Origin of the sequence: Streptomyces sp. NPDC058671 (assembly GCF_042716475.1) — a bacterium.
Lineage (GTDB): Bacteria > Actinomycetota > Actinomycetes > Streptomycetales > Streptomycetaceae > Streptomyces.
This window is the reverse complement of record NZ_JBHXSA010000020.1, coordinates 55069-111818: the sequence shown is the minus strand read 5'-3', so window position 1 is coordinate 111818 and position 56750 is coordinate 55069. Positions and strand designations below refer to the sequence as shown.

Annotated in this window: 51 protein-coding genes and 1 pseudogene (1 of these 52 running past the window's edge); 32 read left to right on the top strand and 20 right to left on the bottom strand. The window is 71.6% G+C overall.

What is annotated here, in order from left to right; all coding sequences use genetic code 11:
* A protein-coding gene (locus tag ACFWV2_RS24275) for a LacI family DNA-binding transcriptional regulator (RefSeq protein WP_384407591.1) crosses the window boundary here: on the top strand, positions 1-252 show its 3' end. 783 nt of this gene lie to the left of the window's left edge; only the last 252 of its 1035 coding nucleotides appear in the window; its start codon lies off the left edge, out of view; the stop codon is at positions 250-252.
* 17 nt (positions 253-269) lie between these two features.
* Positions 270-539 carry a hypothetical protein gene (locus ACFWV2_RS24270; protein ID WP_384407589.1) on the top strand — a complete coding sequence of 90 codons (270 nt, stop codon included), beginning with the start codon at positions 270-272 and terminating at the stop codon, positions 537-539.
* 212 nt (positions 540-751) lie between these two features.
* Here ACFWV2_RS24270 and trxA read toward each other — a convergent pair whose 3' ends face one another.
* Positions 752-1117, bottom strand: coding sequence for a thioredoxin (gene trxA, locus ACFWV2_RS24265; RefSeq protein WP_384407587.1), 366 nt, complete (start codon positions 1115-1117; stop codon positions 752-754).
* A 268-nt stretch (positions 1118-1385) separates the two neighbouring features.
* Between trxA and ACFWV2_RS24260 the strand changes: the two genes are divergently transcribed.
* On the top strand, positions 1386-2828 hold the full coding sequence (locus ACFWV2_RS24260; RefSeq protein WP_384407585.1) for a dihydrolipoyl dehydrogenase family protein: 1443 nt from the start codon (positions 1386-1388) through the stop codon (positions 2826-2828).
* A 7-nt stretch (positions 2829-2835) separates the two neighbouring features.
* Here ACFWV2_RS24260 and ACFWV2_RS24255 read toward each other — a convergent pair whose 3' ends face one another.
* Complete coding sequence (locus ACFWV2_RS24255) at positions 2836-3498, bottom strand: TetR/AcrR family transcriptional regulator (protein WP_384407583.1); 663 nt, start codon at positions 3496-3498, stop codon at positions 2836-2838.
* 187 nt (positions 3499-3685) lie between these two features.
* Between ACFWV2_RS24255 and ACFWV2_RS24250 the strand changes: the two genes are divergently transcribed.
* Both ACFWV2_RS24250 and ACFWV2_RS24245 read left to right on the top strand, forming a co-directional pair.
* Positions 3686-5062 carry a purine-cytosine permease family protein gene (locus ACFWV2_RS24250; RefSeq protein ID WP_384407656.1) on the top strand — a complete coding sequence of 459 codons (1377 nt, stop codon included), beginning with the start codon at positions 3686-3688 and terminating at the stop codon, positions 5060-5062.
* Positions 5063-5168: 106 nt separating this feature from the next.
* Complete coding sequence (locus ACFWV2_RS24245; protein WP_384407581.1) at positions 5169-6920, top strand: amidohydrolase; 1752 nt, start codon at positions 5169-5171, stop codon at positions 6918-6920.
* Between the two features lie 127 nt (positions 6921-7047).
* Here ACFWV2_RS24245 and ACFWV2_RS24240 read toward each other — a convergent pair whose 3' ends face one another.
* The 3 genes from ACFWV2_RS24240 to ACFWV2_RS24230 all read right to left on the bottom strand — a co-directional run bounded on the left by ACFWV2_RS24240 (position 7048) and on the right by ACFWV2_RS24230 (position 8607).
* Positions 7048-7713, bottom strand: a complete 666-nt coding sequence (locus ACFWV2_RS24240; protein ID WP_384407579.1) for a DUF305 domain-containing protein — start codon at positions 7711-7713, stop codon at positions 7048-7050.
* An 86-nt stretch (positions 7714-7799) separates the two neighbouring features.
* Positions 7800-8207: a DUF6153 family protein gene (locus ACFWV2_RS24235; RefSeq protein ID WP_384407577.1), complete on the bottom strand. Its 408-nt coding sequence runs from the start codon at positions 8205-8207 to the stop codon at positions 7800-7802.
* Between the two features lie 52 nt (positions 8208-8259).
* Positions 8260-8607: a tetratricopeptide repeat protein gene (locus ACFWV2_RS24230; RefSeq protein WP_384407575.1), complete on the bottom strand. Its 348-nt coding sequence runs from the start codon at positions 8605-8607 to the stop codon at positions 8260-8262.
* A gap of 155 nt (positions 8608-8762) precedes the next feature.
* On the opposite strand from ACFWV2_RS24230, the gene ACFWV2_RS24225 reads away from it, so the two are divergent.
* Positions 8763-9728, top strand: coding sequence for a pirin family protein (locus ACFWV2_RS24225; RefSeq protein ID WP_384407573.1), 966 nt, complete (start codon positions 8763-8765; stop codon positions 9726-9728).
* A 235-nt stretch (positions 9729-9963) separates the two neighbouring features.
* On the opposite strand, the gene ACFWV2_RS24220 is transcribed toward ACFWV2_RS24225, so the two are convergent.
* Positions 9964-10188, bottom strand: coding sequence for a hypothetical protein (locus ACFWV2_RS24220; protein WP_384407571.1), 225 nt, complete (start codon positions 10186-10188; stop codon positions 9964-9966).
* Positions 10189-10808: 620 nt separating this feature from the next.
* Between ACFWV2_RS24220 and ACFWV2_RS24215 the strand changes: the two genes are divergently transcribed.
* The 6 genes from ACFWV2_RS24215 to ACFWV2_RS24190 all read left to right on the top strand — a co-directional run bounded on the left by ACFWV2_RS24215 (position 10809) and on the right by ACFWV2_RS24190 (position 16714).
* Positions 10809-11789, top strand: a complete 981-nt coding sequence (locus ACFWV2_RS24215) for a TauD/TfdA dioxygenase family protein (protein ID WP_384407569.1) — start codon at positions 10809-10811, stop codon at positions 11787-11789.
* A 34-nt stretch (positions 11790-11823) separates the two neighbouring features.
* On the top strand, positions 11824-12399 hold the full coding sequence (gene ssuE, locus ACFWV2_RS24210) for an NADPH-dependent FMN reductase (protein WP_384407567.1): 576 nt from the start codon (positions 11824-11826) through the stop codon (positions 12397-12399).
* A 40-nt stretch (positions 12400-12439) separates the two neighbouring features.
* Positions 12440-13468: an ABC transporter substrate-binding protein gene (locus tag ACFWV2_RS24205; protein WP_384407565.1), complete on the top strand. Its 1029-nt coding sequence runs from the start codon at positions 12440-12442 to the stop codon at positions 13466-13468.
* A gap of 6 nt (positions 13469-13474) precedes the next feature.
* The gene (locus tag ACFWV2_RS24200) at positions 13475-14269 is read left to right on the top strand and encodes an ABC transporter ATP-binding protein (RefSeq protein WP_384407563.1); all 795 of its coding nucleotides are present in this window, start codon (positions 13475-13477) and stop codon (positions 14267-14269) included.
* Positions 14270-14592: 323 nt separating this feature from the next.
* Positions 14593-15366, top strand: coding sequence for an ABC transporter permease (locus ACFWV2_RS24195; RefSeq protein WP_384407654.1), 774 nt, complete (start codon positions 14593-14595; stop codon positions 15364-15366).
* A 10-nt stretch (positions 15367-15376) separates the two neighbouring features.
* Positions 15377-16714, top strand: a complete 1338-nt coding sequence (locus ACFWV2_RS24190; protein ID WP_384407561.1) for an LLM class flavin-dependent oxidoreductase — start codon at positions 15377-15379, stop codon at positions 16712-16714.
* A 187-nt stretch (positions 16715-16901) separates the two neighbouring features.
* Here ACFWV2_RS24190 and ACFWV2_RS24185 read toward each other — a convergent pair whose 3' ends face one another.
* The 6 genes from ACFWV2_RS24185 to ACFWV2_RS24160 form a co-directional block, all read right to left on the bottom strand.
* A complete protein-coding gene (locus ACFWV2_RS24185) occupies positions 16902-19091 on the bottom strand; it encodes an alpha-galactosidase (protein WP_384407559.1) in 2190 nt (729 codons plus the stop codon).
* A 68-nt stretch (positions 19092-19159) separates the two neighbouring features.
* A complete protein-coding gene (locus ACFWV2_RS24180) occupies positions 19160-21193 on the bottom strand; it encodes a beta-galactosidase (protein ID WP_384407557.1) in 2034 nt (677 codons plus the stop codon).
* Positions 21190-22092 carry a carbohydrate ABC transporter permease gene (locus ACFWV2_RS24175; protein WP_384407555.1) on the bottom strand — a complete coding sequence of 301 codons (903 nt, stop codon included), beginning with the start codon at positions 22090-22092 and terminating at the stop codon, positions 21190-21192. The genes ACFWV2_RS24180 and ACFWV2_RS24175 overlap by 4 nt, the downstream gene beginning before the upstream one ends.
* Positions 22089-23000 (bottom strand): carbohydrate ABC transporter permease, encoded by a 912-nt coding sequence (locus ACFWV2_RS24170; RefSeq protein ID WP_384407553.1) that lies wholly within the window; start codon positions 22998-23000, stop codon positions 22089-22091. Before ACFWV2_RS24170 ends, ACFWV2_RS24175 begins: the two co-directional genes overlap by 4 nt.
* Before the next feature lie 71 nt (positions 23001-23071).
* A complete protein-coding gene (locus ACFWV2_RS24165; protein WP_384407551.1) occupies positions 23072-24421 on the bottom strand; it encodes an ABC transporter substrate-binding protein in 1350 nt (449 codons plus the stop codon).
* A 295-nt stretch (positions 24422-24716) separates the two neighbouring features.
* Positions 24717-25709, bottom strand: a complete 993-nt coding sequence (locus tag ACFWV2_RS24160) for a LacI family DNA-binding transcriptional regulator (RefSeq protein WP_384407549.1) — start codon at positions 25707-25709, stop codon at positions 24717-24719.
* Positions 25710-25985: 276 nt separating this feature from the next.
* Between ACFWV2_RS24160 and ACFWV2_RS24155 the strand changes: the two genes are divergently transcribed.
* Positions 25986-26789: an SGNH/GDSL hydrolase family protein gene (locus ACFWV2_RS24155; RefSeq protein WP_384407547.1), complete on the top strand. Its 804-nt coding sequence runs from the start codon at positions 25986-25988 to the stop codon at positions 26787-26789.
* Between the two features lie 19 nt (positions 26790-26808).
* On the opposite strand, the gene ACFWV2_RS24150 is transcribed toward ACFWV2_RS24155, so the two are convergent.
* Positions 26809-27495, bottom strand: coding sequence for a DedA family protein (locus ACFWV2_RS24150; RefSeq protein ID WP_384407545.1), 687 nt, complete (start codon positions 27493-27495; stop codon positions 26809-26811).
* Positions 27492-27737, bottom strand: a complete 246-nt coding sequence (locus ACFWV2_RS24145; RefSeq protein WP_384407543.1) for a hypothetical protein — start codon at positions 27735-27737, stop codon at positions 27492-27494. The genes ACFWV2_RS24150 and ACFWV2_RS24145 overlap by 4 nt, the downstream gene beginning before the upstream one ends.
* On the opposite strand from ACFWV2_RS24145, the pseudogene ACFWV2_RS24140 reads away from it, so the two are divergent.
* Both ACFWV2_RS24140 and ACFWV2_RS24135 read left to right on the top strand, forming a co-directional pair.
* Positions 27715-28077 (top strand): annotated as a pseudogene (locus tag ACFWV2_RS24140) (response regulator); the annotation flags it as partial. The gene ACFWV2_RS24145 and the pseudogene ACFWV2_RS24140 overlap by 23 nt on opposite strands.
* Before the next feature lie 76 nt (positions 28078-28153).
* The gene (locus ACFWV2_RS24135) at positions 28154-29596 is read left to right on the top strand and encodes an aspartate ammonia-lyase (protein WP_384407541.1); all 1443 of its coding nucleotides are present in this window, start codon (positions 28154-28156) and stop codon (positions 29594-29596) included.
* A 94-nt stretch (positions 29597-29690) separates the two neighbouring features.
* Here the strand turns inward: ACFWV2_RS24135 and ACFWV2_RS24130 are convergent, their stop codons facing one another.
* Positions 29691-31121 (bottom strand): pre-peptidase C-terminal domain-containing protein, encoded by a 1431-nt coding sequence (locus ACFWV2_RS24130; protein ID WP_384407539.1) that lies wholly within the window; start codon positions 31119-31121, stop codon positions 29691-29693.
* 332 nt (positions 31122-31453) lie between these two features.
* On the opposite strand from ACFWV2_RS24130, the gene ACFWV2_RS24125 reads away from it, so the two are divergent.
* The 6 genes from ACFWV2_RS24125 (at position 31454) to ACFWV2_RS24100 (ending at position 37834) form a co-directional block, all read left to right on the top strand.
* The gene (locus tag ACFWV2_RS24125) at positions 31454-32398 is read left to right on the top strand and encodes an ABC transporter substrate-binding protein (protein ID WP_384407537.1); all 945 of its coding nucleotides are present in this window, start codon (positions 31454-31456) and stop codon (positions 32396-32398) included.
* Between the two features lie 2 nt (positions 32399-32400).
* A complete protein-coding gene (locus ACFWV2_RS24120) occupies positions 32401-33399 on the top strand; it encodes an amino acid ABC transporter permease (protein WP_384407535.1) in 999 nt (332 codons plus the stop codon).
* Positions 33396-34160, top strand: a complete 765-nt coding sequence (locus ACFWV2_RS24115; protein ID WP_384407533.1) for an amino acid ABC transporter ATP-binding protein — start codon at positions 33396-33398, stop codon at positions 34158-34160. Before ACFWV2_RS24120 ends, ACFWV2_RS24115 begins: the two co-directional genes overlap by 4 nt.
* On the top strand, positions 34157-35374 hold the full coding sequence (locus ACFWV2_RS24110; RefSeq protein WP_384407531.1) for a M20 family metallopeptidase: 1218 nt from the start codon (positions 34157-34159) through the stop codon (positions 35372-35374). The genes ACFWV2_RS24115 and ACFWV2_RS24110 overlap by 4 nt, the downstream gene beginning before the upstream one ends.
* A 216-nt stretch (positions 35375-35590) precedes the next feature.
* The gene (locus ACFWV2_RS24105) at positions 35591-36880 is read left to right on the top strand and encodes a cyanophycinase (protein WP_384407529.1); all 1290 of its coding nucleotides are present in this window, start codon (positions 35591-35593) and stop codon (positions 36878-36880) included.
* 90 nt (positions 36881-36970) lie between these two features.
* Positions 36971-37834, top strand: a complete 864-nt coding sequence (locus tag ACFWV2_RS24100) for a MurR/RpiR family transcriptional regulator (RefSeq protein WP_384407527.1) — start codon at positions 36971-36973, stop codon at positions 37832-37834.
* 67 nt (positions 37835-37901) lie between these two features.
* Here the strand turns inward: ACFWV2_RS24100 and ACFWV2_RS24095 are convergent, their stop codons facing one another.
* A complete protein-coding gene (locus ACFWV2_RS24095; protein ID WP_384407525.1) occupies positions 37902-38783 on the bottom strand; it encodes a MurR/RpiR family transcriptional regulator in 882 nt (293 codons plus the stop codon).
* A 214-nt stretch (positions 38784-38997) separates the two neighbouring features.
* On the opposite strand from ACFWV2_RS24095, the gene ACFWV2_RS24090 reads away from it, so the two are divergent.
* The 7 genes from ACFWV2_RS24090 to ACFWV2_RS24060 all read left to right on the top strand — a co-directional run bounded on the left by ACFWV2_RS24090 (position 38998) and on the right by ACFWV2_RS24060 (position 48331).
* Positions 38998-39900: a YihY/virulence factor BrkB family protein gene (locus ACFWV2_RS24090; protein ID WP_384407523.1), complete on the top strand. Its 903-nt coding sequence runs from the start codon at positions 38998-39000 to the stop codon at positions 39898-39900.
* Positions 39901-40314: 414 nt separating this feature from the next.
* Positions 40315-41196, top strand: a complete 882-nt coding sequence (locus ACFWV2_RS24085) for an SGNH/GDSL hydrolase family protein (protein WP_384407521.1) — start codon at positions 40315-40317, stop codon at positions 41194-41196.
* A gap of 135 nt (positions 41197-41331) precedes the next feature.
* Positions 41332-41604 (top strand): DUF3253 domain-containing protein, encoded by a 273-nt coding sequence (locus ACFWV2_RS24080; protein ID WP_384407519.1) that lies wholly within the window; start codon positions 41332-41334, stop codon positions 41602-41604.
* Between the two features lie 196 nt (positions 41605-41800).
* Positions 41801-44365 carry a bifunctional serine/threonine-protein kinase/ABC transporter substrate-binding protein gene (locus tag ACFWV2_RS24075; RefSeq protein WP_384407517.1) on the top strand — a complete coding sequence of 855 codons (2565 nt, stop codon included), beginning with the start codon at positions 41801-41803 and terminating at the stop codon, positions 44363-44365.
* Between the two features lie 356 nt (positions 44366-44721).
* Positions 44722-46575: a SpoIIE family protein phosphatase gene (locus tag ACFWV2_RS24070; RefSeq protein ID WP_384407515.1), complete on the top strand. Its 1854-nt coding sequence runs from the start codon at positions 44722-44724 to the stop codon at positions 46573-46575.
* Between the two features lie 212 nt (positions 46576-46787).
* The gene (locus tag ACFWV2_RS24065; RefSeq protein WP_384407513.1) at positions 46788-47420 is read left to right on the top strand and encodes a hypothetical protein; all 633 of its coding nucleotides are present in this window, start codon (positions 46788-46790) and stop codon (positions 47418-47420) included.
* A gap of 611 nt (positions 47421-48031) precedes the next feature.
* Entirely contained in the window at positions 48032-48331 is a 300-nt protein-coding gene (locus tag ACFWV2_RS24060) for a hypothetical protein (protein WP_384407511.1), read from the top strand.
* Positions 48332-48473: 142 nt separating this feature from the next.
* Here ACFWV2_RS24060 and ACFWV2_RS24055 read toward each other — a convergent pair whose 3' ends face one another.
* Positions 48474-49580: a lytic polysaccharide monooxygenase gene (locus tag ACFWV2_RS24055; RefSeq protein ID WP_384407509.1), complete on the bottom strand. Its 1107-nt coding sequence runs from the start codon at positions 49578-49580 to the stop codon at positions 48474-48476.
* Between the two features lie 110 nt (positions 49581-49690).
* Positions 49691-50809 (bottom strand): cellulose binding domain-containing protein, encoded by a 1119-nt coding sequence (locus ACFWV2_RS24050; RefSeq protein WP_384407507.1) that lies wholly within the window; start codon positions 50807-50809, stop codon positions 49691-49693.
* Between the two features lie 336 nt (positions 50810-51145).
* On the opposite strand from ACFWV2_RS24050, the gene ACFWV2_RS24045 reads away from it, so the two are divergent.
* Positions 51146-53386 carry a glycoside hydrolase family 9 protein gene (locus ACFWV2_RS24045; protein WP_384407505.1) on the top strand — a complete coding sequence of 747 codons (2241 nt, stop codon included), beginning with the start codon at positions 51146-51148 and terminating at the stop codon, positions 53384-53386.
* 39 nt (positions 53387-53425) lie between these two features.
* Here ACFWV2_RS24045 and ACFWV2_RS24040 read toward each other — a convergent pair whose 3' ends face one another.
* The gene (locus ACFWV2_RS24040) at positions 53426-54145 is read right to left on the bottom strand and encodes a TetR/AcrR family transcriptional regulator (protein WP_384407503.1); all 720 of its coding nucleotides are present in this window, start codon (positions 54143-54145) and stop codon (positions 53426-53428) included.
* Between the two features lie 123 nt (positions 54146-54268).
* Here ACFWV2_RS24040 and ACFWV2_RS24035 point away from each other — a divergent pair, with 123 nt between their 5' ends.
* From ACFWV2_RS24035 to ACFWV2_RS24025, 3 genes are all read left to right on the top strand, one after another.
* Complete coding sequence (locus ACFWV2_RS24035; RefSeq protein ID WP_384407501.1) at positions 54269-55492, top strand: saccharopine dehydrogenase family protein; 1224 nt, start codon at positions 54269-54271, stop codon at positions 55490-55492.
* Positions 55493-55647: 155 nt separating this feature from the next.
* Positions 55648-55998 (top strand): PRC-barrel domain containing protein, encoded by a 351-nt coding sequence (locus ACFWV2_RS24030; protein WP_384407499.1) that lies wholly within the window; start codon positions 55648-55650, stop codon positions 55996-55998.
* 38 nt (positions 55999-56036) lie between these two features.
* The gene (locus ACFWV2_RS24025) at positions 56037-56183 is read left to right on the top strand and encodes a hypothetical protein (RefSeq protein ID WP_384407497.1); all 147 of its coding nucleotides are present in this window, start codon (positions 56037-56039) and stop codon (positions 56181-56183) included.
* Between the two features lie 102 nt (positions 56184-56285).
* On the opposite strand, the gene ACFWV2_RS24020 is transcribed toward ACFWV2_RS24025, so the two are convergent.
* Entirely contained in the window at positions 56286-56708 is a 423-nt protein-coding gene (locus ACFWV2_RS24020) for an ATP-binding protein (RefSeq protein WP_384407495.1), read from the bottom strand.
* Positions 56709-56750 lie beyond the last annotated feature (42 nt).

Sequence of the window (56750 nt, the reverse complement as noted above, 5' to 3'; positions counted from 1 at the left end):
GAGTACGCGATGCTCCTGATGCGGGCGCTCCAGGACGCGGGCGTCGACGTGCCCGCGGAGACCGCCGTCATCGGGGCCGACGACCTGCTCCTCGGCCGGCTCCTCCGGCCGCGGCTCAGCACCGTACGCATCGACATGGTGCTCGGCCGCGAACTCGCCGAACTGGTCGACCGGGCCGTACGCGAACCGGAGGCCCCTCCGCTCAGCCGTGACCTGCTGGATTCGCGGGTCGTCCGGCGGGAGTCCAGCTGAACGTCTAGCGTCGGATCATGAGCACAGTTCCGAAGCGTTTCGAGATCCTGCTGGTGCCCTCGCACGTCGAGGACCGCGGCGACGCCTCCGTGACCGACAGCGCCGTCCGCTCGGCCGTGGTCGAGGCGACCGGACAGCATGGTGAGTCGGGCTATCCGATCTACGAAGGACACGGCGTCATGGCCGACATTGACCCCGAGACGCGCACGGTCGAGGCGCTGCTCGTCGACGGACGCGAACTCGACTACGGCCTGACGGCGCTGGTACGCCCTCCGGCGCGCGGCTGACCTGGGGGTGGGGGGACCCCGCGGGGCGCGGCTGGTCCGTGGCGCGACTGGCATGTGGCGCCCCCGGTCCGCCGGGCCCGGGCGAGCGGCTGGCTACGGGCCGTCGCCCTGGCACGGAACATCGGGCCGGGTACGGGGCGTCGACCGGTCGATGAGCACCGGGCCGGGTGCGGGAAGCTCTCCCGTATCCGGCCCGGTACCTCGTGGCGGGGTCACTTCCCCTTGGCGTCCTCGATGGACTTGCGGACCTCGTCCATGTCCAGCTTGCGCGCCTGGCCGATGACGTCCTCCAGGGCGGCCTCCGGCAGCGCCCCCGGCTGCGCGAACACGGCCACGTTGTCGCGCACGATCATCAGCGTCGGGATCGAGCGGATCTCGAAGGCGGCGGCCAGCTCCTGCTGCGCCTCGGTGTCGACCTTGGCGAAGACCAGGTCCTGGTGGCGCTCCGACGCCGCCTCGAAGACCGGGCCGAACTGACGGCAGGGACCGCACCAGGAAGCCCAGAAGTCGATCAGGACGAACTCGTTGCCGCTCACGATCTCGTCGAAGTTGTCCTTGGTGAGCTCTACGGTGCTCATGCTTTCCTGCCTCCGACCTGCATAGACGATGCCATCTTGGCCGGTTCCCGAGACGGCGCGGGAGCGCGGAGCCCCCATGGCGAGCCTAATCCCCCGAACGGACAAAGACGGCGTCGTTACCAGCCACCAGGGGAAACGGCACAGAGCCGCGTGCCGCGGGGGATCGCGACGGCCACCGTCGCGGCACTGCCTGTATCGGCACCCGGAGCGCGCGAACGCCGGACCCGTCACGGGCGCTGTTCCGCTCCCCTGGGCCAGACTGGGACCCATGACGCGAACGGTGGAAGAAGAGCACGAGTACGACGTAGTGGTCCTCGGCGCGGGTCCGGTGGGGGAGAACGTCGTCGACCGGGTACGGGCCGCCGGCCTCAGTGCCGCGATCGTCGAGAGTGAGCTGATCGGCGGCGAGTGCTCGTACTGGGCCTGTATGCCCAGCAAGGCGCTGCTCCGCCCCGCCATCGCCCGCTCCGACGCCAGGAAGGTCGCCGGACTGCGGGAGGCGGTCCACGGTCCCCTGGACGCCTCCGAAGTCCTGGCCCACCGGGACGAGGTCGTCGGCCACTGGAAGGACGACGGCCAGGTGGACTGGCTGGATTCCATCGGCGTACGGGTCTTCCGGGGCCACGGCCGTCTCCTCGGCCCCCGCCGGGTGGAGGTCACGGGGCCCGAGGGGGAGCGTCATGTGCTCGCCGCCCGGCACGCCGTCGCCGTCTGCGCCGGCAGCCGCGCCGTCCTCCCCGAGCTGCCCGGCCTGCCCGGGGCCAGGCCCTGGACCAGCCGGGAGGCGACCAGCGCCGACCGGGTGCCCGAGCGGCTGGCCGTCGTCGGCGGGGGAGTGGTGGGCGTGGAGATGGCCACCGCCTGGCAGGCCCTCGGCGCGAGGGTCACCCTGCTCGTACGGGGCCGGGGCCTGCTGCCCCGGATGGAACCCTTCGTCGGCGAGCACGTGGCGGAGGCCCTCACCGCGCGCGGCGCGGACATCCGTACCGGCGTCGAGGTCAGCGCGGTGGGACGCGACGGGGGTACGGGGCCGGTGACCGTGGTCCTGGAGGGCGGCGACCACGTGGAGGCCGACGAGGTCCTGTTCGCCACCGGCCGCGCCCCGCGCACCGAGGACATCGGCCTGGAGACGGTCGGCCTGAAGCCGGGCTCCTGGCTCGACGTCGACGACAGCCTCAGGGTCGCCGGCAGCGACTGGCTCTACGCCGTCGGGGACGTCAACCACCGTGCGCTCCTGACCCATCAGGGCAAGTACCAGGCCCGTATCGCCGGGGCCGCGATCGCCGCCCGCGCGCGCGGCGACGAGCAGCTGGACGGAGGGAAGTGGGGTGTGCACGCCGCCACGGCCGACCACGCCGCCGTACCGCAGGTGGTGTTCAGCGACCCCGAGGCGGCCGCCGTCGGCCTCAGCCTCGCCGAGGCCGAGCGGGCGGGCCACCGGGTCCGGGCCGTGGACCTGGACATGGGGCAGGTCGCCGGAGCCGGGCTCTACGCACAGGGTTACCGCGGGCACGCCCGGATGGTCGTCGACCTCGACCGGGAGGTCGTCCTCGGCGCCTCCTTCGTCGGCCCCGGCATCGGCGAGCTGGTCCACTCGGCCACGGTCGCGGTCGTCGGCGAGGTCCCGATCGCCCGCCTGTGGCACGCCGTCCCATCGTACCCGACCCTGAGCGAGGCGTGGCTGCGGCTCCTTGAGGCGTACCGAGGCTGACGTTCGGTCAGTCGGGCTCCCCCTGCGGGGTGGTGTCGGCACCGGATGCGACGCCGACGCCGGACGTGTACGCCGGGACCAGTGCCCGCGCGGCCGAGCGCGCCACGTCGAGGGCCGGCCTCGGGTCACGGCCCGACTCCTGGCCCAGGACCGCCCGGGTGCTCAACCCGTCGAGCAGGGCCAGGAGTTCGGAGGCGCGGGCGCCCGGGTCGAGCGGGGCGAACCGCCGCCGCGCGACGCCCGTCGCGAGCAGTGCCTCCAGATCCTCCTGCCACCCCCGGTCGAGCTCCTCCTGGGCCTCGCGCAGCGCGCTGTTGCCGGGGGTGCGGGCCCAGAGTTCGATCCACAGCGTCCAGCGCGGATCGCGAGGGCCGCGCGGCAGGTAGAGCCGGAGGAAGTGGTCGAGCTTGCGCTCGGCCGTGGTCCGCCGGGCGAGCAGCGCGCGGCGCTCCTCGGCGAGCGCCGCCTCGCTCCACCGCAGCGCGGCGAGCAGCAGCAGGTCCTTGCTGCCGAAGTAGTACAGGATGTGGCCGCCGCTCGTGCCGAGCCGCTCCGCGAGCGCCGACATGGTGAGGGAGGCGAGGCCGTCCTCGGCGATCGCCGCCATGGCCTCCTCCAGCATCCGTTCCTGGGTGACGTGCCCGTCCCGCCGTCGTGCCGCCCCTGCCACCGTCCTGTCCCCGTCCTGCCGTCCGGCCGCCGCCTTGCCCCGTCGTACGGGATCGACCCTAACCGCAACCTCCGAAGGTCTTGACGTGGCCTGAACTCATCGCACATCTTGAATGTCATTCAAAAACTTAGAACGGCATTCAAGACAGGAGTGCGGTGTGCTCGGACATGAGACGGCGCGCGTGACCATGGGCCGGGACGAGGTGTTCCAGGTCGAGGAGCACGGGATCGACCCCATACCCGACGCCGAACGGCACGGAGGCGCCAAGGACGTCTTCTGGCTCTGGTTCGGCTCGAACCTCACCTTCACCTACGTCATCAACGGTGCCCTCGCCGTCGCCTTCGGGCTCTCCTTCTGGCAGGCCACCGCCGTCGTCGTCCTCAGCGGCCTCTCCTTCCTCGCCATCGGCGCGGCCGGACTCAGCGGTGTGCGCACCGGCACCGCCACCCTCGTCATCTCCCGCGCCGCCTTCGGCCCCCGCGGCAACTGGCCCGCCGGACTGCTGAACTGGATCGTCAGCATCGGCTACACCATCGTCAACACCGTGGTGGGCACCCTGGCCCTCGAAGCGTTCTTCGCCGACCTCGGCTGGACCGGCGGCCACGCCTCCCGCGCCCTCGCTCTCGCCGTCACCCTCGCGCTGACCTTCGCCGTCGCCCTCTGGGGCCACGCGACCGTCCAGTTCGCCGAACGCTGGATGGCCTACGTCCTCGCCGCCGGCTTCGCCGCCCTGCTCGTCCTCGTGCTGCCCGGCGCCGACACGTCCGCCCCCGCCGCTGCACCCGGCGCCTCCGGCTGGAGCCTCGCCTTCGTCGTCATGCTCGCGGGCCCCTTCTCGTACCTCCCGATGCCCGCCGACTACACCCGCTATCTCCCGCGTACCACCTCCCTCAAGGCCGTGACCTGGAGCGGAGCCCTCGGCGGGTTCCTCTCCTCCGTCGCCCTCGGCATCGCGGGGGTGGCAGCCGCGACGCAGACCGACATGACCGACGCCGTCGCGGGCACGGAGAGTCTGCTCCCGGGCTGGTTCCAGCCGCTCTTCCTCGCCCTGGTCCTCGGCGGCTCCGTCACCAACTCGATCATCACGCTCTACTCGTCGAGCCTGAACCTCCAGGTGCTCGGGATCCCCTGGAGCCGGGCCCGCGCCATCGTCATCAGCGCGGCCGTGACCGCCGCCGGCTCCCTCGGCGCCCTCTTCCTCACCGACTTCACCACCTCGCTCCTCTCCTTCCTCTCCCTCCTGATCATCGTCTTCGCCCCCTGGGGCGGGGTCTTCCTCGCCGACATGGTGCTCCGCCGCTGTACGTACGATTCCGCCGCGCTGCACACGACCGCGGGCGGGGCCTACTGGTACCGCTCCGGCTGGCACCCCGCGGGCGTGACGGCACTCCTCTCCGGCCTCCTCTTCTCGGCGCTCACCTGCGACTCCGAACTGTGGACGGGCCCCCTCGTCGCCCCGCTCGGCGGCGCGGACCTCACCCTGCTCGGCGCGGTGGTCTCGGCCCTGGTGTACGTGCTCCTCGCGCGGGGACGGGTCGGGCGAGCGAGGCGGGCGGGGCCCTGAGCCTCCTGCCGGCACACGGCCGTCCGATACCCCCGTCGGGGTCACCGCCAGCCGTCCTCCCTCCCTCCCGACACCCTCGTATACGTCAGTCACGGAGTCACCCCGCATGAACAGCACGACCCCCGCCCCCGCCACGACCCCCGCCCCCTCGCCGATCCCCGTCGCCACCCCGAATCCCGCCCCCGCGTCGATCCCCACCCCCGCCCAAGCCCACGCTCCCGGCCGCGCCGAGCTCGTCCTCGTCGGAGGCCGGATCCACACCGTCGATCCCGCCCTCCCCGAAGCGCAGGCGCTCGCGGTCCGCGCCGGGCGCATCGTCTGGATCGGCTCCGACACAGAGGCCGCCGCCTGGACCGGTCCAGGCACCCGGGTCCTCGACGCCGGCGGACGGCTCGTCCTTCCCGGCTTCGTCGACGCCCACAACCACGTCCGGCTCGGTTCCGACGACGCCTGCGTCCAGCTCGCGGGCGCCCGGAGCCTCGACGAGATCCACGCCCGGATCCGCGCCTGGCACACCGCGCACCCGGACGCCCAGTGGATCGAGGCCGAGGCCTTCGACTACTCCGCCGTCCCCGACGGGCGCATGCCGACCGCCGCCGACCTCGACCCCGCCACCGGCGACACCCCCGCCGTCGTCCTCAGCTACGACGTCCACACCGCCTGGCTCAACACCGCCGCCCTGAAGCGCCTCGGTGTCGACCGCGACCACACCGACCTCGCCTTCGGGCGGGCGGTCACCGACCCGGCCACCGGCGAACCGACGGGGTTCGTCAAGGACTTCGCCGTCAAGGGGCTCTCCCGGGAGGGCCACCGCGCCCTGCGCGAACTGGGCGTCCCCTGGGCGTCGCCGGACCGGCAGTACGGCCGGCTGGCCAGGAGCCTCGACGACGCCATCGGCTTCGGCATCACCACCGTCGTCGAACCCCAGAACTCCCTCGACGACCTGGCCCTCTTCGACCGCGCCCGCGCCGAGGGACGGCTGCGCTCCCGGATCGTCGCCGCGCTCTTCCACCCGCGCGGTACGACCGAAGCGGACCTGGAGGCGTTCGAGGCGGCGGCCGACGTGTACGCCGACGACCGGCTGCGGGTCGGTCCGCTGAAGCTGTACATCGACGACGTCGTGGAACCGCGTACCGCCGCACTCCTGGAACCGTACGCGGGCTGCTCTCACCACCGCGGCGACACCTTCTACCCGCCCGAGGAGTTCGCCGACCTGCTCACCCGCCTCGACGCGCGGGGCTTCCAGTGTTTCGTCCACGCGACCGGCGACCGGGGCATCCGTACCGTCCTGGACGCCGTCGAGAGGGCCCGCGCCGCCAACGGGCCGCGCGACGCGCGCCACCAGATCGTGCACGTCGAGTGCCTCGACCCGGCGGACACCCCGCGCTTCGCCGCCCTCGGGGTCGTCGCGTGCATGCAGCCCCGGCACGCGGCCCCGGACATCGCGGGCCCCGGCCAGGACTGGGCCGAGAACGTCGGCCCCGACCGCTGGCACAAGGCCTGGCCCCTGCGCAGCCTGCGCGCGGCCGGCGCCGTCCTCGCCCTGTCCAGCGACTGGAACGTCGCCGAGATGGACCCCATGGTCGGCATCCACGCCGCCGTGACGCGCCGCCCGCCCGGCGGCGGGGAGGCGTGGACGGCGGGCGAGACGATCGACGTCGCCGCGGCCGTCGAGGGTTACACGATGGGCTCGGCGTACGCCAACTTCCTCGAAGAGGAACGGGGTTCGCTGACGGTCGGCAAACTGGCGGACTTCGTCGTCCTGTCCCGGGACATCCTCCGCATCGCTCCGGCCGAGATCCCGGGCACGGTGGCGGAGACGGTCGTGGTGGGCGGGGAGGTCGTGGTGGAGCGCTGAGAGAGGGGCGCGGGGCGGGACGGTCGCCGGGCGGCCCGGCCGCGAGGGCCGGGCCGCCGGTGGCCGGTGTACGCGCGGGCGGGCCGCGTCGAGGGCGTACCCGCCTACGCAGGGGACTCGCGCGGGGCTAGAGCCGTTCGAGGATCGTCCGGAGGGCGTTGACCTCGGCGGACTGGGTCCTCACGACGTCGTCGGCGAGTGACTTGGCCGTGGCGTTGCGGCCGTTCCTCTGTTCGTCCTTCGCCATGGCGACGGCGCCCTCGTGATGGGCGATCATCAGCCGGGCGAAGGTGCGGTCGAAGTCCCTGCCCTCGGCGGCGGCCAGATCCTTCATGTCCTGGTCGGACATCATCCCGGCCATGCCGTGTCCGCCGTCGGTTCCGTGACCGGCTGCCTCGGGCCGGCCCCAGCCCTTCAGCCAGGCCTTCATCGTCCGGATCTCCGGGTCCTGGGCCTGCTCGATCGCGGTGACCAGCTCCTTGACCTCCGGGTCCTCCGCCCGGCCGTCGGCGAGCTCCGCCATCTCCAGGGCCTGCTCGTGGTGGGGGATCATCATCTGCGCGAACATGACGTCCGCGTCGTTGAAGGCGCCGGGCGCGGGGCCGACGGCGATGGCGGTGGTGGTGGGGGAGGCGTCGGGGGAGGCGGATGCGGACGGACCGCTGCGGTCCGAACCGCCCGAGGCGCCGGAACCGCTCGTACCGCCGTCCGTGCCGCAGGCGGAGAGCAGAAGCCCGGCAGCGGCGGCGACGAGCGCGTGCGCGCGGGCGGTGCGACGGGTGAAGGCGTGCATGTGGGTGATACCTCGTGGTGTTCGTACAGACGGAGACAGGGCAGGCCGGAGGACGTCTCGCGCGGTGCGAGGCGCCGGTGGTCCGCCTAGATCCGCAGGACGGACAGCCGGGCGAGGTCGGGAGGGCGGGGCGGTGGGCCGTGCGGCCCCAGGGCGGGCGTGAGCCGGGCCAGGTGGACGGCGAGCCATGCGGGACGGCGCCCGAGGGCGGCCCGGACGAGCCCCGCGAGCAGCCAGCCGGCCAGGACGGCCACGCACAGGGTGGTCATGTCCGTGCCGCTGCCCGGTTCGTGCCGGGTGTCGAAACCGTCGCCACCGTGGGAGCCGTGGTGGGCGGCAGCGGTGGCGGCGGTCGTCTCGCCGTGCCCGCCGGAACCCTCGGGGTGGCCGAGGGAGTGCATGAGGAACACGCCGAGCGCGAGCACGACGACGAGCAGAAGGTGCGCGAGGGCGCCTTCCGCTCGTCCGCCGGGTGCCGCTCGGTGGGTACGCACAGCCAGGACCTCCTGGCTGGGGAATATACCGCGCGGGGGTATCAGGACCGCGTCAGGACGGCGGCGTCTCGCCGGCCATGGCGGCGGCCATCCGCAGATGCGGAGCGGCCTCGTCCGCGCGTCCCAGGCGTTCGAGGGTGCGGCCGAGCATCAGCCGGGCGTAGTGCTCGACGGGGTCGCGGTCCAGGACGGCCCGCAGCTCGGTCTCGGCCCGGGAGAGCTGGGCGGAGTGGTAGTAGGCACGGGCGAGGAGGAGCCGCTGGGCCGTCTGCTCCGGGTGCTCGGCGACGAGGCCGCGCAGGATGCGGACGGCGGTTCCGTACTCCTTCGCGTCGAAGAAGAACCGCGCACGGTCCCACCGCTCGCCGGCCGTTCCGAACTCGTAGTACGTGTCGCTCACTTGCGCTCACCTTCCGGCGCTCTGGATCTGCCACCCTGTGAGGTGGTCGATCCGGTCAACACGGCGGGATGGTTGAACATTCCACTATGATCGACTCCGTCTCCCCGGGAGCTGCCAGGCCACCCGAGAACCCGGACAGAATTAGGGTGAGCGACATGAGCAATCTTGATCGTCAGGCCACGCCGACCGTGTGCGGCGGCCGCGGCTTCGTCGCCGCCGAGCCGGTACGGGAACTCCTCAGCCCCCGGCACGTGCGGCTCGGCGAGTCGACCGAGGTCCGTCGGCTGCTCCCCAACCTGGGCCGGCGGATGGTCGGGGCCTGGGCCTTCGTCGACCACTACGGCCCCGACGACATCGCCGGCGAACCGGGGATGCAGGTCCCGCCGCACCCGCACATGGGCCTCCAGACCGTCAGCTGGCTCCACGACGGCGAGGTCCTGCACCGCGACTCCACGGGCAGCCTCCAGACGATCCGGCCGCGGGAACTGGGCCTGATGACCTCGGGGCGGGCCATCTCCCACTCGGAGGAGAGCCCCAAGCAGCATGCCCGCCTCCTGCACGGCGCCCAGTTGTGGGTCGCCCTCCCCGACGCCCACCGTCATGTGGAGCCCCACTTCCAGCACCACGCGGACCTGCCGCAGGTCACCGCCCCGGGCCTCACGGCCACGGTGATCCTCGGCGAACTCGACGGTGCCGCCTCGCCCGGCACCACGTACACCCCGCTCGTCGGCGCCGACCTCGCCCTCACGGCCGGCACGGAGACGAGCCTTCCCCTGGACCCCGACTTCGAGTACGCGGTCCTGGCGATGTCCGGCGAGGCGCACGTCGACGGCGTCCCGGTCCTCCCCGGCTCGATGCTCTACCTCGGCTGCGGCCGCACCGAACTCCCCCTGCGCGCGACCTCGGACGCCGGCCTGATGCTCCTCGGCGGCGAACCGTTCGAGGAGGAGATCGTCATGTGGTGGAACTTCATCGGGCGGTCCCATGAGGATGTCGTACAGGCCCGCGAGGACTGGATGACCACCACCCGCTTCGGCGAAGTGGAAGGCTACGACGGGGGTCGCCTACCGGCTCCCGAACTTCCGCCCGTGGCGCTGAAGCCACGAGGCCGGGTGCGCTGACCCTAGGTGATGAGAGAGGGGACGCCGGCCGTGCGCGCGTCCTGTCCTCGTCACCGCCCGCGACCCGGCTCGGTACGGCGATGACCTCGGCCTCGGCTCCCGGACCGGGATCGCCGAAGGCCGGCGACGATCAGCAGGCCCGGCGTCCAGCGCAGCACGGGATCGCCCTGGTTCTCGGGAGGGCCTGCGTGCCGCCGCACCGGGCGGGCGGCACACAGGCACGGGGTGCGGGCGGTCAGGGCTTCCTGAAGACGGTGACGGCGAGTCCGTCGGCGGTGGTGCTGGTGGAGTCCGTGGCGCCGTGGGTGTCGAGGACCTTCTTCCCCGTGCCGGCGGGCAGGGTCACGTCCACGGCACTGTTCGTCGGGTTGTAGACCACGACGGTGTCGTGGCTGGTGGGGGCACCGGCGTGGGAACTGAGCGCCGAGGTGACGACGGAGCCGTTGATGGTGGTGGCCATCCGGGCCTTCCTTCCCGCAGCACGGTGGTGGCATCACCCGCCGTCCGGCCGTCACCCCCGATCGTGCCGTGCCCCCGGGGCGGCGTGGCGGTCGCATTGCGGGGCCATGAAATCCGGCCATCGTTCTCGGCCGTCCCAGCGGCGCGGCGCACCGTTGTCGGACGCAGGGAAACGCCAGCTCAAATGGGGTGCACAGAGGTACTCGGGGACCTCTGGCGAGCTCCCTCCCAGGGTCTTAGGCGGGGGTTGACCGGGGGTGGGGTCGCTGTCAGGCTCCGAGCCATGACCGCGAACGCACTCCTCGTTCCGCGGCTCAACATCCCCGGCCCGTGCACCGCGCCGGGCGGGTGTCCGGGCCGCTGTCCGGCCCCCTGCCGCGCCTGAGCCCGGCTGCTCCAGGCCCCCACGGCCCGGCGGTGCCCGCCCCCGGTGGCCGCCCCGCCCCGTGCCCCTGCTGACCGGTGCCTCTCGGCCCCCTTGCCGCGGCCCGGCCGGCGCGTCTCCCCGTCTCCCCGTACCCGCGTCGCGTCGTTCCGCGCCACCTCCAGCCCGTCGGGTCGCCCCGTACCTCCATTCCTTCTGCCGCGGAGACAATTCATCCGCCCTGAAAAGGAGTTCTCATGGCCACTGCCACTGCCACTGCCACGACCGCAGCCACCTCCGTCACCGTCGCGAAGATCGGTGGCCGCATCGGCGCCGAGCTCGGCGGCGTACGGCTCTCCGGAGACCTGCCCGCCGCCACCGTCGCCGAGATCCGCGCCGCGCTCCTCGCCCACAAGGTCGTCTTCCTCCGCGGCCAGGACCACCTCGACGAGGCCGGCCACGAGGCCTTCGCCCGGCTGCTCGGAGCCCCGGTCGCACACCCCACCGTCCCTTCCGCGGACGGCCGTTACGCCCTGGGCATCGACTCCCACCACGGCGCCCGCGCCAACCAGTGGCACACCGACGTCACCTTCGTCCCCGCCTACCCGGCCTTCTCCATCCTGCGGGCCGTCACCATCCCCCCGTACGGCGGCAACACCCTGTGGGCCAACACCGCCACCGCCTACGCCGGCCTCCCGGCGCCGTTGCGGGCTCTCGCCGATAGCCTGCGCGCCGTCCACTCCAACGAGTACGACTACGCCGCCCTCAAGCCCGATGCGCTGCCCGAGGCCCTGGCGCAGTACCGCGAGGTCTTCACCTCCACGAAGTTCCTGACCGAGCACCCGGTGGTCCGCGTCCACCCCGAGACCGGTGAACACACCCTGCTGCTCGGCAACTTCGTCCAGCGCATCAAGGGCCTCACCGGCCGCGACTCCCGCCTCCTCCAAGAACTCTTCCAGGCCCACATCGAGAGCCCCGAGAACACGGTGCGCTGGCAGTGGCAGGCCGGCGACGTCGCGATCTGGGACAACCGTGCCACCCAGCACTACGGCGTGGACGACTCCGACGACCACGAGCGCACCCTGCGCCGCGTCACCGTCGACGGCGACGTCCCGGTCGGCCCCGACGGCGAGCCTTCCCGCCTGCTCAGCCCTTCGAGCGTCCCGGACCCGGCGTTCGGCATCGCTTCCTGCGCCTCGGCCCTTGCCACGGGCACCGCCGCAAGCACCGACGCCTGACCGTCCGTCCCGTACGACGCCCAAGGAGCCCCCCGTGCCCCAGCTGCTCGCCATCACCGGCAGCCCCTCCGCCCACTCCCGTACCGCCGTCGTCGCCGACCGAGTGCTGCGTCGCCTCTCCCACTCCGGCTTCGAGACCGCGCACCTCGCCGTCCGTGAACTCCCCGCCGCCGAGCTGCTCTCCGCCCGGCGCGGTGAGCCGGAGATCAGCCGGGCCCTGGCCGCCGTGGCCGAGGCCGACGGCATAGTCATCGCGACCCCGGTCTACAAGGCCTCGTACACCGGACTGCTCAAGGCCTTCCTCGATCTGCTCCCACAGGACGGCCTCGCCGGCAAGACGGTCCTGCCGCTCGTCACCGGCGGTAGCCTCGCCCACGTCCTGACCATCGACTACGCCCTGCGTCCCGTGCTCGCCGCTCTCGGCGCCCGGCACGTCACCGGCGGCCGGTTCGTTCTGGACTCCTCCGTCGAGCGCGGCTCCGGCCCCGACCGACTGCGGCCCGAGGTGGAGCTGGACCTCTTCCAGGCCGTCGACGAGTTCGCGGACGCCCTGCGCGCCGCGGACGCCACGGCGCTCACCACCACCACCGCGCTGACCGCCGCCCCGTAACACAGCCCGCCCCCGCGACCAGTACCCCCAAGGACCCGTCATGCCCACAGCCCTCGCCTCGACCTCCACCTCCCGACGCCAGTTCCTGACCCTGCTCGGCATCTCGGCGGCCGCGGTGAGCTGCGGCACCGCCAACGGTGGCGGGTCCGGCTCTCAGATCAAGACCCTGAAGTACCAGGGCTCGGTGGGTGCGGTCACACTTCCGGAACTCGCCGCGGAACTGGGGTACTTCAAGGACGTCACGCTCGAATGGGTCGGCAACACGACCAGCGGCCCGCAGGACATCCAGTCCGCCGCCACCGGCCAGACCCACTTCGGCAGTGCCTTCAACGGCGCGGTCATCAAGCTCGCCGCCGGCAAGGCGCCGATCAAGGCCGTCATCTCCTCCTACGGCTCGGACCAGTACTCCTATGCCGGCTACTTCGTCCTTGACGACAGCCCGATCCGCACCGCCCGGGACCTGATCGGCAAGAAGGTCGGGATGAACACCCTGGGCGCCCACTATCAGGCGTTGCTCGACACCTACCTCAGCCGCAACGGCCTCTCCAGGGCTGACGCGGCCAAGGTCGAGGCCTTGGTCATACCCCCCGTCAACACCGAGCAGGCTCTGCGTGCCGGGCAGATCGAGGTAGGCGTGCTCACCGGCATCCTGCGCGACAAGGCCGTCGCCTCCGGCGGCATCCGCCCGCTGTTCACCGATGTGGAGCTGCTCGGCCCGTTCAGCGCGGGCACCTACATCATGACCGAACGCTTCATCAAGCAGAACCCGGACACTGTACGGACCTTCGTGACGGGTGTGGCCAAGGCCATCGAGTGGTCGCGCACCACCCCGCGCGAGAAGGTCGTCGCCCGGATGACGGAGATGGTCGAGAAGCGCGGCCGCAACGAGGACACCACCGCCCTGCAGTACTGGCGCTCCTTCGGTATCGCCGAGACGGGCGGCCGGATACCCGACAAGGAGTTCCAGCTCTGGCTCGACTGGCTCGGCGAGCGCGGCGAGATCGAGAAGGGCCGGTTCACGCCGTCCGACCTCTACACGAACGAGTTCAACGGCTACGGAAAGGGCTGACCGGACATGGCGAAGATCGTGTTCGAGGGAGTGCGCAAGACCTTCGGGGACTTCACCGCTCTCGACGGCATCGACCTGGAGATCCGCAGCGGGGAGTTCCTCGTGGTCGTCGGGCCCAGTGGCTGCGGCAAGTCCACGCTCCTCGACCTCCTCGGCGGACTCTCGGCCCCCACGGCCGGGCGGATCCTGCTCGACGGCGAGCAGGTCACCGGGCCGGGTCTGGACCGGGGCATCGTCTTCCAGCAGTACGCGCTGCTGCCGTGGCGCACCGCCCGGGGAAACGTCGAGTTCGGCCTGGAGGCCACCGGTGTGCCGCGTCGGCAGCGCACCGCCCGGGCGAAGGAGTTCCTGGACCTGGTCGGGCTGACCGGCTTCGAGGACCGGCATCCGCACCAGCTCTCCGGCGGCATGCGCCAGCGCGTCGCCATCGCCCGTTCGCTGGCGTACGACCCGGACGTGCTGCTGATGGACGAACCGTTCGCCGCGCTCGACGCGCAGACCCGCGAGTCCCTCCAGGACGAGCTGCGCCGCATCTGGCAGAGCACCGGCAAGACCGTCGTCTTCATCACGCACGGCATCGAGGAGGCCGTCTATCTCGGGCAGAGGGTGGCAGTCATGACCTCCCGGCCCGGCCGGGTCAAGGAGGTCGTCCCGGTCTCCTTCGGCGACCGCGACGGACTGCTGGGGGAGGCCCTGCGGTCCAGCCCGGAGTTCGCCCGCTACCGGCACGAGATCTGGAACCTCCTCCACGACGAGGTGGCCCGCGCCCAGCAACTGGAAAAGGAGGCGGCAACCGTATGACCACCGGAACCGACACCACCCCCCTGGCGGCCGGGGGCCACACGGCCCCGGCCGGGACCACCACCTCCGGCGCCGCGGGCCACACCGCCCCGGCTCCGGCCGAGACCACCGTCCTGACGGCCGCGGGCCTCACAGCCCCGGCCCCGGCCGACACCACCACCGCCGGGGCCGCAGGCCACCCGTCCCCGGCTCCGGCCGACACCACCACCGCCGGGGGGACCGCCCGGGCCGGAGCCCCGGTCCTCACGTCCCCGGCCCGGGCAGCCGTGGCAGCTCCCGCCGCGGCGCCGGCCTCCGTCTCCACCCGTACGGGGTCCGGCGCACTGGCCGTCGCACGCGGCCTGAAGGCCGTCGCCGTCCGGACCGCCGCCCTCCTCGCCCTGACCGCCCTCTGGGAGATCGCCCCGCGCGTCGGCCTGGTCGACGCCACCTTCCTGCCGCCCGTCAGTGAGGTGGCCGTCGCCTGGTGGGAGCTCGCCGGCGACGGCCAGCTCGCCGACCACACCCAGGCCAGCCTGATCCGCTCCTTCGGCGGCTTCGCCATCGCCGTGGCCGTCGCCATCCCGCTCGGCCTGCTCATCGGCTGGTACCGGCCCCTCGCCGACCTGCTGGGGCCGCTGCTGGAGGTCTTCCGCAACACCGCGGCACTCGCGCTGCTCCCGGTCTTCGTGCTCCTCCTCGGCATCGGCGAGACCTCGAAGGTGTCGATCGTCGTCTACGCCTGCCTCTGGCCTGTCCTGCTCAACACCATCAGCGCCGTCCGGAACGCCGACCCCACCCTGATCCGGCTCGCCCGGTCGATGGACCTCTCCACGCCCCGCCTGTTCCAGAAGGTGATCCTCCCGGCCTCCGTACCGGCGATCTTCACCGGCATCCGGCTCGCCGGCGCCGTATCCATCCTCGTCCTCGTGGCCGCCGAGATGATCGGCGCGAAAGCGGGACTCGGCTACCTGATCAACGCCTCGCAGTTCAACTTCGCTATCCCGCAGATGTACGCGGGCATCATCACGATCTCCGCGATCGGCGTCGCCTTCAACCAGCTCCTCGTCACCGCCGAGCGCCGCCTGAGCCTCTGGCGCGTCCCCTCCTCTTCCTAGGGAATCCCCCATGACCGACCAGACGCCCCGGACCCTCCACCTCAACGCCTTCCTGATGAACGCCGGACACCACGATGCCGCCTGGCGTCACCCGGACAGCAGCCCCGAGCGGATCACCGATCTGCGGTACTTCCAGGAGCTGGCCCGCACCGCCGAGCGCGGACGGCTCGACTCGATCTTCTTCGCGGACGGGGTCGCGCTCTGGGGCAAGGCCCGCTACAACGCCGTCGGCGGGTTCGAGCCGCTCACCCTGCTCTCCGCGATCGCCGCCGTCACCGAGCACGTCGGACTGATCGCCACCGTCTCCACCACCTTCAACGAGCCGTACAACCTGGCCCGGAAGTTCGCCTCCCTCGACCACATCAGCGGCGGCCGCGCCGGGTGGAACATCGTCACTTCGGGCAGCGTCGACGAGGCCCGCAACTTCAACCGGGAGGAGCACCTGGAGCACGGCCTGCGCTACGACCGGGCACGCGAGTTCCTCGACGTCGCCACCAAGCTCTGGGACAGCTGGGAGGACGACGCGATCGTCCTGGACAAGGAGCGCGGCATCTACGCCGACACCGACAAGCTCCATCCGGCCGCCCACCGCGGCGAGTACTTCGGCGTCGCCGGCCCGCTGAACGTGCCCCGCTCCCCGCAGGGCCGCCCGCTCCTGGTGCAGGCGGGCTCCTCCGAGGACGGCAAGGAGTTCGCCGCCCGGTACGCCGAGGCCGTCTTCACCGCCCAGCAGACCCTCGCCGAGGGCCAGACCTTCTACAAGGACCTCAAGTCCCGGCTCGCCCGGTACGGCCGGGCCGAGAGCGACCTGCTCGTCCTGCCCGGCATCGCCCCGGTCATCGGGTCCACCGAGGCCGAGGCGAAGGCCCTGGAACAGCAGCTCACCGACCTCCAGATACCCGAGTACGGCCTCGCCCAGCTCTCCGGCATGCTGAACGTGGACCTCACCGGCCTGCCCCTCGACGGCCCGCTGCCCGAACTCCCCGACGAGCGGGACATCAACGGCAACAAGAGCCGCTTCACCCTCGTCGCCGAGCTCGCCCGGCGCGACGGGCTCAGCCTGCGTGAGCTGATCGCCCGCCTCGGCGCCGGCCGCGGTCACCGCACCTTCGCCGGCACCCCCGAGCAGATCGCCGACCAGCTGGAGGAGTGGTTCACTCAGGGAGCCGCCGACGGCTTCAACATCATGGCCCCCGTCCTGCCGACCGGCCTGACCGACTTCGTCGACCACGTCGTGCCGATCCTCCAGCGCCGCGGCCTCTTCCGCACCGAGTACACCGCCCGCACTCTCCGCGAGAACTATGGCCTGCCCCGTCCGGTCAACCGCTACGCCCGCGGCGGCGTATAGGTGAGCCGGGAAGGGCCGGTCCGCGTCCTGCCCGGCCCCGTCCCGGTCCCGCACCTTGTACAGGTGCGGGCACTTGGACCACCCGGACCGCGGATGCTCAGTCCTTGAAGCTGCGACGGCGACCGCCTCACGACCCTGAGGTCCCCGCGGCGCACCTGAAGACGCGGGGACGGGTGCGCCGACCGGCTCATTGCCCCTGTTCGCGACGTCCCGCCCGTCCGACACGGCGCAACCGGACCGCGGCGCTGGCGTGGTCGCCCTGCGGCAGGTCGGGGAGCGGAAGCCCGAAGGCCAGGAGGGCTGCCCCTGACCACTCCGCACCGGTGTCCTCGTCCCGGTACCGGGCCTCGGTCTCCAGCCCGCGCAGACGGAGAGCCGTCCCGGTCGGCCCGAACCGGGTGCTCGGGCGCCAGACCAGGACGACCGAACGGTCGGCGCCGTCGTCCACGAACTGCACCGCTGTCATCGGACCGTCGCCGGGGGACAGCAGGCGGTGGAGCCGGCCGTGCTGGACCACGGGGCGGATGTCCTTGTACAGCCGCACGAGGTCCGCGGCCTCCGCCAGCTCGTGCCGTGTCCAGCGGGTCAGATCACCTCCGATGCCGAGCACCCCCGCCATCGCGCAGTGGAACCGGAACCGGAGCGGGACCGTGCGCCGGGTCAGCGGGTTCGGGCTGTCGGTCACCCACGCCGACATCACCTGTGCGGGGTACGCCTGGCTGAAGCCGTGGTGGATGGCCAGCCGGTCGACGGCGTCGGTGTTGTCGGACGGCCAGACCTGGTCGGTGCGGGCGAGGATCCCCGGATCGACCCTGCCCCCGCCGCCCGCGCACGACTCGATGCGCAGCCGGGGGAAGTCGGCCCGCAACCGGTCCATCACGCGGTGGACGCCGTGTGCGTGGGTGACGTGGACCTGGCGCGCGGCAGGACCACCCGCGTGCGCACCGGCTTCGGTGAAGGACCGGTTGAAGTCCCACTTGAGGAAGTCGACGCTGTTGTCGGCGACCAGCTGCCGTAGCCAGGCGTACGCCCAGTCGGTCACCTCGGGCCGGGCGAAGTCCAGCACCAGCTGGTGGCGGAGTTCGGTGGCGGTACGGTCCGGAAGGTGCACCACCCACTCCGGGTGCTCCCGGTACAGCTCGCTGTCGACGTTGACCATCTCCGGCTCCACCCACAGCCCGAACGCCATGCCGAGCCGGTGCACCTCGTCCGCGAGCGGTCGAAGACCGCGGGGGAAGCGGTGCGGATGCGGTGACCAGTCGCCGAGTCCGGCACGGTCGCCGTCGCGTCCGCCGAACCAGCCGTCGTCGACGACGAAGAGCTCGGCTCCCAGGGCCGCCGCGCGCGTGGCCAGAGCCAGCTGGTTGTCCTCGGAGACGTCGAACCCGGTCGCTTCCCAGGAGTTGTACAGAACCGGCCGGACCTCATGGGGGTGGGGGAGGACGTGCTGCCGCAGATAGGTGTGGAAGGCGCGGCTCGCGGCCCCGAACCCGCCCGCCGCGTACAGCGCGGTACTGACCGGCGTCGTGTGGCACAGACCGGGCCCGAGTTCCCCTTCGATGCCCTCGTGGCCCTCCGCGGCCAGGACGCCGACGCGGCCGGCGGCGGTGCGCTGCGCGGTGATCCGCCAGCTGCCGCTGGTCGCGAGAGCGACCATCCAGACCTCGCCGTGCTCCTCGCCGGCGTCCCCCGCGTCCAGAGAGACCCAGGGACCGGCCTGGTGCCCCGTGTGCCCGCGGCGGCTGCCGAGGACGGTCTCCCCTGCCGCCAGGCCCGTCCGTTCCCAGCGGCTCTCCGCCGCCCATCCGCCGTGTACGGCGCCGAGTCGCCATCCCGTGCGGTGGGGCAGCGGCCAGTGGGCCGACGCGTAACGCGTGAGCAGGATCGGAGCGTCTCCCGGAGCCCCCGTGTGCCGGAACACCGTCCACCGCTCCAGGACGTCACCACCCGAGGGGAGCCGGTAGTGCAGTTCCCACGCCAGGGGCCGGACGCGGTCCCGCAGGAGGACGACCAGATGGCCCTCCCCGGGGGTGGAGACGGCGTCGACACGGGGCTCGACCGGGCTGCTGCCGTCGGCGAAACGCACCTCCAGCGCGGGAGCGCCGAAGCGGGCACCGCCCTCCACCGGGTACTCCTCGACGCCGTCCCAGCGCCCGGCGAAGCTGTTGTCGTGGTCGGCCCAGACCGGCAGGGCGACCGCGTCGTCGAGGGGCAGCGGCGCGCCCCAGTGCACGTGGAGGACGGTCCCGGCGGAGCGGTCGACCCGCAGGACGTAGCAGGACGCGGGACCGCGCAGGACGACGGTCCCGCTCGCCTCGTCGATCTCCACCGACCTCGTCGCGAGGAGAGGTGACGGTGTGGGGGTCGGGGAAGTCATCCCTTTCTCCCTCCTTTCCGGGCGTCGCGGTGACGGGCGAGTGGCGGCGGCGGGCCTCGCGTGCCCGCTCACGGGCGGCGCTTCGCCGGGTGCTCGCGCACCACGACGACCGCCCCGGCGGGGACGACCGCCCGGCCGTCCCGCACCGTCGCCCCGAGCAGCCCCGTCCCGTCGGCCGGGACCGACCGGGTGCTGTCGGTGTGGTTGACGAGGAACAGGTACGAGCCGTCGGGACCGGAGCGCCGCACGGCTTCCAGCCCTGGCGGGCCGTCGACGACGGGTGCGGCGTCGCCCTGTTGGCACACCGACCGCACCAGGTCGCGCAGCTTCTCCCGGGGGAGGCGTGTGCCCGCGTACCAGGCGGTTCCCCGGCCGTACCGGTTGCGCGTGACGGCGGGTGCTCCGGGGGCCGGGCCGCCGTCGGGAGCGTCGGCGAAGCTCAGCACGGTCTCGCACTCCCGGGGCTCGATGCGCTCCGCCCAGCGGACGGCGTGCCCCCCGCCGTCGAGCCGGGCGGCCTCTCCCGCGCGCAGCGGCAGGTACTCGTCGACCCGCAGGCCCAGGACATCGCGCAGGGCGCCAGGATGGCCGCCGGGGCGTACCCGGTCGTGGTGGTCGACGACCCCGCTGAAGTATCCGACCGCCAACTGCCCGCCGCGCTCGACGTACCGGGTGACGTTCTTGGCGTCGTCGTCGGACAGGAGGTAGAGGTTCGGTGCGAGCACGGCCCGGTAGGGGGTCAGGTCGGCGCCGGGCGGGACGAGGTCGCAGGTGATGTTGAGGCTCCAGAGCGCCTCGTACCAGTCCCGGACCGCTTCGAGGTACCGCACCTCGCCGGAGGGTCGGGCTTCGAGTTCGAGGGCCCACCACGTCTGCCAGTCGAACAGCACGGCGACCTCGCTGACGACGCGGGTGCCGACCACCTCGGTGAGGTCCGCGAGGTCGGCTCCGAGCCGGCTGACCTCCTTCCACACCCGGCTGTCGGTTCCCCCGTGGGGCAGCATGGCCGAGTGCCACTTCTCGGCGCCGGCACGGGACTGCCGCCACTGGAAGAACAGCACGCCGTCCGCCCCGCGGGCCAGGTGCGTGAGGCTGTTGCGGCGTGTCTCGTCCGGCTTCTTCGCCACGTTGACCGGTTGCCAGTTGACGGCGGAGGTGGAGTGCTCCATCAGGAGCCACGGCCGGCCGCCCGCCATCCCGCGTGCGAGGTCGGCGTTGAGGGCCAGGCCGACGTGCCCCTCGGGGTCCGCCGCGGTGAGGTAGTGGTCGACGGAGACGAGGTCGCACTCGGCCGCGAAGGCGTGCCCGTCGACCTTCTTCTCCAGCGTGCCCATCAGGTTGGTGGTGAGGGGGATGCCCGGTGCGAAGCGGCGCAGGATGCGGGACTCCGCGCGGTGCCGGGCCAGGAGGGCGTCGGAGGAGAAGCGGCGGAAGTCGAGGTCCTGCCCCGGGTTGTGGAAGGCCGTGGTGTCCCGTGGCGGGTCGATCTCCTCCCAGTCCCCGTACCGCTGGCTCCAGAAGTCCGTCCCCCACGCCTCGTTGAGCACGTCGAGGGATCCGTGGCGTGCCCGCAGCCAGTCCCGGAACGCGGCGGCACTGGTGTCGCAGTAGCAGAGCGCGTTGTGGTTGCCCCACTCGTTGTGCACGTGCCACAGGACGACCGCCGGGTGAGCGCGGTAACGGATGGCCAGCGCCTCGACGAGGGCGTCGGCGGCCTCGGCGTACGCGGGGTGGCTGGGGCAGAACACCTGCCGGCTGCCGTGGGACAGGCGGGTCCCGCCCGACGTCACCGGCCGTGCCTGCGGATGCGCCCGGGTGAACCAGGGGGGCGGGGCGGCGGTGGGGGTGGCGAGGTCGACGCCGATGCCGTTGCGGTGCACGAGGTCCAGGACCTCGTCGAGCAGGCTCCAGTCGTACGTGTCGGGCCGGGGCTGGATGCGGGACCAGGAGAACACTCCCAGGGTCACGAGGTTGACCCCCGCCGCGCGCATCAGCCGGACGTCCTCCCGCCACACCTCCCGTGGCCACTGCTCGGGGTTGTAGTCGCCGCCGTAGGCGATGCCGCCGACACGGTCGTTCAGCAGGGTCAGGGGGTCGGTCATGACTTCACCGCTCCGGCGGCCAGTCCGGCGCGCCAGTAGCGCTGCAGGAGAAGGAACGTGAGGACGATGGGGACGACGGAGACGAGCGCCCCGACGATGGTGAGGCTCTGCAGTCCGGGCAGCCGGCTGGTCTGGGACTGCCAGGTGAACAGGCCGAGCGTGACGGGGTAGAGGCGGTCGTCCTGCAGCATCACGAGCGGCAGCAGGAAGTTGTTCCAGATGACGACGAACTGGAAGAGGAAGACGGTGACGAGGGCCGGCGTCATCAGGCGCAGGGCGAGGGTGCGGAAGATGCGGAACTCTCCGGCCCCGTCCATGCGGGCGGCTTCGATCACCTCGTCCGGGACGGACGCCACGGCGAAGATGCGCGAGAGGTACACACCGAACGGGCTGACGACGCTGGGCAGGAACACCGACCAGAACGTGTCGGTGGCGTCGAACTCGGCGAACAGGAGGAAGAGCGGCAGCGCCAGCGCGGTCGCGGGCACGAGCACCCCACCGAGGACAACCGAGAACACCGTCTCCCGGCCGGGGAAGGTGTACTTGGCCAGGGCGTAGCCGGCTGCCGCGGCCAGGGCCGTGGCGACCGCCGCGCCCGCACCCGCGTAGAGCAGGCTGTTGAGGAGCCAGCGGCCGAAGACGCCGTCCTGCTGGGTGAAGAGGGAGACGAGGTTGTCGCCGAGGTGCCACTCGGCCGGAAGGAGACCGGGCGTGCTGACCAGGTCGCCCTGGTTCTTGGTCGCAGCGACGATCAGCCAGTAGACCGGAAGCAGCATGTAGCAGGCGGCGAGGACCATGAACACCATGGCGCCCACCGTCGCCCGCCCGCTGCTCCCCGGCCGGCGGGAACGCGTCGGAGGCGCCGGGTGGGCCCCCTCGGTACGGGTCAGCATGCTCATGGCTGCCTCCTCGTGGTGAAGCGCAGAAAGGCGAAGGAGAGCAGGAAGGTCACCAGCGCCAGGAGGACGGACAGGGCCGCCGCCCCGCTGTAGTCGTCGCCGGAGGCGAGCGAGTAGGCGGCCAGGTTGGGCGTGAAGGTGCTGGTCACGCTCGTGGAGATGGACCGGAACACCTGTGGCTCGGTGAACAGCTGGAACGTGCCGATGAGGGAGAACACGCCGGTCAGGACCAAGGCGGGGCGGATGATCGGGATCTTGATGCGCAGCGCGATGGTCCACCCGCTCGCGCCGTCCACCCGGGCGGCCTCGCCGATGTCGGAGGGGACCGCCTGCAGGGCCGCGTACAGGATCAGCATGTTGTAGCCGGTGTACGTCCACGTGACGACGTTCCCGATGGACCACAGGATGGCGTCCGCCCCCAGGAGGTCGACGTGCAGGCCGAGGGAGCGCAGTCCGTCGACGACCGGTGAGAGACGGGGGTCGTACAGGAAGGCCCACATGAGCGCCGCGACGACGCCCGGTATCCCGTACGGCACGAAGTAGACGAGGCGGAAGAACCGCTTGCAGCGGGCCACCGTCGAGTCCAGCAGCAGGGCCAGGACCAGGGAGATCAGGAGCATGACGGGGATCTGCACCAGCGCGAAGAGCACGACACGCAGGACGCTGTCCAGGAGGAACGGTGAGGACAGGACCTCGGCGTACTGCTCGAACCCGGCGAAGACCGTCCGGGTCCGGCCGAACGTGCCGCCCGTGCGTTCGGTCTTCTGCAGGCTCTGCCAGAAGGCGTATCCGACGGGCACGACGGTGAAGAGGACGAAGGGGATGAGGAAGGGGAGCAGGAAGATCCACGGCGCCGCGGTGCGGTGGGACCGGCGGTGCGGAGCGGGGGGAGCGGTGGTCGAGGTCACGCGAAGCCTTCGGGAAGGGGCCGGCCCCGCCGGGTGGTCGCGGCGGGGACGGGATCGGGACGAGGAGCCGTCTACTCGGTCACGTCGAGCGACTGCTTGCGCAGCGATTCGGCGCTCTGGGCGTCGGTCTGCTTCAGGACGTCGCCGAGGGTGGACCCGCCGCCGATGGCGTTCGCCGTGCCGTCGCTCAGGAAGCGGTAGGTGTCCGTCATGGTGGGACCCCAGGTGAAACCGGTGTCGACCCCGGCGGAGGCTTCGGCGAAGACGTCGAAGACCGGCTGCCGCCCGTAGAAGTCGACCGGCTTCTTCAGCGCCGGCAGGTCGAGACCGGCCTTCGCCGCCGGGTACAGGCCGCCCTCACGGTTGAGGATCTCCAGTGCCTTCGGATCGGTGTTCAGCCAGAGCGCGAACTGCGACGCCTCGGCCGGGTGCGGGGAACCGGCGAGCACGGCGGTCGTCGAACCGCCCCAGTTGCCGGCCCGCTTCTCGCCCGCCTTCCACTGCGGCATAGGGGCGACGGCCCACTTCCCGGAGGTCGCCTTCGCGTTGTCGCGGAGGGTGCTGTAGCCCCACGCGGCGCTGATCCAGGTGACCACCTCGCCGGAGTTCCACGACTTGTACAGCGCCGGCGAGAAGCCCTGCAGGTCGGTGGCGACGAGCTTGTCGTCGATCATGTTCTGCCAGTAGTCGGCCACCTGCCTGCTCTCGGGCCGGTCGACGGTGACCTTCCAGGCGTCGCCCTCGCGCTCGAACAGGGTGGCCTCGTTCTGCCACAGCAGCCCGGTGAACCAGTTGGGGTCGGTCTGCGGGAAGTGGGTGATGTACTTGCCCGCCTTCCTGACCGTCCGCGCGGCCGCCTCGTACTCCTGCCAGGTCTTCGGGACGGCTATGCCGAGGTCCTCGAAGACGTCCTTGCGGTAGAACAGCGCCATCGGTCCCGTGTCCTGGGGCACCGCCCACACCCCGTCCTCGCCCTCGGCCCCGAACTCGACCTGCGACCAGGTCCAGTCCGCGAACCGGGTCTCGGCCTCGGTCACTCCCGGACACGACGAGATGTCCCGCAGGCCCTCCTTGAGACGGAAGCTCGCCAGCGAGTCGTACTCGATCTGTCCCAGGTCAGGTGCCTTGCCGGCCTTGAGCGCGTTGGACAGGTTCTGGTAGGTGCCCGCGTTGCCCGACGGCGTGTTCTTCAACTCGACCTGGATGTCGGGGTGTTCTCTGTTCCACAGGTCGACCGCCTGCTCCATGCCGGGCACCCATGACCAGTACTGCAGCGTGACCTTGCCCGAGGCCGGCTCGCAGGCGCCCGCCGCGCTCTCCCCGGTGCCGCCGCCACCGCAACCGGTGACCACGGTGAGGGCCAGAGCCGCGCCGCCGACCGCCCAACGTCTGCCCACAGAGGTCCGACCGAGCATCGCCATGAAAGTCGCTCCTTGCGCCGAGGATCCGCTTCGACGAAGCGGTGGCCGCCACCTCACAATGGCGAAAGGTCCATGTCAAGAGTCTGGGCGTGATTCCTTCAGATCCGGTGGCGTCTCCCGCACCCGCGGACGGGGGGTCGGTGCCGGTTGAATCCGTTCTGACCTGGGAATATTTGATGCACTGCGATGCGCAGTTCTTGATGGACGGCTGGGGCGTAATCGATTACGTCCCTCGGGTTCTGTCGCCTTTCGTGGCGGCGTCGCGTGAACGGTGGAGTGGTGCGGTGCCACCGGGTCAGGCGGACGCCCTCCGGATGAACTCGGCCTTGACCTTCACGGTCTTGAACACCTCGCGCCCGTCGAGCCGCTCACGGAGCAACTGGGCCGCCAGACGGCCGACTTCGGCTGCGGGGTAGCGGATGGTGGACAGCTGTGGCCGCACGAGCGAAGCGAAGGACGCGTCGTCGTGCCCGATCAGCGCGACCTCCTCGGGGATCTCGATCCCCAGCTCCCGCGCCTTGTCCATGGCTCCTACGGCGATGGCGTCGTTCGCGCAGAACACCGCGTCCGGTGCGTGGCGGCGCCCCAGCAGCTCACCGAATCCGGCCGCTCCCGCTTCACGCGTGTGCTCACCGCGCACCACGAGCTCACGGGGCACGCTGGTGCCGAACTGCAGGGCCAGGGCGCGGAGGAGTTCCAGGCGCGGGTCGCCACCCGTCGCGTCCCGGGGGCCGGCGATCACCGCGATGCGGCGGCGGCCCCCGGAGGTGACGCACTGGAGTGCCTGCCGTGTCGCGACCCGGGCGTCGGGAGAGATCTGGTCGACGGGCCCGAAGGGTACGTCGGCGCTGACGACGACCGGCACACCGGCCTCGACCACCGGACGGAGGTCCGAGGGCAGGAGCCGGAAAGGTGTGATCACCACACCGGCGAAATGCTGCTGGACCGCCTCGGCCAGCAGTGCGCGTTCCTCCTCCCGGCGGGCGCGCGTGTTGCACACCACCACGTGGAGTCCGAGACCCCGCACACCCTCCTCGAGCGCCGCGGCCAGCTGGGCGAAGAACGGGTTGGCCAGGTCGGGCACGATCAGTGCCACGAGGCTCGACCGTCCGGTCCGCAGGCTGCGTGCCGTGGTGTTCACGGTGAACCCCAGCCGGTCGACGGCCGCCTCGACGGCTGTCCGTGTGGCGGGAGCGACCGCTCGTTTCCCCGACAGGACGTACGAGACGGTGGCGGACGACACGCCGGCCGCTCGGGCGACGTCCGCCATGGTGACCCGTTCCCCCACTGCCCACGCTCCTTTCGTCCAGGTCAACCTACTTCAGGCGTTCGCCCTGGTGGCGGGGGACTGGTGCCGGGGAGCGGGCGGATCCGGCGGGTGGGGGGCGACGCTCCGTACGCTCCCGCGACCTGTCCGCACGCGAACACGTCCGCACGTGAATCAACATCTTCGCAAATGGGACGGCCTTTGTCGCATGTCTGTCGCGGCGGGGATCTCGCCTGCTACAAGGTTGTCGATCCAGTAACCCGGCTTCCCCATCCTCTACTTGAGGGGCTGTTTGTCATGCTCAGAACTAATTGGGCTCGGGCTCTCGCCACGGCCCTGACTCTGGCCGGCGTCGTCCTCGGCCTGACGCAGCCGGCGAACGCCGCCACCGCGGCGGGCGAGCGTTACGTGGCTCTCGGAGATTCGTACTCCTCCGGGGTGGGCGCCGGCAGTTACCTGTCGGACAGCGGTGCCTGCCAGCGCAGCAGCAAGGCGTACCCGTCCCTGTGGGCGGCGGCCAACGCACCGGCGTCGTTCGCGTTCACCGCCTGTTCCGGCGCCACGAGCACCACGGTCAAGGACAGCCAGCTCTCCCCGCTCAACTCGTCGACCACGCTGGTGAGCGTCACGGCCGGCGGCAATGACGTCGGCTTCGCCGACGTCATGCAGACCTGCGTCCTGCAGAGCGAGTCCACCTGCGTCAACGCCGTGAACACGGCGGTCGCCAAAGTCGACAACGTGCTCCCCGGCAGCCTCTCCGCCCTCTACGGCGCGATCCGCAGCAGGGCTCCGCAGGCACGCGTCGTGGTCCTGGGCTACCCGAAGTTCTACCGGTTGAACGGTGGCTGCATCGCCGGTCTGAGCGAGACCGAGCGGGCCGCGATCAACCGGGGCAGCGACGCCCTCAACAGCGTTCTCGCCGCACGCGCCGCCGCTGCCGGCTTCGTGTACTCGAGCGTCGTGGACGAGTTCACCGGGCACGAGATCTGCTCGAGCGACGCCTGGCTGCACAGTGTCGCCGTCCCCGTGTCGAACTCCTACCACCCCAAGGCCGCGGGCCACGCCGGCGGGTACCTGCCGGCGTTCCGCTCCACCGTCTGACCTGCGACTTCAGGACGCCTCACGCCACACCGACGACCGGTGTGGCGTGAGGGGCGTCGGAGGCGTGGTCATCGGCCGATGCTTCCGGTGCTCCACGTGCCCGGCGACGGCGAATCCCGGCGGTGGCCAGGACAGTCCCGGCGACCAGGGCGGCGGTGACGGCGAGTGCGGGGCCGCCGAGTGCCAGGGCGTGCTGGAGGGAGGTGGCCGCGGCGTAGCCGGTGGCGGCTTCCGCCCCGGCCCACAGGGGAGCGACGCACAGGCTGTAGGGGGCGATACGGCGGTAGGGAAGCCGGGTCGCGCCCGCCAGGTGCGGGGTCAGGGTGCGCAGGACGGGGACGAACCGGGAGAGGAGGACGGCCTGACCGCCGCGCTTCGCCATGAGGGCTTCGGTCCGCCGCCAGGCGGCCGCGGGTATGCGGCGGCCGAGGCGACCGGTCCGCAGGCGGCTGCCCAGCAGGTGCCCGGTGCGGTGGCCGAATGCGTCCCCGGCCACCACCGCGCACGAGGCGGTGGCGATGACCAGGGCCAGGTCGAGGTCACCGGTGCGGGCCATGGCCCCGGTGGCCAGCAGGAGGGTCAGGGTCGGGATGAACGCGCCGATCAGCAGGACGGATTCGGCCAGCACCGCGGCGGCCAGAATCGCGTACGCGGCCGGAGCGGGAACCTGGCTGATCACGCCGGTCACGCTGGTCAGCGCGTTCATCGGCCCCCTCCGACCAGGGTCGTCGGTGCCGGTGCCGGTGCCGGTGCCGGTGCCGGTGCCGGTGCCGGTGCTGTCGGTGTCGTCGGCACCGTCGCCCGGGCGGTCGGTGGTGCGGGGCGGCGCAGGTGCCAGACCTTCGCCGGGGGCAGGTTGCCCCACACGGTCCAGCAGTCGGTCGCGTAGCGGCGCTGGTAGCCGGCGAGGACCTCCTCGACGTCGCGGTGGCGCCGCGTGGACGGCATCACCGCCACCGCGCGACTGCGCGCCCTTCCCCATCCACCGAAGGTGATCACCCTGACCACCTTCGACCTCGATGCCTATGTCTACGACGCGCTGGCCGCCGGCGCCGACGGCTTCCTCCTCAAGGACACCGACCCCGCCGAGATCCTGCGTGCCGTCCACCTCGTCGCCGCCGGGTCCGCCATGCTCCATCCCGCCGCTGCGCGCCGCCTCATCGACCGCTTCCGCCACGGCGACCGCCCCCGGACGGCACAGGCCCGGAGCCGGATCGATCGTCTCACCCCGCGCGAGACGGACTTCCTGGCACGGCTCGCCGAGGGGGCCACCAACGCCGACATCGCGAAGGCGAGGAGGTCTGTAACGTGAGATTCAACTAGAGTCTTGTGTGGGTGATGTGTAATGCCTGATACTGGCACGGATGCTGCTGTGGCGTCCTCCTGTCGAGGGCCTGTGCAAAGGGGCGAGTGTGGATTCCGTACGCGAGGAACACGATCTGATCGGCGACAGGGGCGTCCCGGCGCACGTCTACTACGGCATTCACACGCTTCGGGCGGTCGAGAACTTCCCGCTCACCGGCACCGCGCTGTCCGCCCACCCGGAACTCGTGATCGCCCTCGCCGAGGTGAAGGAGGCCGCCGCACTCGCCCACGGCGACCTGGGCACCCTGCCGCGAGAACGGGTCGACGCGATCGTCGCGGCGTGCGGAGAGGTCCGAGAAGGACGTCTGCACGACCAGTTCGTGGTGGATGTGTTCCAGGGCGGCGCGGGTACCTCGTCGAACATGAACGTCAACGAGGTGATCGCGAACCGGGCGCTGGAGCTGCTCGGTCACGAGCGCGGCGCCTACGTCCATCTGCATCCCCTTGACGACGTCAACCGCTCGCAGAGCACCAACGACGTGTACCCGACTGCGGCCAAGCTCGCGATGTACGCCGCCGCGGGGCGCCTGTTGGACGCGATGAGTGTCCTGGTGAACGCCTTCACCGAACGCGGCGGCGCCTTCGCCAAGGTCGTGAAGCTCGGCAGGACGCAGCTCCAGGACGCCGTACCGATCACTCTCGGGCAGGAGTTCGACGCGTTCGCCCTCACGGTGCGTGATGACGCGTCGCTCGTCACGCGCGCCTCATCCGCGCTGCTCGAAGTCAATCTCGGGGGAACCGCCGTCGGGACCGGTCTGAACGCCGACGCCGGATTCGCGCGACTCGCCGTGGCGCATCTGGCGACGATCACGTCGGTCCCGGTCCGCTCGGCCCGCCAGCCCGTCGAGAGCACCCAGGGAGTGGGGGGATTCCTTCAGCTCTCCGGTTCCCTGAAGCAGTTCGCCCTGCGCCTGTCGAAGATCTGCAACGACCTCCGACTGCTGTGCTCCGGACCGAGGGCCGGCCTGGGGGAGCTCCGCCTGCCCGCGCTGCAGGCGGGGTCGAGCATCATGCCGGGCAAGGTGAACCCCGTCGTCCCCGAGGCGGTCAACCAGGTGTGCTTCGACGTGGTCGGAGCCGACGCCTCGGTGTCCGCGGCGGCCCAGGCGGGGCAGCTCCAGCTGAACGCGTTCGAGCCCCTGATGGTTCATCACCTCCTGAACTCGATGAACCGTCTGGAGGCGGCCTGCCGCGTCCTGGCCGAGCGGTGCGTGCGCGGGATCGAGGCGAACGAGGACCGGCTTCGCGAGTCGGTGGAGGGGTCGGCCGGTCTCGCCACGGCGCTCAATCCGGTCATCGGCTATCAGCGGGCGACCGAACTGGCGCGTCAGTGCATGGACACGGGACTGTCCGTGCGCGTGCTGGCCGCACGGAGCGGACTGCTCACCGAGGAGGAGCTGGACGATCGACTCGACCCCTGGAGGCTCACCCATCCGCAGTAGGTCACGGAGGGCCCGGCCCGGCACCGCCGGGCCGGGCCCGCGAGCGGGCGGCCGGGTCTTCGCCCTGGCGCCGGCCGCAGACCCGGCGCCGTCGTCAGCTCCTGGTCAGGGCGCAGTTGTACGCGGCGGTTCCGCTGCCGCTGTAGGCCTCCACGTCGACGTAGTACGTGCCGGTCCCGGAGGCGGTCCTGGTGAAGGTGAGGTTCTCGTCGGTGCCGGCGCCGTCGTTGACGGAGCGTCCAAGAGTGTTGCCCGCCGAGTCCAGCAGGTAGACGTCGGCGTCGTACGCGGTGGGGACGGCGCAGTTCACGGTGAGGGTCCGGCCGGCGGGCAGGGCGACCTTGAAGTAGTCGCGGTCGCTCGTGGATCTCATGTTCCCGGTCAGGGTGCCGGGGGAGGGCAGGGTGGTGGCGTCGTCGGCCGTGTCGCGGGTGTCGTTCGGCTCGCTCTCGGCGAGCGCGGTGCCGCCGCTCTGGCCTCCGCAGTCGGTCACCGGAGTGCCGTTGTAGAGGTTGGCGTCGGTCACCCCGTTGGTGACGCTGCGCAGGTAGTACCCGCAGGTGGGCCGGTTCTTGAAGTCGAAGGTCGAGCCCGGCGTCAGGCGCCAGATCTTGAAGCCCGAGTAGGTCAGCGGCTTCCTGTCGACGGCCTGCTCGGGCTGGTGGTCGGCGAGGACGACGTAGGCGTCCTTGCCGTACTGGGTGGCCATGCCGTCGCGGTCGATGAACAGTGATCCGCCGCCCTCCTCGACGCCGACGCCCCAGGCGGCGCCTCCCGGCGTGAGGCCGTCCTTCACCGCGCGGGCGAGGAAGGCCATGGTGCGGCCCATGCGGTCGCGGGTCACGAAGTGGGAGTCGTTGACGACTCCGCCGTAGTTCGCCCACTGGAACATGCCGGTGGTGAAGCTGATGTAGCGGTCGTAGGGGTTGGCGAGTGCCTCGGCACTGGTGACGCTGCCGTTGCAGGCGTCGTAGACGACGGGGCTGTTGATGTGGTGGCCGGCGCTTCCCCCGCCGGAGCCGCCGCCCTTGGCCACCACGGACTCGACCGACGCCTCGAGCGCGGTTCCCTTCCATGCCGCGTACCTGCACTGGTCGCCGCCGGCGAAGTAGACGAACTCGGCGTTGCGGACATCGGTGTTCATCTGGCTGTTGTTCCCGTCGCCGGCCGTGGTGAGCGTCCACGTCGTACACGAGTTCACGCCGGTCAGGCCCATGACGGTGTCGCACTCGGGGGTCTTGCTGCCCGACGTGGGGGCCGACCCGGAGAGAACGACGACGTCGATGCTGCCGGTACCCCCGCGGATGGCGTCGACGGCCCGGGACATCGACGCCGGCACGACGCCGCCGGCGCCGTTCATCGTGAACGCGGGACCGTTCCACGAGGTGCGACTTGTATCGGCCGCGCTGCCCAGCCGGATCCTGTCCGCAGCCGCGTGAGCGGGCTGCTGGATCGTCATGGCCGCGGTCACCGCGATCAGGGCGACGGCGAGCGGTGCGGACTTGCGTGTGAGACGTGACGTCATGTGCGCTCCAGGAGAGGGATGCGTACGGCACCGCGGACGGACGCCACCGGGATCGCGGTCGTCCGATGCGGGCTCATCGGGTTGGTAGCGGAACATACAAGCCAATCGTCAGAACGGGAAGATGTACGTCGGCAGAGTCCTCTCCCGTTGCAGTGAGCCGCCGAAATCTCCGGTCAGAACGGGATATAACGCCGTACTGACAACCCAAGGGGCCGCGTTACGTGAACGTAACGTGAGATACATCTAGCCAGGTTCTTGAATGATCTGTAACTTCCCTGCTGTGGCCGGCGGCCAGAACCCGCCGGCGAAGAATCCTCGAGAGGATCACCCCGATGACCACGCGTCTTCCCCACCGCGCAGCGGCCGCCGCCGTGACGGCCACAGCGCTTCTCTCCCTCTCCGCCTGCGGGGGTGCCGAGACCGCGCCCGCAGCGGCGGGCACGGTCTCCGTCGCCGGTGTGGAGGTCAAGAAGGACCAGGCCCTGTACGACGTACTGCCCGAGGAGATCAGGAAGGCGGGCAAGGTCAGGGTGGCCACCGACGTTCCCTACCCGCCCTTCGAGATGTTCGCGAAGGAGGGCGGGAGCGAGCTGACCGGTCTGGACTACGACCTGGGCCAGGCGCTCGGCGGCAAGCTCGGCGTGGCCTTCGCCTTCACCCCGCAGAAGTTCGACGGCATCGTCCCGGCCATCCAGGCAGGTAAGTTCGACGTCGCGATGTCGGCCATCACCGACAACAAGGACCGCCAGAAGGTCGTGGACTTCGTCGACTACTCGCAGTCCGGCTCCGGCATCCTCGTCGCCGAGGGCAACCCCTCCACGATCACCACCCTGGACACCCTCTGCGGGCAGAAGGTCGCGGTGCAGGCCGCGACCAACCAGCTCGACCTGCTCAAGTCCCACCAGGCGGTCTGCACCAAGGCGGGCAAGGGGAAGATCGACATCCAGACCTTCCCCAAGGACTCCGACGCCCAGCTCGCCCTCCGCTCGGGGAAGGTCGTCGCCCAGGTCCTCACCAAGCCCGCCGCCGGCTGGGTCGCCAAGACCGCCGACGACGGCAAGGCCTTCGACCTGGTCGACGATCCGGCGGCGCCCGGCGGCTACAACGCCTCCCCCAACGGCATCGCGGTCAGCAAGGAGCTGCCCGAGCTGACGGACGCGATCCTCAAGGCGCTGCAGGCCCTCATCGACGACGGCACCGTCGCGGCGATCTACAACCAGTACGGCGTCGCGTCGATCGCCGTCCCCAAGGCCACCAAGAACGCGGCGGTGGACTAGAGATGATCGACACCAAGGCACCCGCCGAAACCACCCCCAAGGGCGAGCCGCACGTCCAGGACCTCGAAGTCGTCCCCGTCCGCGACTACGGACGCTGGATCGCCGCGGTCGCCTCGCTGCTGGCCCTCGTCGGGCTGATCGGCTCCCTCGCCAGGAACGACAACCTCCACTGGGACGTCGTCGGCACCTACCTCTTCGCGGACCTCATCTTCGACGGGCTGGCCACCACACTCTGGCTGACCGCCGCCTCCATGCTCCTGGGCCTGGGCCTGGGCACCCTGATAGCCGTCATGCGGCTGTCCTCGAGCCCCGTCCTGTACGGCCTGGCCACCGCGTTCGTCTGGGTCTTCCGCGGCACCCCGCTGCTCGTGCAGATCATCTTCTGGGGATACGCGGCCGCCCTCTACAAGTACGTGAAGATCGGCGTCCCGTTCACCGACATCACGTTCCTCCAGGCCGAGACGAACGCGCTGCTGACCCCCGCCATCGCGGCCCTGCTCGCCCTGGGCCTCAACGAGGCCGCGTACGCCTCGGAGATCGTGCGCGCCGGCATCCAGTCCGTCGACCCCGGCCAGGCCGAAGCCGCGCACTCGCTCGGCATGCGTCCCGCGCTCACCATGCGGAGGATCGTCCTTCCCCAGGCCATGCGCGTGATCATCCCTCCCATGGGCAACGAGACCATCAACATGCTCAAGATGACCGCTCTGGTCTCGGTCATCTCCGCCCATGACCTGATGTCCAACATCCAGGACGTCTACGCCCAGAACTACCAGGTCATCCCCATGCTGGTCGTCGCCAGCCTCTGGTACCTCGCCCTCGTGACCCTGCTCGGCATTCCCCAGGCTTGGCTGGAGCGGCGCTACGGCCGCGGCACCACCATGGCGGGTTACGCCTCCCCGCTCCGGCGCATGCTCGGCGGAGCCATGGGGCGGAACGGCAAGAGCGGCGAGGGCGGCAGGAACGGCAAGAACGGCAAGAACAGGGAGGAGGAGAGCCGATGAGCACTCCCATGGTGCGCGCCGAAGGCGTGCGCAAGCACTTCGGCAGGCTCGAGGTGCTCAAGGGCATCGACCTCACCGTGGAACGCGGCCAGGTCTGCTGCCTCCTGGGGCCCTCCGGTTCCGGCAAGTCCACCTTCCTGCGCTGCATCAACCACCTGGAGAAGATCGACGGCGGCAAGCTCACCGTCGACGGCGAACTCGTCGGCTACCGTCAGCACGGCAACAAGCTCCACGAGCTGCGCGAACGTGAAGTCGCGGAACGCCGACGGGACATCGGCATGGTCTTCCAGCGGTTCAACCTGTTCCCGCACATGACGGCCGTCGAGAACGTCATGGAAGCCCCCGTCAAGGTCGGAGCCGTCGCCAGGAACACGGCCCGGGAGGAGGCCCACGGCCTGCTCGAACAGGTCGGCCTCGGCGACAGGGCCCGCCACTACCCCGCTCAGCTCTCCGGCGGGCAGCAGCAGCGCGTCGCCATCGCCCGCGCGCTCGCCATGAAGCCCAAGCTGATGCTCTTCGACGAACCGACCTCCGCGCTGGACCCCGAACTCGTCGGCGACGTCCTGGACGTCATGCGGCAGCTCGCCGCCGACGGCATGACCATGGTCGTCGTCACCCACGAGATCGGCTTCGCCCGCGAGGTCGGCGACACCGCCGTCTTCATGGACGAAGGAGTCGTCGTCGAATCCGGCGACCCCCGCCGGGTACTCGTCGACCCGGAACAGGACCGCACCCGCGCCTTCCTGTCCAAGGTCCTGTGAGCGCCCCGGTCCGCCGGCGGACGTCGGCCCCGGAGCTCCTCGGCCCCGCCCGCGCCCACCGGGCCCAGTACCTGCACGACCTCGAGGAACTCGTCTCCATCGACTCCGGGTCCTACAACGCCGCCGGCGTCAACAAGGTCGCCGACTGGGTCGAGCGCCGGCTGCACCGCCTCGGCTTCGACGTCGAACGCGTCGCCTTCCCGCCCGCACCCGACGGGCGCCGGGCCGGCGACGCCCTGATCGGGCGCAAGCGAGGGGCGCTCCGGGAGCGCGAAGGCGGCCGCAGGATCATCCTCGCCGGGCACATGGACACCGTCTTCGAGGACGGCACCGCCGCCGCCCGCCCCTTCGGGGTGAACGGTTCCCTCGCCTCCGGGCCGGGAGTGAGCGACGACAAGGGAGGCCTGCTCGCGGGCCTCACCGCCCTGGAGATCCTCGGTGAGCACGGCACCGACGCCTACGACGAGCTCGTGTTCCTCGCCACCCCCGACGAGGAGATCGGCTCTCCGGCCAGCCGCGACCTCATCGAGGCCACCGCCCAGGGCATGCACTACGGCCTGGGCCTCGAATGCGCCCGGGAGAACGGCGACCTCGTCATCGCCCGCAAGGGCGTCGCCGACTTCCGTCTCACCGTCACCGGCAAGGCGGCCCACGCCGGCATCGAACCCGAGCGCGGCGCCAACGCCGCCCTCGCCGCCGCGCACCTGATCGTCACCCTCCAGGCCCTCAACGGCCACTGGGACGACGTCACCGTCAACGTGGGCGTGGTCCGGGCCGGCACCCGCGCCAACATCGTCTGCCCGGAAGCCGAACTCCGCATCGAAGTGCGGGCAGCGACCACGGCCGATGTGCAGCGCGCGAAGCGGGCCATCCAGGAAGCCGCGGACCACCCCGTGGTACCCGGCACCACCGTCCTCGTCGAGCAGCTCGATCTCTGCCCGCCGATGGAGGACACCCCCGCCTCGCGCCGCATGTTCGACAAGGCCCGGCAGGTGGCACACGCCGCCGGTGTGGAACTCGGAACCACCGCCACGGGCGGAGTCGGCGACGCCAACCTCATCGCCGGAACAGGCGTCCCGATCCTGGACGGCCTGGGGCCCATCGGCGGCGCCGACCACACCCCTCAGGAGTGGCTCGACATCTCCAGCGTCCCCCAGCGCGTCGCCGTGCTCGCCGCGCTCGTCGCCTCGCTCGGGGACGCCCGAAACCCCTGAACCACGTCCGGCCGGGCGAACCCGAAGGGCGTCCCGATCGCCTCGCCCGTGCCTCGTCACCCGCCCCACGGAACCCATGCCCCACCAGCCCGCCGCCCCCTGCCCCGCGCAGGACCTGCCCGCGACGCACGACCTGCCCGCGACGCAGAACCCGCCCCGGCACCGGCATGCGGGCGAGGGTCCGGTCCGTCCGTCAACCGATCCACGGAGGCACTCTTGCGCGCATCCTCAGGTCCCGCCCGCCGCACCGTTCTCACGTGCGGCGTCGCCCTCACTCTCCTCGCCTCGGCCCCCGTCGCCCAGGCCGGACCCGAACGCCCCGACCGGCAGGCAGGTTCGCTCGTCCTGATCGGCGGAGCGCTGAAGGAGAACAACACAGCGGTCTACGGCGAGATCATCAGGCGTGCCGGCGGCCCCTCGGCCCGTATCGGAGTCATCACCGCGGCCTCCGTTCCCGAGAGCCAGGACCCGAACGCGGGCGACCCGGGGCGGTGCAGCAACTCCGCGTGCAACGGCGCCTACTACGCCGACCTCTTCAAGAGACACGGCGCGGCCGACGCCGAGTGGATCCCGCTCGACATCGACCACGTGGCCGACGCCGACTCGGACGCCGTCGTCGCCCAGGTCGAGTCCATGACCGGCTTCTTCTTCGGCGGGGGAGACCAGTACCGCTACCTCACCACCCTCCTCCGCGGCGACGCGCACACCGACTCCAAGGTCCTCGCCGCCATCCGCGCCAAGCTCGCGCGAGGAGCGGTGATCTCCGGCTCCTCCGCCGGAGCCCAGATCGTCTCCGGCGCCGACATGGTCAGCGGCGGCGAATCCTACGAGGGCCTGCGGGACGGCAGCGCGCCCGGCTACTTCGAGGACCCCACCCGGCTCGGGTACATGCCGCGGGGCGGCTTCGGTTTCCTGACCTCCGGCCTCATCGACACCCACACCGGAGCGTACGGACGGGAGGGCCGCGCGTACCGCCTGGCGGCCGACACCGGACACGACCGCGTCTACACGCTCGAGGAGAACACCGCCCTGGTCGTCGACGACCCCGGCGGCCGACGCGAGCGGATGACGGTCCTCGGCCCCAACGGCGTCGCCGTCCTGGACCTGCGCGACGCCCGCACCCGCACGGGAGCAGCCGGCTGGAGCATGCGCAAGGCCCGCTACACCTACCTGACCCAGTCGGACCGGTACGTCCCGCACACCTGGACGACCTACCCCGCCTCGGACAAGCGGCGCCTGCGCCCCGTCGGCACGACCCCGGTCCCCGTCAACAACGACGTCTTCTCCTCCGCGTCCAACCCCGACGGCACGCCCTACTCATTCCGCACCACGGCGCGCGCCCTCGCATCGACCCGGACCCAGAACACCGCGACCGCCACCACCTTCGAAACCGACCCCCGCTTCACCGTCACCTTCACCAAGGCCAGAGGCTTCAGCGCCTGGACCGACGACGGCGCCACCCCGCGGACGCTCGTCGACCTGCAGATCGGCATCGCGCCACGATGACCCCCTCGCGGCAGGGCCGGCCCCACGTGCCGGCCCTGCCCCGGCCTCGCCACCCGGTCTCGAGGATTGCACCCACACGGAGGGACCCCCATGACGACCGGCCTCCTCGCCGACGACATCCGGCACAGACTCGGCACGCTCACCCCGGCGGAACGCAAAGTCGCCCGCGTCCTGCTCGCCGCCTATCCCGCGGCGGGCTTCGAGACCGTCGCCACTATCGCCGAACGCGCGGGAGTGAGCGCCCCCACCGTCCTGCGCTTCGTGGGCCGCCTGGGCTACAACGGATACCCGGACTTCCAGGCCGCCCTGCGCGACGAACTCGACGTACGCAACGCCTCCCCGATCCACCTCTACGAAGCAGCGGACGAAGCGGCCTTCCCGCAGTCCCCGGGTGGCCTGCTGGCCCACAGCGCGAAACTCTTCGGCGACGCCCTGGCGCAGACGCTCACCGAGCTGGCGCCCCACGACCTCCAGACCGCCATCTCGCTTCTGGCCGACCGCAAGCGCCGCATCGTCCTCACCGGCGGCCGGTTCACCCACGTCCTGGCCCAGTACCTCGGGCTGCACCTGATGCAGCTCCGAGACGGCGTTCGCTTCCTGCCCGACCGGGACGTCGAGCGCACAGCGGTACTCGACGCCTTCGGCCGACGGGACGTCCTGGTCGTCTTCGACTACCGGCGCTACGAGAACGACAAACAGGCCATGGCGCAACTCGCTCAGGAACGCGGCGGCAAGGTGATCGTCTTCACCGACGCGTGGCTGTCACCGACCAGCGCTCACGCGGAGGTCGTGCTCCCCAGCCGCGTCGACACGCCCTCTCCGTACGACAGCCTCGTCCCCACCCTCGCCGTCGTCGAGACCGTGGTCGCCTGTGTCGTCGCCACCCTCGGCGACGACGCCCACCGGCACATGAAACACAGCGAGGAGACCGCCCGCCGCGTGGGCCTCGTGTGACCTCCCGCAACGGGCCCTCACCCGCCCGGCACCGGCGGCAAGGCGTACCCGGGCGATGCCTCGCCGATCAGAGCAGGCCGGTGCGGCGGGCCACGCTCTCGGCCCGCTTCATCCTCTCGTGCCCCTCGGATCCGACCTGGTCGAGCACGGCGGCGACCAACGACTCGATGAGAGCGAGCGCCGGCGTGAGACTGTCGTACGGAGAATCCGACGTCACCTGGGTGATGAGGACGACGTCGGCATGAGCCGCGGCCGGGGAGAGCCACGGGTCGGTGAACACGATGACCTTCCCGCCGCGTTCGCGCGCCAACTCGGCGATGACCGTCTTGTCGGCCTCGTAACGCCGGTAGTCGAAGAGCACGGTGACGTCGCGACGAGTGAGCTGAGTGAGGAAGGAAGTCCGTTCCACATCCCTGTCGGGCAGAACGTCCACCTGGTCGCGAAACTGCGTGAGATGCAGGCCCAGGTACTGGGCCAGCAGATGCGTGAACCTGCCCCCTGCCACGTGGACCCGGCGCCGAGGATCGCTCAGGAGGCGCACCGCGTCGCTGAACTCCTGCGGGGCGACCTCCTTGAAGGTCTGGGACACGGCCTGCTGCAGGAGCGCCAGGCGCTCTCCGAGCCGGGGGTCGGCCGCCTCGTCCGGACGCTCCGGCACGCCGCGTCGCTGGGACGACCCGGAACTCTCGTACAAGGTGATGGGGGAGGCGGTACGCGCGTCGAGTTCGGACCGCAGGGCGGCCTGCAGGTCGGGGAAACCCTTGTACCCCAGGCGGGAGGCGCAGCGCAGCACCGTGGGAGCGGAGACCGAGGCACGCTCCGCGATCGTGGCCACGGTCTCGAAGACCGCCGCCGGATACCCGGCCAGCAACACCCGCGCGACCTTGCGTTCGGCCGGGCTCAGATCTCCCAGCCGGCTGCGGATCTCATCGGCCAGCGTGAGACTCATGACGTTCCTCCCCTGCGGTGGACAGATCGCCGCCGTCTGCCCCTGTCCTCCGCGATGACTTAGCGCACATCCCGGCTGTGTCCAAGAATCCGGGCGTACAGACGACGCTTTCCCGTTCGCCAAATGTATCGCCTGTTACGCGCGTGCCGCAGGGCTCGGAACGGCCTGCGCAACGGACGAGGATGAGAGCGGTGGCACCGGGCAGGAGGGCTGCGTGACATCGAACACTCTCCGCACCCCCCGGAGCACTCCGGGAAACCGCGCCGCCGACCTGCTGGTACGGGCGCGGTCCTCCCTGCGCGGCACCGCCGTGCGCCTGTGGGGCGACAACATCGCCGACTACGCGGCAGCTCTCACCTACTACGCGGTGCTGGCGCTCGTGCCCGCCCTCCTCGTCTCGGTCTCCCTGGTGGGACTGGCCGGGGCCAGCACCCGTGAGCGCCTCATCCTCGACCTCACGTCCTACGCCCCTCCGCAGTCGGCCCAAGTGCTCCGCGAGGCTCTGGACGGCCTCACCTCGGAGCCGTCCTCCCTGTGGGTCCTGCTCGTCAGCGGCGTCCTGAGCGCACTGTGGTCGGCCTGCAGCTACCTGGCGGTCTTCCGCCGCGCCCTGCACACGATGCACCGGCTGCCCGACACGCGGCCGCCCCTCCGCGCGGTGCACGTCCTCGTCCTCACCGCCGGCGTGCTGCTGGCGCTGCTCGTGGCGGGCGCCGCGAGCCTCGTCGCGACCGGCCCCGTGGCCCGCCGACTCGCGACGGCCGCCGGTTACTCGGGCACGGACGCCATGACCTTCCTGCGGTGGCCGGTGCTCCTGGTGGTCGTCACGGCACTGATCCTCATCCTGTACCGGACCGGACCCGCCCAGGCCCGCGGTGCGCGCCGGGGCTTCCCGGGCGGCGCCCTCGCGGCGTTCCTGTGGCTCGGTGCTTCGGCCCTCTTCACTCTCTACACGCAGTTCGGAACGTACAGCCGCCTCTACGGTTCGCTGGCGGGGGTCGTCGTCTTCCTCGTGTGGCTGTGGTTCAGCAACCTCGCCCTGCTCGCCGGCGCGCAGTTCAACGCGGTGCTCGCACAGGCCGGGAAGTCACCCGTCGTGGCGCCCGTGGGTGCCTGAGAAGGGGTTCGGGAGAAGGGGGTACCGGGCGTCGCCCGCCCTACCGGGAAGGACGTCCCGCGGGAATGCCCGGGCCGCATCCGTGGACCGGCACGACACCCGGACCGCGTACGGTTCGCCGATCGAGGCGGTGACTTCGCGCGATGGTGGCCCATGGCCCAACGGCGTTTCAGCCGTGGCCCCTTGCTCTCCGCTGCACGCGAGGCGCCATTTGACGCGCGACACCTTGACGACTCGTCACGTCGGCCACATATTACGAGCGAGTACAACCGACTGGTAACACTGCGCGCAGCCCTCGCGCTTCCGGCAGCAGGCGAACGGGTCCGCTCTGCCGTCGGTCCGGTGCGCCGACCGGCCCTCCCCGGCGGCCGGCAGGCGCCCGCCCCCTCACCCTGTCACGAGAGGCAAACCGCCATGCGATCAGTTCCACCGAGCCGTCGCGCCCGCACCGCTGCCGCTCTCACCGCTGTCACCGCGGCCCTGGCCACCGCCGCCGGTCTCGGCGCCGGTCCCGCCGCTGCCACCGGCACCGCGTCCGACCGTTACGTCGCCCTGGGCGACTCCTTCGCGTCGGGAGCCGGCGTACCGAACCAGGTCGATGCCACCTGCATGCGCTCCGACCGCAACTACCCCGCTCTGGTGAACGCCGCGCTCTCCCCCTCCGCTCACAAGGACGTCACCTGCGGGGGTGCCACCACGGTCCACATGACCTCCGCGCAGAACGCGTCCGCGCCGCCCCAGCTCGACGCGCTGAGCGCCGACACGGACCTCGTCACCCTCACCATCGGCGGCAACGACGTCGGCTTCGCCGACATCATCGTCCGCTGCGTGACGCTCGGGGCGTTCAACCTCGGCGGATCGCCCTGCAAGGCCAGCTACACCTGGACCGGCACCGACCAGCTCGCCGCCACCGTCAACGCCACCGCTCCCAAGATCGCCGCCACCCTCGACGGCATTCGTCAGCGGGCCCCGCAGGCCAGGATCCTGGTCACCGGCTACCCGGCGATCCTTCCCGACAACGGCACAAACTGTCCCTGGGTCGCGACCATCGCCAAGGGCGACGCTCCCTGGCTGCGGGACACCCACAAGCGCCTCAACACCATGATCGCCACCCAGGCGGCCGCGCACGGGGCCGTCTACGTGGACACCTACACCAAGTCCATCGGCCACGACATCTGCAAGCCCGCCGGAACCCGCTGGATGGAGCCGCTCGTCACCAACGCCGCGGCACCCTTCCACCCCAACGCGGCGGGTGAACGGGCCATGGCCGACGCCGTACTCGCCGCCACCGGCTGACCCGCGAACGACCTCCGTCGGCCCGCCGCCCCACGGGCGCGGGCCGACGCCGCACAGGGTGCGACGGTCTGCACGACCTCGGCGGCGCCCCGGAGGGTGACCGGCTTGGCGCGCCGCCGGTGCGACACTGGAGGAGTGACGGAAACCGGACGGCAGACGGAGCGGCGGTTGGAGCGGGCCATCCTCGAACTGCTGGAGAAGCGGGGTCCGACCGCGTCGATCTGTCCCTCCGACGCCGCGCGAGCCGTGTACGTGGGGGACGACGACGGTTGGCGGGCACTCATGGAGCCGGCCCGCAGCGCGGCCCGGCGACTGGTCACGTCCGGCGAGGTGGAGATCACCCAGGGCGGCCGTCCCGTCGAACCGACGGACTTCAAGGGTCCCATCCGTATCCGCCGCGTCAGCTGACACGTACATCCATCACGGTGGGGCGCTGGGGTGAGAGGACCGTCCGCCATGACACGACGTGTGACCGGTTCGCGCCGCGTCTGCCGACGCCGCGTCCCCTCACGTCGGATCGGACGCTTCGCGTTCCCGTCACCGTGGGCGTGATCAAGCCGTCTTTCCGTCACCTGATCGGCGCAGCAGGACCTAGAGTGTGCGCGTGACCGAGCAGAATCCCGAACTCATCGCCGGCCGGTACCAGCTCGTCGAGCGCATCGGCCAGGGCGGTATGGGCCGGGTCTGGCGTGGCCTGGACCAGCAGCTCTTCGGACGCGAGGTCGCCGTCAAGGAGATCCTCTTCCCGCCGGGCCTCGACGACGCCGACCGCGCCGCGCTGCTCACACGGTTCACCAGGGAGGCCCGCGCGGCGGTCACTCTCAGCCACCCAGGGGTCATCACCGTCCATGACGTGGTGGAGCATCGCGGCGCCCCCGTGATCGTCATGGAGTTGATCCGCGGCCAGTCCCTGGCCACTGCCATCCGTGAACAGGGCCGGCTCCCCGTACGGCGGGTCGCCGAGATCGGCGCCGCCATGCTCGACGCGCTGGCCGAGGCGCACGGGGCGGGGATCGTCCACCGCGACATCAAGCCGGACAACGTCCTGCTGACCAAGGACCGTGTCGTCCTCACCGACTTCGGCATCGCCCATCTCGCGGACACCACGACCAAGCTGAGTCACAGCGGGATCGTCATCGGCACCCCCCAGTACATGCCGCCGGAGCAACTGGAGGGCAAGCGGCCGACCCCGGCCAACGACCTGTGGGCGCTCGGCGCCACCCTGTACCACGCCGTCGAGGGGCACCCGCCGTTCGACGCGACCGGGCTCCACGCCCTCGCCGTGGCCGTGTTCACCAGCCCGCACCGGCCACCGGTCCACGCCGGCCCGCTGACGCCCGCCCTCGACGCGCTCCTCACCAAGGACCCGGCGCAGCGCGTGGGTGCCACGGCAGCGGCGGAGATGCTCGCGGCGGTGCTGCGATCCTCCCCACCCCGGTCCGAGGCCTCCCCCGGGCATGAGTCGACGCCCGAGCCCGGCCCTGCGCCCGAGCCCGGCCCTGCGCCCGAGCCCGGCCCTGCGCCCGAGCCCGGCCCTGCGCCTGCGCCCGGCCCTGGGCCCGCGCCCCACCCCGCGCCTGAGCCCCACCCCACCCCCACGCCCGATCCGCGGGCGACCCCCGCACCCGCACCCGCACCGGCACCGGCGCCGAGTCCAGCACCGGACCCGGCCGCCGATCACGCCTCCGCTCCCACCCTGCCGCCGCAGGCGCCCTCACCGGTGCCCTCGCCGCCGACCCCCACCGTCCGGGACTCCGACTTCGCCGCCCACACCCCCCGCCTCCCCGTGCCGGACCGGCCGACCGCCCCGCCCGTGCCCGTACCACCGCCCGGGGACCCGGTCACGCTGGGGGCGACGGCCGATTCGCAGCGCTCGCAGCGTTCGGAGTCCGGCGAGCGGGCGTCCGCCCGGCGGCCCGGCCTCACCCGGCGCTCCGCGGTCCTGGGCACGGCCCTGGCCGTGCTCACCACGGGCTCCGTCCTGACCTGGACCCTCACCCGTGACGATGACGCGCCCCGCGAGGGGGCGGCCGGCAACGGCGCGGGCGCCGCCTCCGTCACCGTGGTGATCGGGGTGGACGCCCCGCTGAGCGGCGGGCTGTCCTCGATGGGCGTCGGGGTCAAGAACTCCGCCGACCTGGCGGCCAGGACCGCCAACGAGTCCCGGCACGTCCCCGGCGTGACGTTCGAGATCACGGCCCTGGACGACGGCGCCGACCCCGCCAGGGGCGCGTCCAACGCCGCCCGGTTCGTGTCCGACAAGAAGGTGCTCGGGGTCGTCGGCCCGCTCAACTCCGTAGTCGCCGGGACCATGGTGCCGCCGCTCGCGCGGGCGGGTCTCGTCAACGTGTCACCGGGCAACACCGATCCCGTCCTGACCCTGGGCCCCGACTGGGCCGGGGGTACCACATCACGCCCCCACCCCACGTACTTCCGCACGATCGGCACGGACGTCGACCAGGGGCCGTTCGCCGCGCGATACCTGTACGAGGCGAAGAAGACCAAGCTCTACGTGATCGACGACGCCGGCGCCCACGGCACCGCTCTCGCGTCCGGTCTCACGACCGAGTTCACCGGCCTCGGGGGGACCGTCGTCGGCACCGAGCAGGTCGATCCCGCCGAACGCGCCTTCGCCGGACTCGCCACCAGGGTGCGGTCCTCGGGCGCCGACGCCGTCTACTTCGGCGGCTACCACGACACCGCCGCGCCGCTCTCCCAGCAGCTCAAGGAGGCGGGGGTGAACGTCCCCCTGATGGGCGGCGACGGCATCTTCGACCAGCAGTACCTCACGGCGAACCCGCAGGCCGAGGGCGACCTCGCCACCCACATCGGCCTGCCCGCCGAGGAATCGAAGGCGGGGCAGGACTTCCTCACCCGGTACGAGGAGGCGGGCTACCCGGAGCCGGCCGGCTGGTACGGCCCCTACGCCTACGACGCGACCTGGAGCCTCATCGAGGCCGTGAAGGCCGTCGTGACGGCCAATGGCGGCACCCTCCCCGCCGACGCCCGGGCGAAGCTGCCGCAGGCCGTCGCCGCGGCGGCCTTCGACGGTGTCACCGGCCGCGTCGCCTTCGACAAGCACGGCGATACCGTCAACCGACGGCTGACGGTGTACGCGGTGAAGGCCGGCTCCTGGACGCCCGTGACGAGCGGCTCCGCCACCCCCTGACACCCGCCCGGAGCGACATCGCTCTCCGGCGGGTCGAGCGACGGAGGCCCACGCCTGGGAGAGGCCGGCGCTTCGGCGTCGACCGTATCCTGGTGGTAGGTGAGCCGCATGTCGCTTGACCAGGAGAAACAACCCTCATATGGCGCCGGGCCGGGGTCTCGGGTGCCCCTGGGCGACGGCCGGAGGTTCCCGTTCCGGTGGCTGCGCACCACGCCGAGGGCCTTGGTCCGGGCGTCCCGTGTGCCGCACCGGTCGATTTCCCGACCTTCCGGCTCGTCGGCAACGGCCCAATCGGCCGAGAAGAGGTGCATGCTGGGCACCACCATCGGTCGAGTTCCTGTCGGGAGGTCGGAAGAGTGAACGGCGGCAAGGGGAGACGGCGCCGGGCCGGCCGCGTCTCGGCCGGGAACGGTGCCGCGGTGCGCCGCGCGGCCGGTGCTCGGGGGCGGCTCGGACCGATCGGCGACGAGGCCCGCTTCGACCGGGTCACCACCCGCGGTCGGCTCGCCTGGCTGAACTCCGCCGGCTCCAGGATCGGCACCACCCTCGACCTGGAGCGTACGGCCCAGGAACTGGCCGAGTTCACCGTGCCCGGCTTCGCCGACGGCGCCGCCGTCGACATCCTGGACAGTGTCCTGCGGGGAGACGAGGGCTCACGCTGGACGGGTACGGGCGTCCCGCTCATGCGCGCCACCGCGCTGTGCGCCATCGACGAGCTGTCCTCCCTGGAGCCCACTCCGGTGGGCGAGACCTTCTCGCGCCCCGAGGAGGCGCACGAGACACTGCTCCACCGCTACTGCCTGCGGCAGGGCAAACCGGTACTGGTGAGCCGGATGAGGGACGACGACTTCATCAAGGTCGCGCCCACCGCGAGCGCCGCCGCGAAGATGCGGGCCGCCGGAGTGCACAGCTACCTCGCGGTGCCACTGATCGCCCGCGGGCTCCTGCTCGGCAGCGCGGACTTCGTCCGCGGTCCCGGGACACCGCCGTTCTCCTCCACCGACCTCGCCCTGGCGGCACAGCTGGCCTCGCAGGCCGCCGTCTACATCGACAACGCCCGGCTCTACGGGCGCGAGCGCGAGCACGTCGTCTCCCTCCAGCGCACCCTGCTGCCGCGCGCGACCCCGGTGACGCCCGGACTGCGTGTGCAGGCCGAGTACGCGCCCTCCTCGGCCCACCACGGAGTGGGCGGCGACTGGTACGACGTCATGGCGCTGCCCGGCGGACGTACGGCCCTCATGGTGGGCGACGTCATGGGGCACGGGCTGCCCGCCGCCGCCACCATGGGCCGCCTGCGGACGGTGGCCCGCACCCTGATGACCCTGGACATGGCTCCGGAGCGTGTCCTGGCCCGGCTCGACCTCGCCACACGTGACCTGGAGGACGAGCAGGTCGCCACCTTCCTCTGCGCCGTGTTCGACCCGGCCGACTCCACGTACACCCTGGCCAGCGCCGGGCACCTGCCACCGCTGCTCCTCGACGGACAGGGCTCCGCGGAGTTCGCGGACCTACCCGTCGGCGCGCCGCTCGGGGCGGGGGTGATCCCGTACGACCCGGTCCGCCTCGAGGTCCCGGCGGGCGGAAACCTGGTCATGTTCACGGACGGCCTCGTCAAGTCCCGGCACGCGGACCTGGACCACCAGCTGGACCGTCTGCGGACTGCGGCGCGCGACCTGCCACGCGAGGCTCTGGAAGGCGGCGGCCTGATCGCCTGCGCCCCTGCCGCCGACGCCCGTTTCGACGAGGCCGTACTCCTCGTGGCGACCAGCGCGAACAGCGGGTCGAAGACCTCGGACGCCTCGAACGCGCCGGGCACCCCGGGCGCCGCGAACGAGCCCGCCGATCTGCGGGAGTGGCAACTGCCGCAGGAGGGGCGCGCCGCGTCCGTCGCGCGGAGACTCGTCACGGACCAGCTCGCCGTGTGGGAGCTGACGGAACTCGCCGACGTGTGCGAACTCGTCGTCTCGGAACTCGTCGGCAACGCCCTGCGGTACGGCAACGGACCCGGCCGGCTCCGGCTGCTGCGCGGCGAGCGCCTCGTCGTGGAGGTCTCGGACACGGGCCCCGACCTGCCCCAGATCCAGCACGCGGACCTCAGCGACGAGGGCGGCCGGGGCCTCCAGCTCATCAACATGCTGTGCCGCCGGTGGGGCTCCTGCCGCACCGTCACCGGCAAGGTGGTCTGGGCGGAACAGAACCTCCCCTCCTGAGGACGCACGGCCCGGAACAGGCCCGTGGACTGCGCCGACCCGCCCACTGCCCGGACTCCGCTGCCCTGCCGGGCGCCCGTCCCTCGGCCCGCCGCTCCGCCGAGTCCTGCCCGGTTCGGTTTGACGACCCGACAAGCGGCAAGGCGAATGGACGGGTGCCCAGTAAGCAGTGACGAACAGCCAGCCAGGAAGTTCCCTCCAGGAAGGCAACCATGTCGACCCTGACCGTAGTTCTCATCGTCGCGGTGCTGGTCGCCGCGCTACTGGTGGCCGGTCTCCTGTTCCGGGCCCGCGCGGGCACGGGCAGTGGTGAGCGGGCCCTGAAGCGGCGCTTCGGTCCCGAGTACGACCGCACCCTCGAACGGCACGGCGGCGACAGCGAGGCCGCCCACCACGACCTGCGGGAGCGGGTCGAGCGGCACGGCCACATCCACCTGCTGCCGCTGGAGCCGGCGGTCCGCGAGCACTACGTCGCCCAGTGGACCATGCTCCAGGAGCGCTTCGTCGACGCGCCGCGGCAGGCGGTCGCCGACGCCGACGAGCTCCTCACGCGGATCGCCGCGACCCGGGGCTTCCCGGAAGCCGATCAGAGCGGGGATCAGCTCGCCGCCCTGTCGGTGCACCACCCGCACCATGTGGAGGGTCTGCGCACGATACGCCGTGCGCTGCGCTCCACGACCGCCTCCACCGAGGAGCTGCGGGAGGCGCTGGTACACGCACGCGCCCTCTTCGAGGACCTGACGCCTTCGGCCGCGAGCCCGGCCGGTAACCGTTCCGCCCGAACCCGCCCGGCGTCCGGGCACAACAGCGGGCATCTCCTCAAGCCGAAGGGAAGTGGCGCGTGATGGCACACGAGAACCGGGCCCGGCCGGCAGCGGACGTGACCGAGGGAGAGGCGCGGCACACCTCCGCGCAGCAGGGCACCCGGGGCGTCCCCGGCGCCCCGGCCGCGGCGGGCGGACCCGCAGGACCGCCGCCCACTCCGCCCCACGGCGGACCGGCCCCTGTCCCGCTCACCCCGCCCCACGGCGGACCGGCGACCGTGCCGCCTCCCGGCCGCCCGGCGCCCGCCGTGTCCCCCGGCGGACCGCCCCCCGCGCCTCCGGTGATGCTGTCGCAGGCGCCGCAGTCCGCCGTTCCGTCCGAGGACCCCGGTGCCACGGGCCGGAGCGCTGGGAGCCGTACGAACGCTCCCGTCGCGACCCCCGCCGCGCCGCGCGGACGGAGCACGACGGACGAGTCGGTCGCGCCGAGCGGAAGGGACAGGGCGGGCGAGTCGGTCGCACCGCAAGGACGGGACGCGACGGACCGGTCGCCTGCTCCGGGTGGTCAGATCACGACGGACCGGTCGGGTGAAGGCCACAGCCCGGGTCGCGGTGACCGTGGCGAGCACGACGTCAGTGTGGTCGGCGGGGTCGGCGGCCACTCCGCCTCCGTCTCGGGACAGGGACCCGTCGTGGCCGACGGCCAGGTCGGGCATCTGCTCGGTGACGCTGAGCGCGACCGGCTCGGACAGCGGCTGCACCACGCGCTCGCGGGTTTCGTCGACTCGCCCCACGACTCTGTCGCCGAGGCGGCCGAGGTTCTCGCCGAGGCGGAGCACCAGCTCATCGCCTCGCTGCGGGACCGCCGCGCCGAGTTGCTGGCGGGCTGGCAGGGGAAGGGGCGCAAGGGCGGCCCGGACCCCGACACCGAGCAGCTCCGGCTCACCCTGCGGACCTACCGCGAAGTGACGGAACGGCTGCTCCGGGCGTGACCCGGACCCCTCCGCCGCGAAGGACAGAAGCCCCCTGGACCCCCGGGGGGCTTCTGCCGTGCGGGACCCGGACAACGGCCCCGGCCCGGCGCCGGAACCCTGACAACGGACCCTGGGCCCGGCCCCAGTACCAGGTCAGCTGCTAGGGGTTGACGCAGACGATCGAGCCGATCGGAAGATCGTTACCGGTCGATGTGGCGGTGAACCCGAAGGTGACGGTGCCGTTCGGCGGGACGGTCCGGTTGTAGTCGAGGTTCCGCACCGTGAGCGTGCCGTCGGATCCGGTGGTCAGGGCGCCGTTCCACAGGCTGCTGACGCGGGTGCCCGGGCCGGGTGTCCACTTCACCGCCCAGCCGTCACGCGCCGACGTGCCGTGGTTCATGACCTCGACGGAGCCCTGGAATCCGCCGGTCCAGGCGTTGGTCACGCGGTACACGGCCATGCACCCGGTGTGCGGGTCGGTCGGCGTGGGCGTCGGGGTCGGATCCGGAGTGGGAGTCGGAGTCGGGGTCGGGGTCGGGGTTCCTCCCGACCCGCGGATGCCGGTCACCTCGCCGTTGCCGCCGTCGAAGACGATGTCGGAGCAGGAGAAGAAGTTCTCCTGGCTGTCGGAGCGGACCCACTGGATGAACATCACCGCGTCACCCGAGCGGCCCGAGGGCAGGTTCAGATCCCAGTGGTAGTGGCCGCCGTCCGTGCCCGGCGAGCCGGTCTGCGGCGGGTCGGTGACGGTCTGGATCAACTCCAGGTCGTCCCAGCCCAGTTCGGAGGCGGGGGAGTAGCCCGGCTTGGACAGGTACACCCGGAAGGAGCCCGGGTGCGCGGCCCAGTTGCTGTGCCTGACCTTGATCGTCTTTCCGGAGGTCAGGTGCGTGCGGGGCCAGTCGGTGCGGGCGGCGTTGTATCCGGTGAAGTCGTACGGCGACCGGTCGCCGGCGCTGCACAGCTTCCCGTCCGGGACGTAACCGGGTCCGCGCCCGCCCGCGTTGGAGTCGAGCACGGCGAACCAGTTGTACAGCGCGGTCGCGCCGCTCTCGTTCAGCGCCGCCCTGCACGCCGGGTTGGTCGGGTCCAGGGCGCCGGTGCCGGTCTTGGCGTCCAGCCAGCAGAGGTAGGTGCGCGATCCCGGCGTCATCGTGACGCCGTGCGCCTGCGCGCTGCCCTGGCCGAGCAGGGCCAGACCGAGGCCGCCGAGCAGCGTCGCGAGTACCGCGACCAGGGTGGCGAGTCGTTTCTTCCGTCCAGTCATGGTGTCTCCTGTACGTGCGTGAGTGTTCTTCTCCTGTCGGAGTTCTGCGGTCGGTGTTCTTCTCCTGCGGTGACGCCCCGGTGTGGAGCGCGGAGCGGGTGTGGAACGGTTCACGTACAGGCGGCGCCGTTGAGGCTGAACCCGGAAGGCGCGGCGAACGTGCCGCTGTAGGTGCCCTGGAATCCGAACGACTGGCTCGCTCCGGCCGCGATCCGGGCGTTGTGCGCGAGGCCGGTCGCCGTCACGGTCCCGGACGTCGCTGAGAGGGCCGCGTTCCACGCCTGGGTGACGCGCTGCCCGGAGGGCAGCGCGAAGGACAGCGCCCACGGCCCCACGGGGGCGGTCCCGGTGTTGGTGACGGTGACATCGGCGGTGAAGCCGCCGGTCCAGACGTTGGTCGCGTACCTCACCTTGCAGGCCGTCGACGGGCCGGGTTCGCCGGGGCCGGGGTCACCGAGGTTCACGGCCGAGGAGAAGGAGTTCACCGTGAGCCCGGTCCCGTTCTGCCACGGCTCGAAACCGGCCTGGACACTGGTCAGGTACCAGGAGTTCTGCGCCATGCCGCGGGAGACGGTCTCCCGGACGAAGTCCATGACGTCGAAGGTCCAGCCGGTGATGGCCGACGGAGCGACGAAGGAGATGACGTCGTTGGAGCCGTTGTTGCCCGTCCACACCTGCCAGCCGCGCCCGCCCACGGTGGCGCTGCCGACCGGCGAGCCGATCGGCTGGATCGGCCCGACCTTGTTGAACCAGATCATGATCTCGGTGCTGCTGACCCCGTCGGTCCTGGGCGTGGGGTCGAGCCAGATGTCGTACGAGGCGTTGTACACGGCGTCGCCGACATAGCCGTACGAGATGCTGCTGGGGGCGCCGGCGATGCCACTGAGCTGCGCGGGGAGGTTGGTCCCCGGCGAACAGTTGGTGTAGTGGCAGCCGTTGAAGACCGAGGGGTACGACTTCGGTGCGCCGTTGGTGGGCACGGCGCCGTCGGCCCTGGTCACCCGGAACCCGGTGTCGGTGGCGGTGACGCACTGGGTGGCACCCGTGCCCCAGCGGTTGTTCTGCACCACGTAGCGGCCCTGGATGGTGGTGGAACCGTACTGTTCGCAGATCAGCGTGTCGGCATGGGCCGCCGGCGCGGCGGTCATGAGGGCCGCGACGGTGGCGAGGGCGAGGAGCAGGGCGCCGAACAGGCCGCGCGTTCTGGGGCGGTGCGGTGACGCTCGCATGAGGGACCTCTCTGGCAGGGGGCGGTCGAGGAGCAGGGGGGCGGCGGAGCGGCCCCCACGTCTGCTGGGAGCGCTCCCACGCGTATTGCAGGGCACTGTAGGAGTCCGCGGGGGCCCTGACAACCCGTCGGAACCGGTGCGTTCCCGCGGCATCGGCCGGATGCCCGGGCCCACGCGTCCGGCCGCCCGGACGCGCGGCCCCGGACGCGCGTCCGCGCCGTCGACGAGGTTCTGTCCGGGTCGTTGACGTCCCTCCGGTTCGACCGGGAATATGGCCCCTGCCTTTTGGGAGCGCTCCCATCCTTCATCGCTCCGCCCCCTTCGAGGAGCCCACACGTGAACATTCGCAGAACCGCCCTGCTGTGCCTGACAGCCCTGTTGACGGCGGGACTCACCGCGGTGCCCGCCGGTCCGGCGGGCGCGGACGAGGTCGAACAGATCAGGAACGGCACCTTCGACTCCGGCGCCGACCCGTGGTGGACGAACAACGTCACGACCGCGCCGGCCGACGGCAGACTCTGCGCCGACGTGCCGGGCGGCACGGCGAACCGCTGGGACGCCGCCGTCGGCCAGAACGACGTCACGCTCGTGAAGGGCGAGTCGTACCGGCTCCGCTTCACCGCGACGGGCGCCCCCGAAGGCAACTCCGTCCGCGCCGTCGTGGGCCTCCAGGTGCCCCCGTACGACACGTACCACGAGGTCACTCCCCAGCTGAGCGTCTCCGGCAACACGTACACCTACACGTTCGCCGCGCCCGTCGACACCGCTCAGGGTCAGGTCGCCTTCCAGCTCGGCGGCGGCGCGGAACCCTGGCGGTTCTGCCTGGACGACGTGTCCCTGCTGGGGGGCGTGCCACCGGAGCGGTACGAGCCCGACACCGGGCCCCGGGTCAGGGTCAACCAGGTCGCCTACCTGCCCCGTGGCCCGAAGAACGCCACCCTCGTCACGGACGCCACCGAGCGGCTGCCGTGGCAGCTGAAGAACGCCTCCGGTGCCGTCGTCGCGCGTGGCTGGACCCTGCCGCGCGGCGTGGACCCCTCCTCCGGGCAGAACGTGCACGCCATCGGCTTCAGCGACCACCGTGGCGCGGGGGAGGGTTTCACCCTGGTCGCCGACGGTGAGACCAGCCGGCCCTTCGACATCGGCACCGCCGCCTACGAGAAGCTGCGCCTGGACGCCGCGAAGTTCTACTACACCCAGCGCAGCGGGGTCGCGATCCGCGACGACCTGCGCCCCGGGTACGGCCGCGAGGCCGGACACGTCGACATCGCCCCCAACCAGGGGGACGGGAACGTGCCCTGCCAGCCGGGCGTCTGCGACTACACGCTCGACGTCACCGGCGGCTGGTACGACGCCGGTGACCACGGCAAGTACGTCGTCAACGGCGGCATCTCCGTCTGGCAACTGCTCAGCACGTACGAGCGTGCCCGGCACGCCCGCACGGGGCAGGCCGAGAAGCTGGGCGACGGCACGCTGAACATCCCCGAGAGCGGCAACAAGGTACCGGACATCCTCGACGAGACCCGCTGGGAACTGGACTTCCTGCTCAAGATGCAGGTGCCGGACGGCGAGCCGCTCGCCGGCATGGCCCACCACAAGATCCACGACGAGCAGTGGACCGGCCTGCCCCTGATGCCCTCCGACGACCCGCAGAAGCGAGAGCTGCACCCACCGACCACGGCGGCCACCCTGAACCTGGCGGCGACCGCCGCCCAGGCGGCCCGTCTGTACAAGCCGTACGACCCCCGGTTCGCCGCCACCGCGCTCGCGGCGGCCCGCAAGGCCTGGGCAGCTGCCCTAGCCCACCCCGACGTCCTCGCCTCCGAGAGCGACGGCATCGGCGGCGGCACCTACGCCGACCGTGACGTCACGGACGAGTTCTACTGGGCGGCCAGCGAGCTGTACCTGACCACGGGCGGGAGGGAGTTCCAGGACCACATCCTGAACTCCCCGGTCCACAACGCCGACCTCTTCGGGCCGATCAGCTTCGACTGGGCGCGCACGGCCGTCCCGGCCCGTCTCGACCTGGCCACCGTGCCGAACCGGCTGCCCGGACGCGACAAGGTCCGCCAGTCCGTACGTGAGGGGGCCGACCGCTACCTCGCCACGCTGAAGGCCCACGCCTACGGCATGCCGTACGCACCGGAAGGCCACAGGTACGACTGGGGCTCCACCCACCAGATCCTGAACAACGCCGTCGTCCTGGCCACCGCCTATGACATCACCGGCGCCTCGAAGTACCGCGACGGGGCCGTCGAGAGCATGGACTACATCCTGGGCCGCAACGCCCTGAACATCTCGTACGTCACCGGCTTCGGCGAGGTCAGCGCGCAGAACCAGCACAGCCGCTGGTACGCCCGCCAGCTCGACCCCGAGCTGCCCGCACCGCCCGCGGGCTCACTGTCCGGCGGCCCCAACTCGAGCATCCAGGACCCGTTCGCGCAGAGCAGGCTCCAGGGATGCACCGGCCAGTTCTGCTACATCGACGACATCCAGTCCTGGTCGACGAACGAGCTCACGATCAACTGGAACTCCGCCCTGACCTGGATGGCCTCCTTCGTGGCCGACCAGGACTGACCTCCTGGCCCGCGCCCGGCGTTGGCATAAGCGCGCGCCCTACGGATCCCGTCGGGCGCGCGCCCAGGTGAGCTGCTCCGCGGCGCTGTTCAGGAGCGTGTCCAGGACGACCGGATAGGCGCTGTGCGTCATCCGCCCGGCCAGGAGTCTCGCGGTGGCCGCGATGTTCGGGTGGGTGTCGGCCGGCAGCCTGGCGTAGGTGGAGTTCCACATCTCCTCGTCCGCCGCGCGGGCCTCGTCCGTCAGCGCCAGCGACCCGGCGTCCAGGGCCGCGAACGCCAGGCTGAGGTCGATGAAGGCGTGGTAGACGACGACCGCGTCCGCGTCCGGGAAGCCCGCGCCGCGCAGGATGCCGAGGATCGTCTCGTCCACCGCGATCTCCCGTGGACGGCCGGTGACCCGGCTGGCGGTCAGTACGGCGGCTTCGGGATGACTGAGGTAGGACGCGTGAAGGGCCAGGCCGAGGGCCCGCAGGTCGGACCGCCACTCCCCGGTGGCCGTCCAGGTGTCGAGCGCCCGTCCCGTCAGCTCTTCGCCGATGGCCCTGGTCAGGTCGTCGAGTCCGGCGAAGTACCGGTAGAGGGTGCTGGGGTCGGCGCCCAGGGCGGCGCCCAGCCTGCGTGCGGTCAGCCCGGTGCTTCCGTGCTCCCGCAGCATCCTCAGCGCGGTCTCCACGATCAGCTTCTCGGACAGCACCGTGCCCTGCCGCGTCGGCCGGCGCCTGCGCCGCGCGCCCTCCGGCACCACCGGCTTTCCCATGTCGCTCTCTCCCTGCTCCGTCCAGTGGGTCTTATGCCAACACGATTGACCTTAACGCCGGGCTTCCCGTTGCATCGGTCCAGGCCCGGAGACGCCCGTTTCCGGCGACGAAAGGTGTGTGACATGCGAGTACTCCTCGTGGGCGCGGGCGGCGTGGGCACGGCCGTCACCCGGATCGCGGCCCGCCGCGACTTCCTGACCCACATGGTCGTCGCGGACTACGACCTGGCGCGCGCCGAGGCGGCGGTCGCGGCAATCGAGGACCAAGGGGGCCGGTTCACCGCCAGGCGTCTGGACGCGTCCGACGAGGACGAGGTACGCCGGGTGCTCACCGAGGAGCGGTGTGACGCCCTGCTCAACGCGACCGATCCGCGGTTCGTGATGCCGCTCTTCGAGGCGGCCCGCGCGGCGGGCACCCACTACATGGACATGGCGATGTCCCTGTCCGCGCCGCACCCCACCCACCCGTACGAGCGTTGCGGGGTGAAGCTCGGCGACGCGCAGTTCGAGCAGGCCGGTCCGTGGGAGGACTCCGGACGCCTCGCCCTCGTCGGCATGGGTGTGGAGCCCGGACTCTCGGACGTCTTCGCCCGGTACGCGGCCGACGAGCTCTTCGACGAGATCGAGGAGATCGGCGTACGCGACGGAGCCGACCTGACCGTCGAGGGCTATGACTTCGCCCCGTCCTTCAGCATCTGGACGACCATCGAGGAGTGTCTCAACCCGCCGGTGGTGTACGAGAAGGACCGCGGCTGGTACACCACGGCCCCCTTCAGCGAGCCGGAGGTCTTCGACTTTCCCGAGGGCATCGGTCCGGTGGAGTGCGTCAACGTCGAGCACGAGGAGGTCCTGCTCATCCCGCGCTGGGTCGACGCCCGCCGGGTGACGTTCAAGTACGGCCTCGGCGACGACTTCATCGCCAAGCTGAAGACCCTCCACGAACTCGGTCTGGACGCCACCGCGAAGGTGACCGTCCCCTCGGAGCACGGTCCCGTGGCGGTCTCCCCGCGCGACGTCGTCGCCGCCTGCCTGCCCGACCCGGCCACGCTGGGCGACCGCATGACCGGCAAGACCTGTGCGGGCACCTGGGTCAGGGGCACCAAGGACGGCTCGCCGCGCGAGGTGTACCTCTACCACGTCGTCGACAACGAGTGGTCGATGCGTGAGTACGGATCGCAGGCGGTGGTGTGGCAGACCGCCGTCAACCCCGTGGTGGCTCTCGAACTCGTCGCGAACGGGGCATGGTCCGCGAGCGGCGTCCTCGGCCCGGAAGCGCTGCCGCCCCGTCCGTTCCTCGACCTGCTCACCGAGTACGGCTCGCCGTGGGGCCTGCGCGAGGAGGGCTGAGGACACGCGGACGGCCAAGGACCGGCGCCGGCCTCCCCTCGCCGAGCAGTCCTGGGAAAAGTGGAGTTCCACGGTGTGAACCGGTCGTGTCGGGCAACACGAAGGACAGCTCGGACCATGGGCCCCGGACGCGCTCCAAAGGAGAAGGAGGAGACATGCACTCCGACATCTGGACCTTCTCGGAGGCCGCGATCCAAGCGGCCGAAATGGATCTGACGGGTTACAAGGTCGAGGCGGCGGACGGAGGCATCGGCAAGGTCGACAAGCACTCCGCCGACGTCGGCCGCTGTCACCTGGTCGTGGACACCGGGCCGTGGATCCTCGGCAGGCAGGTCGTGATCCCGGCGGGTGTCGTCACCGGCGTGGACAGGTCGTCGGAGACCGTCTTCGTCGGCTGCACCAAGGAGCAGATCCAGAACGCGCCGGAATTCGTGCCTGAGGAGGGCGACACGTCCGGTCCTCAGAAGCTGAGGTTCGTGGACTACTACCTGGCGTTCTTCCACTAGGCGCCGCAGCAGGCGTCGTTCCCTTACAGGAGGGTTTCATGTCCGCACTCTTGACCCGCATCAAGCGCTTCAGCCGTAGCCCTCAGGGACAGAGGGCCATCGCGTCGGTGCGCCGCGCCGCCGCCGACCCCCGGAAGCGGTCCCAGGCGCGTGGCCTGCTCGGCAGACTGCGCGGCCGCCGCTGACGGTGGACCCCGTCACCCCTGTGGGCCCGGCCGACGCCGGGCCCACAGGCGTGCGTGCGCACCGAACCCCACTGGTTCACGGACCGGTGGGGCGGCCCGGGCCTACGCGGACCGGTGGGGCGCCGGCGGCTGGAAGCACGCGGTGACGTCCTTGCCCCTGGGGCAGCGGCGGGTCTGCCAGTCGTCGGCGAGGGCGTCCAGCAGGAGCAGCCCGCGTCCCCCGAGTGCTCCGTCGTCCGCGTGGCGCTGCTTGGGGAGCTGGGTCGAGTTGTCGTGCACGGTGACGTGCAGGCACTTCTCGTCCCAGGTGAGGATGAGCTGGGCGGCGCTGTGCGCGTGGAGATGGGCGTTGGTGACCAGCTCGGACACGGCCAGCACGACCGAGTCCACCAGGTCCGGCGCCGTTCGTGACCAGCCGAGTGCCACCAGGTGCTCACGCGTCCAGTCCCTGGCCGCTTTCACGCCGCTGCTGATCGGCAGCGAACGCGCCCACCCGACAGCTTTCATGGACGGGTCCTGCGTCATGTGCCTCTCCTTCAGCCGACCACCATGTGCGTCTCGTCTGCC

Coding starts and splice junctions, on each gene's coding strand:
- ACFWV2_RS24145 (WP_384407543.1), bottom strand. CDS start 27,737: ATGCCGTCCACGCGGCGCCACCGCGACGTCGAGGAGGTCCTCGCCGGC.
- ACFWV2_RS24025 (WP_384407497.1), top strand. CDS start 56,037: ATGTCCGCACTCTTGACCCGCATCAAGCGCTTCAGCCGTAGCCCTCAG.
- ACFWV2_RS24135 (WP_384407541.1), top strand. CDS start 28,154: ATGCTGCTGTGGCGTCCTCCTGTCGAGGGCCTGTGCAAAGGGGCGAGT.
- ACFWV2_RS24150 (WP_384407545.1), bottom strand. CDS start 27,495: ATGAACGCGCTGACCAGCGTGACCGGCGTGATCAGCCAGGTTCCCGCT.
- ACFWV2_RS24250 (WP_384407656.1), top strand. CDS start 3,686: ATGGGCCGGGACGAGGTGTTCCAGGTCGAGGAGCACGGGATCGACCCC.
- ACFWV2_RS24130 (WP_384407539.1), bottom strand. CDS start 31,121: ATGACGTCACGTCTCACACGCAAGTCCGCACCGCTCGCCGTCGCCCTG.
- ACFWV2_RS24260 (WP_384407585.1), top strand. CDS start 1,386: ATGACGCGAACGGTGGAAGAAGAGCACGAGTACGACGTAGTGGTCCTC.
- ACFWV2_RS24165 (WP_384407551.1), bottom strand. CDS start 24,421: ATGGCGATGCTCGGTCGGACCTCTGTGGGCAGACGTTGGGCGGTCGGC.
- ACFWV2_RS24200 (WP_384407563.1), top strand. CDS start 13,475: ATGGCGAAGATCGTGTTCGAGGGAGTGCGCAAGACCTTCGGGGACTTC.
- ACFWV2_RS24050 (WP_384407507.1), bottom strand. CDS start 50,809: ATGCGAGCGTCACCGCACCGCCCCAGAACGCGCGGCCTGTTCGGCGCC.
- ACFWV2_RS24115 (WP_384407533.1), top strand. CDS start 33,396: ATGAGCACTCCCATGGTGCGCGCCGAAGGCGTGCGCAAGCACTTCGGC.
- ACFWV2_RS24175 (WP_384407555.1), bottom strand. CDS start 22,092: ATGAGCATGCTGACCCGTACCGAGGGGGCCCACCCGGCGCCTCCGACG.
- ACFWV2_RS24205 (WP_384407565.1), top strand. CDS start 12,440: ATGCCCACAGCCCTCGCCTCGACCTCCACCTCCCGACGCCAGTTCCTG.
- ACFWV2_RS24185 (WP_384407559.1), bottom strand. CDS start 19,091: ATGACTTCCCCGACCCCCACACCGTCACCTCTCCTCGCGACGAGGTCG.
- ACFWV2_RS24065 (WP_384407513.1), top strand. CDS start 46,788: ATGTCGACCCTGACCGTAGTTCTCATCGTCGCGGTGCTGGTCGCCGCG.
- ACFWV2_RS24100 (WP_384407527.1), top strand. CDS start 36,971: ATGACGACCGGCCTCCTCGCCGACGACATCCGGCACAGACTCGGCACG.
- ACFWV2_RS24120 (WP_384407535.1), top strand. CDS start 32,401: ATGATCGACACCAAGGCACCCGCCGAAACCACCCCCAAGGGCGAGCCG.
- ACFWV2_RS24180 (WP_384407557.1), bottom strand. CDS start 21,193: ATGACCGACCCCCTGACCCTGCTGAACGACCGTGTCGGCGGCATCGCC.
- ACFWV2_RS24030 (WP_384407499.1), top strand. CDS start 55,648: ATGCACTCCGACATCTGGACCTTCTCGGAGGCCGCGATCCAAGCGGCC.
- ACFWV2_RS24035 (WP_384407501.1), top strand. CDS start 54,269: ATGCGAGTACTCCTCGTGGGCGCGGGCGGCGTGGGCACGGCCGTCACC.
- ACFWV2_RS24215 (WP_384407569.1), top strand. CDS start 10,809: ATGGCCACTGCCACTGCCACTGCCACGACCGCAGCCACCTCCGTCACC.
- ACFWV2_RS24225 (WP_384407573.1), top strand. CDS start 8,763: ATGAGCAATCTTGATCGTCAGGCCACGCCGACCGTGTGCGGCGGCCGC.
- ACFWV2_RS24020 (WP_384407495.1), bottom strand. CDS start 56,708: ATGACGCAGGACCCGTCCATGAAAGCTGTCGGGTGGGCGCGTTCGCTG.
- ACFWV2_RS24240 (WP_384407579.1), bottom strand. CDS start 7,713: ATGCACGCCTTCACCCGTCGCACCGCCCGCGCGCACGCGCTCGTCGCC.
- ACFWV2_RS24190 (WP_384407561.1), top strand. CDS start 15,377: ATGACCGACCAGACGCCCCGGACCCTCCACCTCAACGCCTTCCTGATG.
- ACFWV2_RS24270 (WP_384407589.1), top strand. CDS start 270: ATGAGCACAGTTCCGAAGCGTTTCGAGATCCTGCTGGTGCCCTCGCAC.
- ACFWV2_RS24245 (WP_384407581.1), top strand. CDS start 5,169: ATGAACAGCACGACCCCCGCCCCCGCCACGACCCCCGCCCCCTCGCCG.
- ACFWV2_RS24055 (WP_384407509.1), bottom strand. CDS start 49,580: ATGACTGGACGGAAGAAACGACTCGCCACCCTGGTCGCGGTACTCGCG.
- ACFWV2_RS24155 (WP_384407547.1), top strand. CDS start 25,986: ATGCTCAGAACTAATTGGGCTCGGGCTCTCGCCACGGCCCTGACTCTG.
- ACFWV2_RS24095 (WP_384407525.1), bottom strand. CDS start 38,783: ATGAGTCTCACGCTGGCCGATGAGATCCGCAGCCGGCTGGGAGATCTG.
- trxA (WP_384407587.1), bottom strand. CDS start 1,117: ATGAGCACCGTAGAGCTCACCAAGGACAACTTCGACGAGATCGTGAGC.
- ACFWV2_RS24125 (WP_384407537.1), top strand. CDS start 31,454: ATGACCACGCGTCTTCCCCACCGCGCAGCGGCCGCCGCCGTGACGGCC.
- ACFWV2_RS24085 (WP_384407521.1), top strand. CDS start 40,315: ATGCGATCAGTTCCACCGAGCCGTCGCGCCCGCACCGCTGCCGCTCTC.
- ACFWV2_RS24220 (WP_384407571.1), bottom strand. CDS start 10,188: ATGGCCACCACCATCAACGGCTCCGTCGTCACCTCGGCGCTCAGTTCC.
- ACFWV2_RS24040 (WP_384407503.1), bottom strand. CDS start 54,145: ATGGGAAAGCCGGTGGTGCCGGAGGGCGCGCGGCGCAGGCGCCGGCCG.